The following is a 56776-nucleotide window of genomic DNA, read 5'->3' on the forward strand; positions in this document are numbered from 1 at the left end:
ACGCCGAGCTTTCCAATTTTGCATCATTTCGGCGGGATATAGGTTTGGAGCCTTATCGACGAGGGTGTGGCAGTTCGCACACAAGACGACGATATTTGAATGATGGGCACGATCGTCCGCTGACATAAGCGTCGCTGAAACGTCGCGGGGTCCTCCAGTTGAGGCAGATATGATATGGGCCATTTCAGCAAAATCTGCCGTCGAATCGTCGGTGAAGAGTCTGCCCGTTGAGCAAGAGGGGTTCGCGCAGTAGCCCCCAGACTCACTCCATAGCAACCTCTTTGTGATAGTCGACAACGCAGTTCGCTTGCAGCCTGTTTGCATTTCGGGCGAAGTCACCGTCTGATTATGCCATCTGCATTCGCTCGAGCGAGGGAACTCGTTGGGCGTGGAATGCGTCAGATTATTGAATGTCTCGAAGTCTCTCGAAAATCTTCCAATCCACCTCCTCCTCCGCTCCGAACTCCCATCGACAGCCCGCCGCGATCGGCGGGACGGTGAAGCGGACCAGCGTCCGCGGAACGAAGGAGAATGCCATGAAGACCATCGCGCGCAACACCCTGCTGGGCCTGGCAGCCACCGCGGCCCTCGGACTCACCGCCTGTGCCGGAGGCACCACGACGGCGACCTCGCCGACGTCCAGCATGGCGGACACGTCTAGCGCTCCCGCCAGCTCCTCGGCAACGATGATGGACCCGGCCGCCAACCTGGTGGGTCCCGGCTGTGCCGACTACGCCGAGCAGGTCCCGGACGGCGAGGGTTCGGTCGCCGGCATGGCCCAGGACCCGGTGGCGGTCGCCGCCTCCAACAACCCGCTGCTGACCACGCTCACCAAGGCGGTCTCCGGCGAACTGAACCCGGACGTGAACCTGGTGGACACCCTCAACGGGGACGAGTTCACGGTCTTCGCCCCGGTCGACGAGGCGTTCAAGGCCATCCCGGAGAAGGACCTGAACGCCGTGGTTGCCGACAAGGACCTGCTCACCTCCGTTCTGACCTACCACGTGGTGGCCGGCCAGCTGACCCCGGACGAGGTTGCCGGCACCCACGCCACGGTCCAGGGCCAGGACCTCGAGGTCACCGGCTCCGGCGACACCCTGAAGGTCAACGACGCCACCGTCATCTGCGGCGGCGTGCAGACCGCCAACGCCACGGTCTACCTGATTGATGGGGTGCTGCTGCCTCCGGCCAAGAACTAGCCGGGCAGGGAACCAGCCGGGCCAACACATTTGTTGGCCGGTCCATCAGAAGGTGTGCCAACAGGGGAGTGCTGCCGGGGGCCGGGCCGGAGCGGGAAACCGCGCGGTCCGGCCCCCTGCCGTGCCGCCGCACGGAAGTGCCGGACGCCGGCGTCGTACCCCCGCCCGACGACGAGCGAAGTCGTGAGATGCTAACCACCATGTACCAGTCAGGTCGGGACCAGCCGGACGACGCGTCGGCCCCCGCGGTCCCCACGACCCCGGACGCACTGCTGGCGCGCACTGCCGGCGGGGACGAGGGCGCGTTCGAGGCCCTGTACGACGCCGCCGCCCCCATGGTCTACGGGCTCGCCCGCCGCGTGCTCGCCGACGCGGCCCAGGCCGAGGAGGTCGCCCAGGAGGTCCTGGTGGAGGTCTGGCAGACCGCGGCCCGCTACGATCCCGCCCGCGGCGCCGCGCTGTCCTGGATCGCCGCGATCGCCCACCGCCGCGCGGTGGACCGGGTCCGCGCCTCGCAGGCCAGCCGCACCCGCGACCTGCGCGAAGGCATCCTCGGCTTCCAGGAGGCGCAGGACGACGTCGAGGACCTAGCCGTCCTGCACGCCGACGGACAACGGGCCCGCCAGGCCCTGCTGGAGTTGCCCGAGGCCCAACGGGAGGCGATCGCGCTGGCCTACTACGACGGGCTCACGCACCAAGAGGTCTCCGAACGGCTCGGGGTGCCGCTCGGAACGGTAAAGACACGGATACGCGACGGATTGACCAAGCTCAGGAACAGGATGGGGGTGGCGTAATGGAAAACAAGGACCCGAACCGGCGGAACACGGACCCGCAGGAGACCGCGGAGCCGGACTTCGACGCCGACGTCGCCGCCCTGCTGGGGCTTGCCGTCGCCGAGACCCCGCCGCCCTCACTCAAGCGCAACGTCATGGCCGCGATCCGCTCCGTCCCGCAGCTGCCGGCGGACGAGGCTGGCGAACAGCACGACGCCGGTCCAGAGCCCGACGCCGGCGCGCCGGCTGCCGCGCCCTTGCCGGCTCCCGCCGTCGAGCAGGAAACGGCGCCCGCCCCGGATTCCGGTCCCGACGCGGCGCCCGAGCCGCTCCGGCTGGACACAGCCCGCCGTTCCCGCGAACGCCGCTGGCTCACCGGGCTGGCCTTCGCCGCGTCCGCCCTGTTGCTTGCCGCCGCGGGCCTGGGCGGAATCCTGATCCGCCAGCACAACCAGCAGGAGGACCTGCGCCAGCAAGTCGCCGCAGCACAGAGCGACGCCGCGCAGATGCGCCGCCTCCTCGAAGCCCCGGACCTGCACTCTGCGCAGGCGCAGACCACCGAGGGGGCTCCGGTCGTGCTGGCCTACTCGCCGTCGGAAGGCCTGATGGCGGTCTCCGGGCAGGACCTTCCGGATGCGCCGGAGGGGCACGGCTACGAGCTGTGGCTGATCTCCGCGGATGGCGCCGCCCCTGCCGGGATGGTGTCCGCCGGGGACGTCGCCATGGTCGAGGGGTCGATGGAGGGCGTCACGCACCTGGGCATCACGGTCGAGCCGGCGGCCGGTTCGCCGCAGCCAACCACCGAGCCGATCCTGCTCCAGGCGCTCTAAGGCGGATCCCGGCGGTTCCCCCTGTGCCACTTTGTGGCACGACATTCCTTGGTTTGTGGTGCAGGTCTCACAGGATTGGTCGAGCGAGTCCGTTCGCCGATCAACAACTGCATGGGGGTTTCTGCTGACATGACCGTGACCGATGTCCCTCACATAGAAGAAGCGTCCGCCCGGATGGTCTCTCCCTTCCCGGCCGGCTTCCTGGCCTCGGGCGTCTCCCCGTCTCAGGGTGGAGGCCCGGCCGATGACGTGGACGCAGCCGAGGGCAAGGCCTTCGACGACTATCTAGAGGGCGGCACCATCAAGGCCTCCAAGTCAGTGCAGAAGGCGCTGCAGGTCCTGGACAGCTTCCTCGAGGCCGGGCATTCGATCGGCGTCAGCGAGATCGCCCGGGCGGTGGGCCTGCCCAAGTCAACGACCTACCGCATCATCCGCCAGTTGGCCACCTGCGGGTACCTGGAGCGCGTGGGGGACAGTTACCGCCTGGGGTTCCGGCTCTTTGTCCTGGGCCGCCGGTTCATCCTTTCCGGCCCCAACGGACTGCTCGACGCCGCCGCGCCCTTCCTGGGAAGCCTCTTCCTGCAGACCGGCTTCTCCGTCCACCTCGGCGTGATCGAGCACGGGGAGGTCACCATTTTGGACCGCCTGCAGAGCCACCGGATGAACATCTCCTTCGGCTCGGTCGCCGCCAGCCTCCCGGCCACCACCACCAGCATCGGCAAGATCCTGCTCGCGCTGGGGGATGAGCCCCAGTTGCGCGAGACACTGGACCGCGGATTGCCCCGCCGCACCCCGGCCAGCATCCAGGCTCCCGGCATCCTCATGCAGCAACTGGCCGCGGCACGTTCCAGCGGCGTCGCTTACGACCTCGAGGAGAGCGTCCGCGGCGTCGTCTCCGTCGCCTCCGCCATCCATTGGCGCGGCCGCGCCATCGCCGCCGTCTCCGCTGCCGGACCGGCCGGCCGCTTCGACCCGCACGCCGCGTCCCAGTACGTCCTGCGCACCGCCAAGTCCGTCGAGGCCGACTTCCTCAAGCGCCGCCTTATGGCGCAGGACTTCCGCCGGTAGGACGCGTACGACGCCGGCCGTCGAGTCCTGAGGCTGACAAGGGCCCTTCCGCTCCCGCAGAGGGGCCCTTGCGGCGTTGGCGGGACCCCGTGTTTGCGGCGCCAGAGCGGCCGATTTGGGGACCGTGCCACTTTTTGACACGGGCGCGTAGGGGCAGCCCGGACCGCTCGCAATAGTGGTGGCACACCCCAAACCCTTCCCGAAAGGAACCCTCCATGGCACTCACCGAAGAAGGCATCATCAAGGTTCCGGGCCTGCTCAGCCGCTGGGTCCGCCTCAGTACCGGCGTCAAGGTCCACTACGTCACCTCGGGCGAAACCGGCCCGGCCGTGGTCCTGCTGCACGGCGGCATCCCCGGCTCCTCCGGCACCGCCGGCTTCCGCTTCATGGCCCCGTTCCTTGGCACCAACGGCTTCCGCGTCTACGCCCCGGACATGCCCGGCTTCGGCCTCACCGAGGACCCGAACAACTTCTACGGCTACGGCCGGGGCGCTCACGTGGACTTCATCCAGGACTTCGCCAACGCGCTGGCCCTGGACGAGTTCCACGTCGCCGGCAACTCGATGGGCTGCACCAACACGGTGAACTACGTCGTCGCGCACCCGGAGCGCGTGCTCAGCTTCGCGTTGATCGCCGGAATGATCGGCGACCTGGTCAGCCGCGAGCAGATGCGCGCCGTCGACAACCGGAACAAGGGGCCGCTGCCCGGCAGCGGCGGCACCTACGACGGCAGTCCGGAGATGATGCGGCAAATTATGGAGAGCATCATCCTGAACCCCGAGGACATCACCGACGACCTGGTCGCGATGCGCACCGCGGCGGCCAACCGCCACATGGACGTCTACGACGCCAACATGGACCGCATCCTCCGCTCCACCGACCCCAACGAGATTGTCAGGCTGACCACCACTGACCGCCTCGACAGGATCACGCTGCCGGGCATCTACCTCTTCGGTCGCGAGGACGTCCTCTACGCGGTGGAGGCCGCCCACCTTCAGGAGGACGTGCTGCCGAGCGTGCAGTTCTTCTACCCGGAGAACACTGGGCACCAGGGCCAGACGGACCAGCCGGACCTGCACAACCAGGCTTTCCTGGAGTTCTTCCGCGACGGCAAGGTCGCCTGGGAAACCGCCCTGGCCGCCGGCATCTCCACCCGCCGCGCCCCCAATCCGAACCTGGTCGACGTCCCGGCGGACCTTCGCACGAACGGGGCCAGCGCCCCCGAACTCGACCCGGTCCGCTAGACGCAGTTTCCCGGCCGTCCGGCCACGCGCTCCCGCCCGCAGCACCGAAAGGAACAACGATGTCCCAGACCCTCGCGGACTCCGCCTCCACCGCGGCCGCCGCCCCCCATGCCAAAGCCAATCCCCGGTCCACGACCGCTACGAAGCCCAGCATGCGCGAGCGCGCGGCCGCCCTGGTCCCGGGCATCGCCGCCCGCGCCCAGCAGGTCGACGCGGATCGCGTCATCCACCCGGACTCCATCCAGGAACTCGTCGACTCCGGCCTGACCCGCGCCATGCAGGCCTCCGCTTACGGGGGAGAGGAGGCCGACCCCGCGGACTTCATCGCCGCCGTCGTCGAGATCGGCAAGGCCTGCGCCTCCACCGCCTGGGTGTTGTGCATCCTGGGCATGCACAACTGGCAGTTGGCCCACTTCGAGGAGTCCCTGCAGGAGGAACTCTTTGGCGAGGACCCCACCACGCTGATTTCCTCCTCCTACTCCCAGCAGGGCACCGCCCAGCGCGTTCCGGGCGGCTACCTCGTCAACGGACGCTGGCGCACCTCCAGCGGCGTGGTGCACTCCCAGTACGCGATCGTGGGCATCGACGTCCAGGTGGACGGCAAGCCGCGGGCCCACGACTTCGTCCTTAACCTCGAGGAGGTCGAGGTCTTCGACGACTGGTTCGTGATCGGCCTGCGCGGCACCGGCAGCCGCAGCATCATCGCCAAGGACCTCTTCGTCCCGGAGAACCACGCGATCGACCGCGACGTCGTTTTCGCCAAGCTCGGGCCGGGCCTCAAGCGCAACGACTCCGCGCTGTTCCGGATCGACCAGGGCGTGCTCTATGCGACCGTCGCCGCCGCGCCCGCGTTGGGCACCGGCTGGGGCTTCTACACGGAGTTCAAACGCCAGATCTCCAACTACACCCGCCGCACGGACCAAGCCAGGATCGCGGAGGAACGCACGGTCCTGCTGCGCCTCGCCGATGCGGGCGCCGCCCTGCGGGACCAGGAATCCGTGGTCCTGGGCCACATGGACAAGGCCTATGCGCGCGCCGTCGCCGGCGAGGAGTATGACTCGCTGGAACTGGCCGAGGCCATTTTCGACATGTCCCGCACCTCCCGCGCCGCGCTGATCGGCCCCCAGCACCTGATGCAGGTGCTGACCGCCAGCGTGGTGGTCGAATCCAACCCGTTGCAGCGCATGTACCGGGACCTGCTCACCGCCCGCCAGCACGGCACGCAGAACGTGGACCTGCACGGGGCCGCGATGATGAACCTGGAGATGGGCAACGAGGCGGTCTCCCGCTTCATCCTCAGCCCCGCCCGCAGGCAGGCCGCGATGGACCGGGCCGCGCAGCTCTACGGCTGAGTGCCCGACGGCAGGCCGGATCACCCTTGGCGAGTCCGGCCTGCCGCCCTCCCTCCCTCCCTCCGAAAGGACCCCTGCAGTGAGCGCCCCCGCCAATAGCACGACGCCGGCCGCCGCCCCCGCGCGCGGCGGCATCCTCCACTCCTTCCGCGCGCTGCGGAAGCGCGACTTCGCGATCTTCTGGACCGGAGCCTTCATCACCAACGCAGGGGCCTGGTTCCAAAGCCTGGGCGTCCCCTACGTCCTGCTGATGCTCACCGACAGCGCGCTCTGGGTCGGGCTGGCCGCCGCGGCGCAGTTCGTGCCCGTAATGCTGCTGGGCCCGCTCGGCGGGCAGATCGCCTCCGCCGGCCGGCTTAAGCGGACGCTGATCATCACCCAGGGTCTAAGGTCCCTGGCCGCCCTGGCCCTCTTCGCCTGCTGGGCCACCGGGGTGCGAGAGCCGCTGGTGTTCCTGCTGCTCGCGGCGGCCGCCGGCTGCGCGCAGGGTATCTCGATGCCCAGTTGGCAGGCGTTTGTCCACAATCTCTCCGACCGCCAGGACCTGGCCTCAGCCGTCACGCTCAACACCCTCCAGTTCAACCTTTCGCGCTCGTTCGGTCCGGCCATTGGCGGCTTGGTGCTGCTGGCCTGGGGTCCGTCGATGGCGTTTCTGCTGGCCTTCGTCGCGGTGCTCTGCGTGGTCGTGGCGCTGGCGCTGGTGCGGCAGTCCGGGGGAGCGGCGGCAGCCCGCGCTGGCGCTGCCGGCAGGCCGGGGGTCACCCGTGGCTTCATGGAGGCTGCCCGTTACAGCTGGGGCCAGCCCGGCATCCTGCTGGCCTTAGTGCTGGTCGTCTGCGTCGGGGTGCTGGGGATGCCGGTTTTCCAGCACGTGATCATCTTCGCGGAAATGGTGTTCGGCAGCGGGGAGACGGGCCTGACGCTGCTCAACCTGGGATTGGGGCTGGGGACCCTGCTGGCGGCCCCGGTGGTCGCCGGATTCGAGCACAAGCTCGGCCGGGCCCGGCTGGCCCGTTGGGCGGTGCCGCTCTATGGCCTTGCCTTCATGGGGTTCGCCGTGGCGCCGGGGACGATTTCCGCGGCGCTGGCCCTGCTGGTGGTCGGCGGGGCCTTCCTGGCCGCGATCTCGGTGGGCAACACCTCCGTCCAAATGCTGGTGGAGGACGGGTTCCGCGGCCGGGTCCTGGCCCTAAACGTCATGGTCTACACCGGCTCCGTGGCGCTGGGGGCCTACCTGCAGGGCTGGCTGAGCGACCTCATCGGTCCGCGCCTGACCCCGTTGCTCGCCGGCGGAGTACTGCTGGTGGCGGGCATCGTTCTGGCCTGCTGGCGGGGCAAGTACTCGCTGTCCGCACTGGAGGACCGGCGCCCCGCCAATGTCCCCGACGCTGCCCCGGAAAACGCCTAGCCAAAGGCCGGACCGCCCGTCGCTTCACGTTGTGGCACGGGCCGCTTTCTGGGCCGCAGAGGGTGCTGAAGGATTCAGGCAACGGCGGATATGCCGAGGATCACATTCCCGGATCCGCCGCCCCCCTCCTTCCCCTTACCGCCCCTCCCTCAGTTCCCCTCCCACCCATTTCCCCTCCAATCAAGGAGAAACGTCATGGCCCCTTCCCGCGGCACCGCACTCAAAGGGAACGCGCCCCTTGCGGACCAGGCGACTGCCCGTTCGATCAACGGGGACACCTTCCGCAAGGTCATGGGAAACTACCCGACCGGCGTCGTCGTCGTCACCGCAACCGACGCGGCCGGCGAGCCGGTCGGCATGGTGATCGGCTCCTTCACCTCGGTTTCGCTGGACCCGCCGCTAGTGGCGTTCCTGCCCACCAAGGCATCCCGCACCTTCGAGCGCATGCGCTCGGCCACGTCCTTCTGCATCAACGTTTTGGCCGCCGACCAGGAATGGCTCTGCCGGCACTTCTCCGCCCCGAAGGAGGACAAGTTCCAAGGGGTCGCCTGGCACCCGTCCCCATCCGGAGCGCCGATCCTTGACGGGGCGGTCAGTTGGATCGAGTGCGTTCCCCATGAGGTGTTCGACGGTGGGGACCACCACCTGGTGCTGGCCCGCGTCACCGACCTGGAGGCAAGCCGCGACTCGCTCCCGCTGCTGTTCTTCCAGCGCGGCTACGGCAAATTCACCCCGTCCTCCCTAGTGGTCTCCAACGGACGCGAGTTCATCGAGTCCGTCCACTTGGCCGCCGTGGCACGTCCGGAGATGGAACTGATCGCCTCCAGCCTCGGCGTCGAATGCAGCCTGGCCTGCGTCTCCGGCAGCGACTACGTGTTCGTGGCCTCCTGCAACCGCAGCGAATCGGCCGGCCGAAGCCGCCTGGGCGCACGGGTGCCGCTCATGCCCCCCTTCGGGGGCCTGATGGTGGGGGAGGCCGGCGGACCCACCGACGAGCAGTGGCTGGCCCGGCTGGGAACCACCGAAGGGGAAGCCGTGGAGGCCGCCCGTGCCCAACTGGCCAGGGTCCGTGAACGCGGCTGGTCCCTTGCCCTGTTCGGCGGTGCCACCCAGGACGAGCTCGACGAACTGGTCAAAACATACATGGACGAACGCCGGACCCCGGCCCAGGAGCAGGCCTTCATCGACGCCGTGAGCCGCACCCGCGACTACCACGAGCCGGCGGAGATCGACCCGGACGCCGCCTACGACGTGATCCACCTCGCCGTCCCCGTCCACGGGCTCGACGGCAACGTCAAGGCGGTGCTGAGGCTGGGCGAACTGCCGCGCGGCGCCAGATGGGCCGAGATCGACGGCTGGCTCGACCGGATGCGCGAAACCGTCAATGCCATCGAGCTGAGGATCGCCAGGGGGCTGTCCTAGCGCACTGGCCACCCTCCATTGCTCCTTCCGCTTGCTCCATTTGCTCCACCATCACTGGCTGCACCCTTCAAAGGAGAAGATCGCGATGACCCGTTTCAACCGTCCCGCTTCCCGGCTGTCCTCCGCTTCCTTGCTGTCCGTGGCTGCCGCGGCCGCGCTGCTGCTCACCGCCTGCGGGGGCCCGGCTCCGGGCAGCGGCGCGGTCCCGGCGGACTCCGCTGGCGCCGCACCAGCCGCGGGCGTCGGCACCAATGCCTTCGGGGGCCAGCAGCTTGAGGTGGGGACCCCAACCGACGGCGGTACCCTGCGCTTCGGGATCAGCACCGCTATCGAGACGCTGGACAACGCCAACCCCATCGGCTCATCGATCGCCACCGTCACCTTCCAGATCTACGACCAGCTGCTGAAGTTCGACGCCGAGGGCAAGGTGGTGCCTGAGCTGGCCGAGTCGATGACCAGCAAGGACCTGAAGACCTGGACCATGAAGCTGCCCGCCGGCGTGAAGTTCCACGACGGCACCGACTTCAATGCCGAGGCCGTCATCGCCAACGTCAAGCGCATCGCCGCACAGGGCTCGAAGTCCCTGCAGTCCGGCGACGCCCGCCGCATCACGAAGATGGAGGCCCCGGACGCGCAGACGGTCGTCTTCACCGTAGACAAGGAGTGGGCCACCTTCGACGCGCTGTTCGCCACCGGTTCGACGGCGATGGTCGCCTCCCCGACGGCGGTGGCCAAGGCGGGGGAGAAGTTCGGGCTGGCCCCGGTCGGCGTCGGGCCGTTCAAGGTCGCCTCCTTCAGCCCCGGCGGGGAGGTGAAGCTGGAAAAGTTCGCGGACTACCGCATCAAGGGTTCGCCGCACCTGGACGCGCTCACCTTCGTCCCGGCCACGGAAAACGCGGCCCGCCTCTCGGCAGTGGGCACCGGGGACCTGGACGCCGCCGCCACCCGCGTCGCCGCCCAGTTCGGCGAGGCCCGCAACGCCGGGCTGACCGTCCTGGAACAGCCGCAGTACAAGGCCTACTCGGTGCTGTTGAACCTCAGCGATCCGGTGCTTGCCGACCACCGTGTCCGCGAGGCGCTGAACGCGGGCGTGGACCGCAATGCGCTCAACGCCGCGGTCTTCGGCGGCAAGCACCAGGTCATGACCGGCATCCTCAACCCCACCCACCCGGCCTACGCGGACTCCGGCTGGCCGGCCTTCGACCTGGAGAAGGCCAAGGCCCTGGTCTCCGCGTACGAGGCGGAAAAGGGGGACATCAACCTGGACTTCCAGATCCCGCAGGGCACCGAATGGTCGGACATGACCGCCATCCTGCAGCAGATGTACGCCGCGGTCGGCATCGACATCAAGTACACCGCGGCCACGCCGCCGTCGCTGGTCACCGCCGGCGCCGCCGGGGACTACCAGGTCCAGCTGCGCGAGCCGGTCATCCTGCCGGAAACCATCGGCGGCATCGCCACCCCGTTCGCCACCGGCGCCCCGTCCAACCACGCCCACGGCAGCGACCCGGCCCTCGACGCGCTGCTGGCCAAGGCCAACGCCACCGCTGACCCCGCCGAGCGCAAGGCGCTGATCGCCGACATGCAGAAGGAACTGGCCGCCTGGCTGCCCACCGTCCCGCTGGTGAGCACCATGTCCGGGTTCATGGTCGGCGAGGACGTCCAAGGCTTCCCGGGCAGCTTCCCCAACACCTCCTACGAGATGTTCGACGCCCGCGAGGTATGGGTCAAGAAGTAACCGCATCGCCCCACCAGCCCTCCACGAAAGGAACCACGCACATGGGAAAAATCAGAGCACTCGGCTACTTGGTGGCGACCGCCACCGACCTTCCGGCCTGGAAGACCTTCGCCAGCGACGTGCACGGGATGCAGGTCGTCGAACACACCGAGGAGCGGCTGCTGCTGCGGCTGGACGACCGCTCCTGGCGCATCGACGTCCGTGCCGGCGACGAGGACCGCGTCCAGACCTACGGGTGGGAAGCCGGCTCCGCCGAGGACCTGGACGAGCTGGAGAAGATCTTGACGGTCAACGGCTTCCCGACCCGCCGCGGCACCGCCGCGGAGATCGGCGAGCGCCGGGTGACGGACATGCTGGTCCTCAACGACCCCGACGGGACCCCTGTCGAGATCTTCTACGGGCAGAGCCGGGAGCACTCCCCGTTCGTGTCCCCCACCGGGGCCAAGTTCGTCACCGGGGACCTGGGCCTGGGCCATGTGATGCTCTCCGTCAGTGACTCCAACCCCTTCCGCCGCCTCTACATGGACCTGCTGGGCCTGTCCCTGAGCGACTACATCGACCTGGGACCCGACCCTGGCACCTTCCTGCACTGCAACCGGCGCCACCACTCCCTCGCCTTCACCTACCGTCCCGAGGTTCCGCTCGGCGTGGGGCACCTGATGGTGCAGGTGGAGAACGTTGACACCGTGGGCCGCGCCTACGACAAGATCCTTGACGGGGCCGCGCCGCTGGGGTCGACCCTGGGCAAGCACACCAACGACGAGATGATCTCCTACTACGTCAAGACCCCCTCCGGCTGGGAGATGGAATACGGCTACGGCGGCCTGGAGATCGACGTGGACACCTGGGTGCCCGGCCGCTGGGACGCGGCGCATTTCTGGGGCCACAAGCGCGGCAAGCTGATCGACACCGGAGCCTGATCGACGACCGTTCCCGACGGAGAGAGTGAAGTGCACCCGTGAAATTGCTTCTTGACCGCGTGGGCCGGCTGCTGCTGGTCATGGGCGGCGTCAGCTTCCTGGTCTTCCTGCTGCTGGACCTGTTGCCGGGGGACACCGCCGAAGTCATCGTCTCCGGCAGCGGTGACCCGTCCCCGGGCGCCGTCGAGGCCATGCGCGCCCAGTTGGGGCTGGACCGCCCCGTGCTGGTGCGCTATGTGGACTGGGTCTTCGGGGCCACGCAGGGCGACCTCGGCACCTCCTACCGGACCGGCCAGGAGGTGTCCGCGGCCATCCTCGAACGCCTGCCCGTTACGTTCCAGCTGATCCTCATGGTTGAGGTCCTGGCGCTGCTGGTGGCGGTGCCGCTGGTCATGCTGGTGGCCACCCGCCGCGACGGCATCCTGGACCGCGTGGTTGCCGGCTGCTGCTTCGCCTTCCAGGCCATCCCGAACTTCATGTTCGCCCTGCTGGCCATCCTGCTCTTTTCCGTCACCCTCCGGTGGCTTCCGGCGCTGGGCTACGTGCCCGCAACGGAGGACTTCGGGGGGAGCCTGAAGTCGCTGGCCATCCCCACGATGGCCCTCGCCGCCGGGCTCATCCCGGTCTACGTGCGGGTCCTGCGCAATGAGATGATCCGGACCCTGCAGGAGGACTTCATCCTGGTGGGACGGGCGCTGGGGCTGCCCAAGTGGAAGCTGCTGCTTCAGTACGCCCTGCGTCCGTCTCTGCCCACCCTGATCACCGTGGTGGGCGTCAACATCGGCACCTTGGTCGGCGGCACCGTCATCGTCGAGGTGATTTCCGGGGTCCCGGGCACCGGCACGCTGCTGCTGGACGCCATCAACTCCGTGGACTACGTGCTGGTCCAAGGCATCGTCCTGGTGATCGCCGCCACCTACGTGCTGGCCAACTTCGCCGTGGACCTCATCAACGTGACCATCGACCCCAGAATGCGAGGCTGAGATGACCACCGTCCATCCCTCCGCGAGCCCCGCCGCGGCCGGCGACGGCGGCCGGCCCGCCGCCGTCGTACCCGCCACCCGGCCCTCCGGCACCCAGGGCCCCGGCCCTGCCCCCGTGCGCAAGGAAGGCCGCCCGCGCATCCGCTCCACCAAGGGCCGGGACATCTTCGTCAAGGTCTCCATGGTGTGGATGGTGCTGCTGGCAGCGGTCATCATGCTCGAGCCGCTGCTGCCGATCCCCGATCCCGCCGCCGTGGACTATTACGCCATCGCCGTTGCGCCGGGGCAGTCGGTCGCCCACCCGCTGGGCACCGATGCGATCGGCCGCGACATCCTGGCCCGCCTGGTCACCGGCGGCCGGGTTTCGCTCACCGTCGGCCTCGGCGCCGTGGCCATCGCCGCCATGTTCGGGACGGTGCTGGGCATCATTGCCGCGTTCTTCAAGGGCCTGACAGACCGCGTTGTCGGCAGCGGCGTGGACATCTTCCTCGCCTTCCCGCCGCTGGTCGCGATCATCGCACTGAGTGTTTTCATGGGCCCCAGCCTGTCCACGCTGGTGATCGCACTGGGGCTGATCTTCACCCCGCAGGTGGCCCGTGTGGCCCGTTCCGCCGCGCTGCCCTACGTTTCCCGCGAATTCGTCACCGCCGCCCGCGGCATGGGGTCCAAGGAATTCCGGATCCTGTGGCGGGAGGTCGCCCCGAACGCGATCGTGCCAGTGCTGTCCTACGCCGTGGTGCTGGTGGCGATGGCGATCGGCGCCGAGGGCGGCATGAGCTTCCTGGGCCTGGGCGTGCCGCCGCCGCAGTCCAGTTGGGGAACCATGATGGGCGAGGGGCGGGCCGTGCTGGCCGCCAGCCCGCACGTGGTCCTGGTCCCCGCGACCACCATGTTCCTGACCCTGATTTCGCTGAACTTCCTCGCCGACTACATCAGCCGGCGCTTCGACATCAAGGAGGCCGCGCTGTGACCGGACTGCTGGACATCAGGGACCTGCGGATCAGCTTCCGCACCGCACGCGGAGTTGCCGAGGTCGTCAACGGGGTCAACCTCAGCCTGGACGAGGGGCAGGTGCACGGGCTGGTGGGGGAGTCCGGCTCCGGCAAGTCCGTGACCTCGCGGGCCGTGCTGGGGATCCTGCCTCACGCGGCCGTGAACTCCATTTCCGGGTCCATCCGCTACAAGGGCCGCGAACTCCTGGAGACGACAGATCACCAGATGGGCAAGGAGGTGCGCGGGCGGGAGATCTCAATGATCTTCCAGGACCCCATGACGGCACTGAACCCAGTGATGAAGGTGGGGACCCAGATCGCCCAGCCCCTGGGCTGGCACCTGGGCCTGCGCGGGGCCAAGGCCGCCGCCCGGGCCCTGGACCTGCTGGAGCAGGTGGGGATCCCGGACCCCCGGAGGGCCCTGCGCTCCTACCCGACGCAGTTGTCCGGAGGCCAGCGCCAGCGCATCATGATCGCGATCGCCCTGGCGTGCGACCCCAAGCTGCTGATCGCCGACGAGCCGACCACCGCGCTGGACGTGACGGTGCAGAAGCAGATCCTGGACCTGTTCGACCAGTTGCGCCGCGAGCGGGGCCTGTCCGTGCTGCTGGTCTCTCACGATCTGACCCTGGTCGCCGAACGCTGCCACACCGTCTCGGTGATGTATGCCGGGCGGGTGGTGGAGCACGGCCCGGCCAAGGACCTGTTCCGCCAGCCGCACCACCCCTACACGGGACTGCTGGAGGCAGCCCGCCCTCGCTTGGAAAACAAGCCGCATTCGCTGCTGCGGACCATCCCGGGCACCGTGCCGGACCTGCACCGGCTGCCGTCCGGGTGCAGCTTCGCCGACCGCTGCCCGCAGGCAGCCGACGACTGCCGCACCGCGCCCATCGGCCTGGCCCGGACGGGCGCCGACCGGGAAGCGGCCTGCCTGTTCCCGACCGTTCCGGTGCCGTCCGCAGTGCCGTTCCCGGCAGCAGCCGGGCACCATTCCGCCGAAACGGTCCTGGAGGGACGATGAGCCACGAACTGCTGGAGAACGCCATGGACGCCGGAGGAGCTAGGGCGGAGCGGGACCGCGTGCTGCACGCGCGCGACGTCGTGGTCCGCTACCGCACCAAGCGCAAGCACGAGGTCCTGGCCGTCGACCGAGTGGAGCTGGAACTGTTCCGGGGCGAAACCCTGGGCCTGGTCGGTGAGTCCGGGTCCGGCAAGTCCTCGCTGGGCCGCTCGATCGCCCAGCTGCCGTCGCCGACGTCGGGAAGAGTGGACTTCGACGGTCAGGATCTGACCGCGCTGAGGATCAAGGACCTGCGGCCGGTGCGGCGCAACGTCCAGATGATTTTCCAGGACCCGATCTCCTCGCTCAACCCGCGCCGGACCGCCCTGGACATCGTCGCCGATCCGCTGCGCCTGATGGGCCACCCGGACCCGAAGGCCCGGGCGTTGGAGGTGCTGGCGGAAGTGGGGGTCAATGAGCAGATGGCCGCCCGCAAGCCGCACGAGCTCTCCGGCGGCCAGTGCCAGCGCATCTCGATCGCCCGCGCGTTCGTGCAGGAACCGGCGGTGCTCATCTGCGACGAGCCGGTCTCCGCACTGGATGTCTCGGTCCAGGCGCAGGTGCTGAACCTGCTGGAGCAGATGAAACGGGACTACGGGCTGTCGATGATCTTCATCTCCCACGACCTGGCGGTGGTGAGCAACATCAGCGACAGGGTGGCGGTGCTCTACCAGGGACGGATGTGCGAGGTCGCGCCCTCGGAGGGTCTCTATGCGCAGCCGCGCCACCACTACACCAAGCTGCTGCTGGATTCGGTGCCCAACCCGGACGTCGATCCCGAGGTGCCCGGCGAACGGGTGGCGCAGCCGAAGTCGCTGGTAAGTCCCAGCGGGTGCAGGTTCGCCACGCGCTGCCCGGCGGCGACGCAGGAGTGCCGGGACGTGGTGCCCGAGCTGGTGGAACTGGCTCCGGGACACCAGGTGGCCTGCCACCACCCGCTGCCCTGACCACGGACCGCTTTCGCAGTGTTGGCGCCTGCGCGCGCCGAGGGCCGGGATCCGGAAAGAACGGATCCCGGCCCTTACCGATTCCGGTTTGCCGGCGTCAGACGGTTACCAACGGCTCGAAGCCCTCGATCTCGGCGGCAGCCACATGGGTTGAACCGACGCTGCCGAGCGGGCCGAGGGCGGCGTTGGCCGTGGCGCCCAAGGGCAGCTCCAGGACATCCGTCAGCGGCCCCCCGACCACCACCTCGCCCGCGGCCACCGGCCCGATCGCCTTGATGGAGCGGCGGATGGCAGCCATCGCGCCGAGCAGGGCCGGAACGGCGTCACGGGAAGGACCGGCCGTCAGGGGGGCACCGTCCGCAAGAACCTGGATTCCGGCTTGGATGGTGTGGAGTGGAGCGTCCGCAAGCCGGACGGGGTGGGAACCGAGGACCACGTGGCCGTACCCGGTGTTGTCCGCAACGTGTTCGAGCGGATCGCCCCCGTCACCGCGGGTCCGCGAAGAGAGCACCAGAAGCACCGGCACGACGTATGCCGTCGCGGCGAACAGTTCGGCGGGCGTGGTATCCGCATGCTCCAGCGGTGTCCCGAGCACGAAGCCGATGGAGGCCGCCACTTGAGGCCGGGTCAGCTGGTCCCCGGGCAGCGTGGCTCCGTCCGCGTGGATGGTGTCGGCGAACAGGTAGCCGAACTCCGGCAGTCCGTCCGCGGCCCGGGCCTTCCCGGCGATCCGTCCGGCAACGCGCCGGCCCTCGGCCTGCCCGCGGCGGAGGTTGAGCATTCTGGCCTCATCTGCCCCCTCGATGCCGTAGGGAGAGAGCAGGTCGGCGATCGGCGGGCCCGGGCGGGAAGCCAGCTGCGCGTTGTAGAGGATGTTCGCGGCCTTGGCCAAGGCCGCGAACTTGGGGGCTTCGTCCCACGGACGCATTTGTGGCGGTTGCTGTTCCATGCTGGCGAGATTTCCAGCGAGCCTGCCCCGCCCGTAGCGGAGCGTGCCACAACGTGGTTCGGCGGTCCTGGACACCGACCCGAACCACCGCCTAGGAACATCCGGATCGCCGCAGCCGACCACAGAGCCGATCCTGCTCCAGGCTCTCTAGGTGGAGCAGGATCGGCGGCTGTTGTCGTCGACCTACCAGTGGTGGGCGACGTCGATGACCAGCATCGTTTGGTTCGTTCCCGGACCGGTGAGGGTGAAGACCCGGAACGGCAGGCGGGCGCGGACGCCCAGGCCGATGGTGGTTTGGCCTTCGAAGCTTCCTGCCCAAGCGACCTGGCGGAAGGTGTCGAAGTTCTTGACGTTGACGATGTTGGCCGGGTGGCGCGGGTTGTACGTGGCCTGGCCCTTGCTGTTGTAGGCCGGGGCCTTGACGATGATGCGGATGTCGTGGCCGCGCAGCTGCACCCGGTTTCCTTGGCCTTCGGTGTAGACGGCGGCGTAGCGGACGTCGTAGCCGGGGCGCTTGCCCTTGAGGTCAATCACCAGGCGGTCGAAGCAGGCATGCCTGCCGGCCCGGACGTTGGTGAGCACCGGGACGTAGTTCGATGACGACTTCTTGGCCTGGGATCCCCAGGTGATGTGGCAGGCGGGGGCCGCAGGGGTTGCGGTGGGGGCTGCGGTGGCTGCGCTGGGGGCGACGAGTCCCAGTCCGGCGACCAGCATGATGCTGGCGAGCCACGCATGGAGCTTTTTCATGGCGGGGGATCTTTCACAAGTGCGAGGATTTGGTGCGATTGCGGGATGCACTGATCCGGTGGGGGGATCGCCAGCTTCCGGACGAGGTGCCTTGCTCGCCGAATCATTCGTGTGCCTGTGTCGCCGAAGTGCCGGGAAGCCTCTTTCCCGGCCTGTTTTCGGTTGGATCCTCATTATCCGCCCGATTTTTCCGGCGGGAAAGGGGCCCGTGGCGGTAAGGCCGCGGGCCGGTCTAAGGAGTAATCGCCTTTAGGGCTTGTTCTTGTCGAGGGCCGCGGCGATCACGCCGCCGAACCGGCCGGTGAGGTCGTGCCCGACGCCGGCGGGGTACTTGGACGTGGTGCGGAAACCCCGCTTGGCGTACCAGGCCTTGCCGGCCTTGGCCTGGCCGATCGCGTCGAAGCCGGCGTCGGAGTTCTTCGCGGTGTCCGCCGTCCCGGTGTACCAGTGCATGGCGAACTTGGCCGCCTTGGCCTTGGGGAAGGCCTTCGCCTTTTGGTACGGCGCGTTTCCGCCGCCGAGCAGGACGGCCCCGCCGCCGTGGGAGATCGCGGAGGGGTACCGGGGCAGGTAGGACTCGGTGAGGAACTCGGCGCCGCCCGAGTACCCGGCGAGCCAGACCTGCTCGGCCTTCGGGTACTTGGCCTGGACCTTGCGCCGGAGGGCGTCGAAGTACTTGGCGTTCTTGGCCCCGTCCTCCCACCACGTCGCCGTGCCCTTCCGGTCGGGGGTCTTCACCACAACGGTGATGTACCCGCGGGCGCGGGCCTTGGCAACGATGCCCTTGCTGCCGCCGAGGGCGTAGGGGCTGGTGGGGTGGTTGAAGGCCCACTGCCCATCGCCGTCCAGGTAGAAGAGGATGCCCTTGGGGTCCCCGGTGCCGGCCGCGTACACGTGGTACTGGGACGTCGTCCCGGCGGAGGTGAAGGTCTTTAGCGTTTTGGTGCCGGCCGCGGAGGCGTTGGGCGCGTTCCCGAGCTGGATGCCGGACAGTGCGGCGGCCAGCGCCAGGGCGCCGACGGCCGCAGTGCGCAAGATCTTCGCGGTGCGCAGAGTTTTCACGGAGCGCAGTCTTCCCACGGTGCTTCCCCCTGTGTTTGTGGGCAGGCGTTCGGGGCGGTGCGGCCCCGGGTGCAACCTTAGGTCAAGGGCATGACCTCGGGGTGCTGACACACCCAAGGTTCACGGACGGTTAATGGCCGGTTCGTTGGTGGCAGGGCAGCGCTCCAATCCGGGATGCTGGCCGCTCCGAACCCCGAAGTAGGACCATGGAAGTGGCGCCGTCCCACGGTGCCGCCAGACCCGCCAGGAGGCACCCGTGAGCACTCCAGAAACCGGCATCCCCGGAACCGGCAGAACGGACGACGCCGGCGCCCGCGGCACGAGCGTCCGGCCACCACGCCGCGGGGCCGGTGCTGGTGCCGGGATCGGACGCCACGCGCTCGCCGGCGTCGTCGCCGCGGCCCTGATGTTCGGCACGGCGCAGTTCCTTTCCGCGTTCTTCGCGCCGCTGTCCTCGCCCCTGGCGGCGGCGGGCGCCTGGTTCATCGACATCACGCCGGCGTGGCTGAAGGACTTCGCGATCGGCCTGTTCGGGACGGCGGACAAGATCGCGCTGGGCGTCGGGATCGGCCTCGTGGCCCTTGCCGGGGCCGCGGTGATCGGGATCCTGGCCCGTCGGTCGCTGCGGGCCGCCTCCGTGCTGGTGGTGCTGATCGGCATCGCGCTGATGGCGGCGGTTTCCACCCGGGCCGGAACCACGACAGTGGACCTGCTGCCCACCGTCGTGGGAACGATCGTGGGGTTGGGGGCGCTGCACTGGCTCACGGGCCTGGCCGCCCGGTCGATCCCGTCCCGGTCGACGGCGGCCCCAGCCGAGGAGGGAAGAGCCGGACAGGCCGTCGCAGGGGAGGCCACCACGCCCGCTCCGGACCGCCGTGCGTTCCTGAAGGCCGCGGCGTTCGGCGGGGCCGCCGCCGTCGTGCTCGCGATCGGGGGCCGGGTCGTGGAGGCGGCCCGCGGCGGCATCCGGCAGGTGCGCGAGGCGATCCGGCTGCCCGCGCCCGCCCGGCCCGCGGCGCCGCTGCCGGCCGGAGTGCAGGCGCCCGTCGCGGGCATGCCGCCCTACACCACGCCCAACGGGGAGTTCTACCGGATCGACACCGCCCTGGTGGTCCCGCAGGTGGACCCCAACAGCTGGCGGCTGCGCGTGCACGGCATGGTGGAGCAGGAGGTGGAGCTCGGCTACGCGGAGCTGATGGAGTCCGAGCTGGTCGAGGCGGACGTGACGCTGACCTGCGTGTCCAACGCGGTTGGCGGGGACCTGGCCGGCAACGCGCGCTGGCTGGGGCTGCCGATCCGGCAGGTGCTCGAGCGTGCCCGGCCGCTCCCCGGGGCGGACATGGTGCTCTCCACCAGCGCCGACGGGTTCAGCGCCTCCACCCCGCTGGAGGTGCTGCGGGACGGGCGGAACGCGCTGCTGGCGGTGGGCATGAATGGCGAACCGCTGCCGCTGGAGCATGGGTTCCCGGTGCGCATGGTGGTGCCGGGGCTGTACGGGTACGTCTCGGCGACCAAGTGGGTGGTGGACCTGGAGATCACCCGCTTCGCGGACGCCAAGGCGTACTGGACGGTGCGCGGCTGGGACGCGCACGGACCCATCAAGCTGGCCTCGCGCATCGACGTGCCGCGCGGGTTCGTCCGCCTGCCCGCCGGGACGGTGGACCTCGGCGGCACCGCCTGGGCGCAGGGGACCGGGATCTCCCGCGTCGAGGTCCAGCTCGACGGCGGCGAGTGGCGGGAGGCGGTCCTGGCCGCCGAGGCGACGGTGGACTCTTGGCGGCAGTGGTCCTACCGCTGGGAGGACGCCGAACCCGGGGACCACACCGTGCGGGTCCGCGCCTACGACGCCAGCGGCACACAGCAAACCAGCGAGCGCGCCGACCCCGCCCCGAACGGGGCCTCCGGCTGGCACGAGGTTCGCTTCAGCGTCGGGTAGGGGAGTGCCCGTCTTCTCAGGGATTGGCCGGGGCGGTCCCGAGCAATTCCGTGCAGCGCCCGCGGACCAGCGCGTCGCTGGCGTCGGAGGCGACCAGATACGCCAGATGGGCGGCCGTCTCACCGAGAGCGAAGCCCAATGCCATGCCGGACAGGCCGTCCCAACCACGTTTCCATCGGAGGTGTTTGGCGGTATCCCATACGCTTCCGGGAGCGTGTGTTTCGACGGCTTCCCGCACTTCCCGGCTTCGCGTTTCGTGAAGGTCGCGCAGTTCCCGGACACGGGCTGGGAGCCCCTTGAACCGGTATTCGTGGGCGGGCAGGACCTCCGCGTGGGCGTAGAGCGCGACCTTGTTGAGCGACCGAACGTAGTCGTTGAGGGGGTCCGGCGAATGGCCTGGCTCCAGAGAGACGTGCGGTGAGATGCGGGGCAGCACGTGGTCACCAGAGAGGAGCATGTTGGCCTCGGCGTCGAAAAGGCAGATATGCCCCGGGCTGTGGCCCGGTGTTTCGACGACCCTGAGGTTTCGTCCACGGAGAGGAATGAGGTCGAAGTCCTCCAGGGTGAAGGAGATGTCTTGGAGGGATTCGAATTGGGGCCGGTAGTCGGCGCCTTGCCGGTACGCCTCGATGACGTCGCGGGGCGCACCCCATCGTTCGTACCGGTCGGCCAACGTCGATCCGCCGTCCCCGGGCAACGCGCGGGGTTCGTTCTTGCCGATGGCGAGCCACGCTCCATTGGCCGCCATGACGTCCTTGGCCAGGCCGACGTGGTCGGGGTGGTAGTGGGTGAGTACGATTCCGGTGACCGACGCCATGGGGGTCCCGGTGGATTCCAGCCCCGCTTCGAGCGCGACGAATCCGTCCGGGCTGCGCCACCCCGGGTCCACGAGGACCGAGTCCCCGTTTCCTTGGATGAGGTAGCACAACGTGTACCTCATGGGGTTGTCCGGGAACGGGACGGGGATGGACCAGATGTGGCCGGCGACCTGTTCGACGGGCGGCAGGATGTTCCTGCGCCAAGCCTCCTGTTGCAGGACGCCGGTCACCAGAATCGACTCCATGGGTTACTTCACCAGTTGAGACGCGAAGATGCTCGCCGGCAGGCCGTTTGCGAGAGGACGGAAACTGGCTTCCACGGCGGCTCCGAGCTCGTCGATGTCCCAGGGGGCGTCCGCTTCCACGGAGCTGATCTCCTCCGGGTTGGCGTACAGGCCCACCTTGTAGCCCTCTGCGGACACGACCCGCCCGCTGAGCCACTTCGAGTCCTCACTGGCGATGTAGAGGGCGACAGCGGCAATGTTGTCGGGCGACATCTCCTGCGCCGCGCGATCGTTCGAGCCCAGCTTCTTCTCGTCGGGCACGGTCGCGGTGAGGCGGGTGGCGGCGGCGGGCGCGATGGCATTGGCCGTGACACCGTAGCGGGCGAGACCCTGGGCCAGGGAGTAGGTTAGCCCGACGATGCCCATCTTGGCCGCCCCATAGTTGGGCTGGCCCGGGGAGCCCTGCAGCCCCGAAACGGAGGTGAAGTTTATGATGCGGTAGTTCGCGTCGGGGTTGCGCTGTTCCCGGAAGTAGGCCGACGCCGGGCGTATGGTGCTGTAGTGGCCCTTGAGGTGGACGCGGAGGACGGCGTCCCAGTCCTCCTCGCTGAGGTTGAAGATCATCCGGTCGCGCAGGATGCCGGCGACGTTGACGACGATGTCCAGCTTCCCGAACCGCTTGATGGCGGTTTCGACGAGCCGTTGGCCGGTGGCGACGTCGGCGATGTCGCCACCGTCGGCGATCGCCTGTCCGCCGGCGGCCACGATTTCGTTGGCGATGTCGTGGGCCGGGCCGGAGTCCCCGCCCTTGCCGTCCTCGCTGGTGCCGAGGTCGTTGATCACAAGCGAAGCGCCGTGCTGGGCGAACAGGCGGGAGATGGATGCGCCGATGCCGCGTCCACCGCCGGTGATGATGGCGACCTTGCCTTCAAGCTTTTTCATGGTGGCTCCTTCGTGCTGATTGGTTCAGAGGGGGGATGGGGCTGTGGCGGTTCGAGGCGCGGCCGAGGAATAGAGGTCACGCAGTTGTCGACGCAGCAGTTTGCCGCTCGGGGTGCGCGGGAACTCCTCGAGGAACTCGATGCGCTTGGGACGCTTGTAGGAGCCCAGGGCAGTCCGCGCGAAGCCGTCAAGCTCGGCCCGTAGGTCGTCGCCGGCGCTGAAACCCGGATTGAGTTGGATGACAGCGACGACGACCTGCCCCCACTCGTCGTCGTCGACGCCGATGACTCCGACGTCGGAAACCGCGGGGTGGTCGATCAGGGCCTGTTCGACCTCGGCAGGGTAGACATTGGCGCCACCGCTGAGGATCAGGTCGTTGCGCCGGTCCTGCATGAAGAGGTAGCCCTCCTCGTCGAGCAGACCCAAATCGCCCACCGTGACCAGGTCGCCGAACCGGTTGGCCTCGGTCTTTTCCGCATCGCCGAGGTACTCGAAGGGCATCGTGGACTTGAAGAAGATCCTGCCGCTTGTTCTTGCGGGCTGCTCGACCCCGAGCTCGTCGAGGATCTGCACGGCACCCGCGGCCGGGCGCCCGAGGGTGCCTGGGTGGGCCGCCCACTCGGATGGCGAGGCGATGGCGACGATCCCCTCCGTGGCACCGAGGTACTCCCAGATGATGGGTCCCCACCATGCGAGCATCCTGCGCTTAAGGCTCACCGGGCACGGGGCGCCGGCGTGCACGACAACCTCAAGGGACGAGGTGTCGGTGGCCTGCCGGATCTCTTCAGGCAAGGAGAGCAAGCGGTGGAAGTGCGTGGGGACCATGTGCGAGTTGGTGACGGAGTGGCGTTCGATGTCAGCCAGTACCTGCGCGGCATCAAACTTCGTGTGGATCACCAGGGTGTGCCCCAGATGCAGGGCCCCTGTCGCGAATCCGGCCGGGGCCGCGTGGTACAGCGGCGAGCAGACTAGATGGACTCCGTTGCTTGAGGCCAGGCCGAAGGATCCGAGCATATCCAATGTGCGCTGTGTTGCGGCCTCCGGGGACTCCTGCCCGACCTGCCGCTTCACTCCCTTGGGGCGCCCGGTCGTACCGGACGTGTAGCCCATGATGGCGCCGGCGACCCGGTTTTCCGGGGCGGCCGGAGGGTACCCGCGGCCGAGTTCGGCGTAGGGCATCCAGTCGGGCGGTGCCTCGGCCAGGGCGTAGCGGTGGACGGCACCCGTTGCCGTCCCGGCTGCATGCAGCAGGGCGGCCTGTGCGGGACCGGCCACGAGGACCTTGGCACCGCTGTTGGCGACGATGTACTCGGCTTCATCGGCTTTGAGGTGGGAGTTGATGGGGACGTAGTACAGGCCAACCTGCTGTGCCGCCAGGGAAACCGCCCAGTAGGCGGGGTCGTTGTCCATGAAGCCGGCGACGACGTCGCCGGCCTCCAGACCCAGGTCTCGCAAGTGGTTGGAGATGAGGTTCACCCGGCCGATGAGTTCGCCGAAGGTGGTTTCCTCCTCGTGCTGGATCAGGGCGACGCGATCGGGGTCGACGACGGCCCATTGGTAGGCATTCCGCGCGGCATCGTTGCCGGAGGATGGATTGGTGGGTTGCATAGCCAGCTCTTTTCATGAGAAGAGGCGTGGAGTCTACTATCGGACGATTATCGTCCGTAAAGTGAACGTAGGCCCATCGGGCGTGGTCGTCAAGTACTTTTTCCGCGGCATCCTGGATGCGGGTGTGCTGCGTCCGGACGGGAAGAGGCTGTTTGAGGTGCGGTGCGTCCGTGGTGGGGGCGTGTTCTCGGGTTAGCCGAAGCTGGCGAGGGCCAACCCGACGACCCGCTGGGCGAGTTCGTGCCGGCCCTCAAGCATCGAGGTCGAGCGGTGGCTGGGGGTGAGCAGGAACCTGTTGATGATGGCTCCCCGAATGGCGTCGAAGATCAGCGTCGGCGATGCCGTGTCTGGGAGTTGGCCCCGGGAAACCGCCGCCGCGACATAGGTCCGCGCCGAGGCGGTCCAGGCGGAACGGATCGGGTCCATGGCTTGGTCCAGAATCTCGGGATAGATCTTTGCCTCCAGTTGGAGGCGCAGTTCGGCGAGTCCCCGCGGCGTGTGTAGGGCTCCGATCAGGCCCTCGGCCATGGTTTCGAGGTCCGTGCGCAGATCGCCGGTATCGCGAAGGCTCACATCGGGCGCTTTTGATCCGGCGATCGCATTGGTGAGAAGCTCCTGCTTCGTGGGCCAGCGGCGGTACAGCGCCGCCTTGCCGACTTTGGCGCGGGAGGCCACGGCGTCCATGGTGAAGCCGTTCCATCCGACCTCCGAGTAGAGCTCGACGGCGGCGTTCAAGGCCCGTGCTTCGACGCTGGGGTCGGCCGGGCGGCCGCGGGGGGCCGTCCGCTGCGGGCTGGTGCTCATGGATACATCATGCCTCGCGAGGGGTTGACAATCACCTCCGCCACTCCCATGCTGGGGTCCAGTTCTTTACGGACGAAAAACGTCCGTATGAATCCCTTTCGTTCTTCCTTCCTTCCCCGCGGCGTGCCGACCAGGTGCGTCGCCATCAACTTCCCTCGGTCGACGGCGACCCGAGGGCCGTGGAACGGACAATTCATGACGAATCAAAAAACCCTCCCGACGACTCCGCTCGCCCGGACGGGCATCATGGCGATCGTTGGCTTTCTCGCATTTTCGGAGATTGTGAGCGGTTTCCTCCAGTCCTGGTACGCGCCCGTGCTGAGCATGCTCGGAGAGCGTCTTGACACGAACGCAGCCCAGCTGAACTGGGTCAGTGCGTCCTACCTGCTGGCATCGGTGGTCTTCGTCCCGCTCTTGGCCAAGCTCGGGGACCTCTATGGCCACAAGAAGATGGTCCTCATCGTTTTGACCACGGTGGTGGTCGGAACCATTGTCACTGCGGTGGCAACGACCTTTCCCATGTTTGTTCTTGGGCGGGTCATTCAGGGGGCCTTAGGGGCCCTGCTGCCCCTCGAGATGGCCATTATTCGCGAGCGGTCCGGTGACCGTGCCGCAAGTGGTATCGGCATCCTCGTAGGCTGCCTCGGCGCCGGAGCCGCCATCGGAACACTGCTGGTGGGGTTCTTGGGCACCTTCCTTCCGCTGGCCGCAATCCTGCTCGTTCCGGGAGCATTGACACTCTTGGCTCTCGTTCTCATTGCCTTGACCGTTCCTGAAACCACTATTCGCAGCCAAGGCAGTATCGACTGGAAGGGAGCGACCCTTTTGGGTCTGGGGTTGGCGCTGACGCTGTTCGCGGTGAGCAATGGCCGGGCCTACGGTTGGACTTCGCCCCTGATCATTTTCCTGATTCTGGTCGGTATCGCCGCATGCATCGCGTTTGTGCGGGTGGAGCGACGCGTCAAGAGCCCGCTCGTGGACATCGACCTGGTCACCCGCGGGGGCGTCGGATTTTTCCTGCTGCTGATGCTGCTCTTCGGCGCCCAGTTCTATGGCTCGGGCTCCGTGAATTCGTTGTTCGCCGCGGCCAAGCCGGATACGGCGGGATATGGCTTTGGCCTGGATTCACTTGGTGTCTCGCTGACCCTGTTGCCTTCATCCGCCATGCTGATGGTCGGAGCCTTTATCGGGGCCCCGCTGGTCCGTCGCTTCGGCCAGGCGCGGGTCCTCTGGGTTTCAAACCTGCTGGTGGTCGCCAAATACGTCATGGTCATGCTTTTCAACGACAACCTCAGTGTCTTCTTCGCAGCCCAGTTCGTTGGGGGATTCGGCATCGGGATCTTCGTGGCAATCATGCCGGCCATCGTCGTCGGACTGGCCCCCAAAGACTCCTCCGGCATCGCCGGCGCCATGTACAACACGTCCCGCACCCTGTCGGGTGCTTTGGGCGGTGCCCTTTTCGCCGGTGTCATGTCGGCCATGTTCCTGCCCGGCACCTCGGTCCCGAGCCTCGGCGCGTTCCTGACGGTCTGGGCCATCTGCGGCGGGCTGAGTGTCGTCATCATGGTGATCCTTCCCTTGGGCCGGAAGATCACCGCCCGAGCGGAGTCGCCGGCCGAACCCACCTTGAAAACCTCCGAAGTACATTGAGTGAAAGGACGGCCGATCGTGGCTGTGTATCTGGAAAAAATCGGGACCGAATGGGCGGTCGGCACCAGGCAGTGGGACTCGAAGGACGCGCTGCTCTACGCCCTTGGCGTCGGCGCCGGAGCCGAGAACCCGCTCAGCGAGCTTGAGTTCACCACGGAAAACTCAGGCGGGCGGCCCCAGAAGGTCCTGCCGACCTTCGGCGTCGTCATGGGAGCCGGCGGTGACCTGGCGCGGTTCGGGGACTTCCCGCTCTCGGCGATCCTGCACGCCGAACAGTCCCTGACGCTCAAGCGTCCGATTCCCGTCGAAGGCTCGGTGGACATCGTGGCTCGACTCTCGGACATCCAGGACAAGGGTAAGGGGGCGATGATCTTCACGGAATCCGACCTCGTGGACCGCGCTACGGGCGAGCTCCTGCTGACCAACACAACGACCATCTTTGCGCGGGGCGAGGGGGGCTTCGGAGGGACCCGGACCGGCAGCACGCCGTGGCAGGTACCCGAACGCAGTCCCGACCACGTAGTGGTCTATCGCGTGCCGGAGCAGCAGGCGCTGATTTACCGGCTCAGCGGCGACCGCAATCCGCTGCACTCGGACCCGGTGTCCGCGCGGTCCTCCGGCTTCGACCGGCCCATCCTGCATGGATTGTGCACCTTCGGCTACACCGGCCGGGCCCTGCTGCACGCGCTGTGCGGCTCGGATCCAGCCAGGTTCGAGCACATGTCCGTCCGTTTCGCTGCCTCCGTCTATCCGGGGGAGGAGCTCACGGTGCGGATCTGGGAGGACGGGGACACTGCCAAGTTCCAGACCCATGCCGGCGACCGGCTCGTGCTGGACCGCGGCGAGTTCAGGAGGTCCAGTCGATGAGCTACGCCCTGCCAGCCCCCACACCGCAGACCCGGTTCTTCTGGGACGAGGCGCAGCAGCGGCGCCTGGTGCTCAGCTACTGCCGGGACACCGAGCAGTACTTCTTCTACCCGCGGGCGTTCTCGCCCTTCACGGGATCCGCCAACGTCGAATGGCGCCAGGCAAGCGGAATGGCAACGCTGCACTCCTACATCATCAACCACCGGCCGGTTCCGGGGAGCGAGATCCTCTCGCCTGTCATCGCACTGGTCAAGCTCGCCGAGGGCCCCGTGATGATGAGCAACATCGTCGACGTCGACCCGCTGCCAGAGAACCTGCCGCTGGACATGCCCCTGAGGGTCGACTTCCGGGAAGCCGATGGGATGCTGCTACCCGTGTTCACTCCGACGAAGGAACGGTGACCCACATGCCCACCATGCACGCAGGAAACATCGCCATCGTCGGTGCTTCCGAAACGACCGAAATCGGGTCCCTGCCGCAGATGTCCATGCTGGACCTGCACGCCGAGGCGGCGCTCAACGCGTTGCGCGACGCCGGACTGAGTGTCGCCGACGTCGACGGCGTGGCCACGGCCGGACCCCTGGCCATGGAGGTCAGCCACCACCTCGGCATCACGCCTCGCTGGTTGGACGGGACGATGGTCGGTGGCGGCAGCTTCATGCTGCTGGTCCGGCACGCCGCCGCCGCCATCGCCTCGGGGGCCGCACGGACCGTGCTCATCACGCACGGCGAATCCGGACGATCACGCGTCGGAATGAACCCGTGGGTGCGCGCGCCGGAATCCTTCGTGGGCCAGTTCGAGATGCCCTACGGGGCACAGATGCCGTACTCGACTTTCACCCTGCCCGTCATGCGCTTCCTGCACGAGCGCGGCATGGATCGCGAGGATCTGGCACGAGTCGTCGTGGCCCAGCGGCAGTGGGCCGTCAAAAACCCCCGGGCCCTGAAGCGCGACCCGCTGACCATCGAGGACGCGCTTTCCTCGGCGCTGGTGGCCTACCCGTTCACGAAGGACATGTGTTGCGTGGTCACCGACGGGGGCGGGGCGTTGGTGCTGACCTCGGCGGAGCGGGCGCGTGACCTTCCCGCAGGGGGCCGGGCCATATTTCTGCTTGGCTCGGGTGAATCTGCTGAGGCGCCGCTGGTCTCCCAGATGGAGGAAGCCGGTTCCTTCCACGCCTTCCGCCGTTCCAGCACCGAGGCCTTTGAGACCGCCGGGGTCGGGCACGCCGACATCGATCACCTGATGATCTACGACGCCTTTGCCCACCTTCCCCTCTACGGCCTCGAGGATCTCGGGTTCGTGGGCCGCGGGGAATCGGGCGCCTTCATCGCTGAGGGACACACCGGGCTGGACGGCGCGCTGCCGATGAACACGAACGGCGGCGGCCTCTCCTATACCCACACCGGGATGTACGGAATGTTCGCCATCCTGGAGGCCGTCCGGCAACTCCGCGGCGAGGCGGCGGCCCAAGTGCCCGGGGTGAAAACCAGCTTCGTCCAAGGCGTGGGGCTGTTCTTCGCAGCCAGCGCCAGCCTGGTCCTGGGTACCGCGGATACCGTGTAGCCGCGCTGGCCCCCAACCGTGGACGAAGCCCTGACATCGGTGCAGGGTGAAGTCCATGGTTGGGGGCGCGCCAGACCGGCGAGTGCGCCGACCCGGCCCGCCGTTCGGGGATTTGCCGATCCCGCGCGCCGCTGTTCAACGAACGCCCGCCGCGGCGTAGGGTCGGCCCATGGACATCGTTCTGGTTCCCGGATTCTGGTTGGACGCCTCCTCGTGGGACGCAGTGGCGCCCACGCTGACCGAGGCGGGGCACCGGCTGCACCCGGTGACGCTGCCCGGCCTGGAGTCGGTGGAGGCCCCGCGGGCCGGCATCGGGCTGGCGGACCACGTTGCCGCCGTCGTTCAGTTGGTCGACGGGCTCGAAGGGCCCGTGGTGCTCGTGGGGCACTCCGGCGGGGGAGCTGTCATTCACGCGGTCGCCGACGCCCGCCCGGAGAAGATCGCGCGCAGCGTCTACGTGGACAGCGGGCCGCTCGGCGAGGGCGGGTCCATCAACGACGAATTGCCTTCCGAGGGCGATGAGGTACCGCTGCCGCCGTGGGACGGCTTCGAGGAGGCGGACCTGCGGGACTTGGACGAGGAACTCCGGGACCAGTTCCGGGCGCGGGCCATCCCGGAGCCGCGCGGCGTGGCCCAGGACCCCCAGCACCTGCACGACGTGCGCCGGTACGCGGTCCCGGCCACCGTGATCGCCTGCGCCTATCCGTCCTCGCTGCTGCAGGAGTGGATCGACTCGGGGCACCCGTACGTGGCCGAGCTGGCCCGCATCCGCGACGTCGAGTTCGTGGACCTGCCCACCGGCCACTGGCCGCAGTTCACCAAGCCGAAGGAACTGGCGGCGGTCATCCTTTCGGCGGTGGACCGGACCGCGTAGGGGCGGCTACCCCCTCGGCTCCTGGCCTGATTCTTTGTCCGGCCAGCGCGCCCGCAGCGCCGCCAGCGTCTCCTCGACCAGCGCGCTCCGGGCCACCCCGGCCGGCAGCGACGCCATCACGGAGTTGGTGGGGACGTCGTCGGCCAGCGGCCGGAAGACCAGCGGCCGCCCCTCGGGGGAGAGCGCCGTCTCCTGCATCAGCAGCGAATACGCCAGCCCCCGGCCCACGATCGACTGGATCGCCTGCACGCTGGCGCTGCGCCAGCGCACCAGCGGCTCCACCCCATGGCGCTGGAACTCGGCGATGGTCCGCTGCAGGGCCGGCTCCTCGTCCATAAGCATGGCCGGGTACTTGGCCAGGTCGCGGAACCGGATCGATTCCCTGCCCGCCAGCGGATGGTCGGCCCCGAGCACCACCTTCCGGCGCTCCTCGCTGAGGACCACCGTGGCGCACTGCGGCTCGACCTGCGCCTCGTAGACCACGCACAGCTGCGCGCGCCCGGCCAGCATGGCCTCCTGGATCTGCGGTCCGGTCCCTTCCAGGAAATCCAGTTCGACGGCGGGATGCCGCGTGGTGAACCACTCCACCAGGTGCGGGATCACGTGCATCGCCAGGGTGCGGAACACGCCCACCACCAGGCGCCCGGAGAGTTCCCCGTGGACCTGGTGAAGCGCGGTGGACATCTCCGCGACCTGGTCGGCAACCAGTCGGGCCCGCGTGGCGACCGTCTGCCCCTCGGCCGTCAGCGCCACGCCCTTGCCCCGGCGGCGGATGACCAGGGTGGCCCCGAGCGCGTCCTCCAGCTGTCCCAGCGCCAGGCTGACCGCCGCCTGGCTGACGTTGCAGCGCCGCGCGGCCTCGGTCACCGACTGCGTTTCGGCGATGGCCGCGAAGTACTCCAACTGGCGCAGCGTGATTTCCTTCAAGCCGTTCTCCTTGCATGAGTTTTGCTTATGCCACTAGTCAGAAATTGTAGTTTGGCATATGTGATGGGCGCCACCAGACTGGATTCAAGTTCGAATCCCCAAGCCGCACTTCCCCGGAACGGCGCCCCCAAGGAGACACCCGATGACCGCAACCCCCGACAGCGCCGCCACCCCCAACGGCGTCCCGTACGTCGTCACGCTGGGAACCGCCGGCGGTCCGCGCTGGTGGAAGGACCACGCCGGCACGCCGCGCTTCGGCATCGCCACCGCCGTCGTCGTCAACGGGACCTGGTACCTGGTGGACTGCGGCCAGGGCGCGGGGCGCCAGGCCAACGCGGCCGGCCTGAAGATGGCGGATCTCGGCGGGATCTTCGTGACCCACATGCACTCGGACCACACCGTGGACCTGCCCTCCCTGCTGCTGTTCGGGGCGTTCGAACTCAAGAACACCGCCCGCGGCCCCATCCCGATCGTGGGCCCCGGCGACCGCGGCAAGCTGCCCCCGCTCTCGCCCCGCGCCACCTCCGTCCCCGTCCCGGTCGCCCCGCACCGGCCCACCCCCGGCGTTGCCGGCCTGGTGGAGGGCCTGCTTGCCGCCTACGCGACCGACTGCAACGACCGCATCTTCGACTCCCTGGCCACCTCGCCGCTGGAGCAGTTCGAGGCCCGCGAGATCCGCCTGCCGGAGGGAACCGGGTTCGATCCGGACCACAACGTGGCCCCGGACATGGAGCCGTTCGAGGTGTTCCGCGACGCCAACGTCACGGTCAGCGCCATTTTGGTCTCCCACCACCCCACCGCACCCGCGTATGCCTTCCGGTTCGACACCGCGCAGGGCTCCGTCACGATCTCGGGGGACACCGCCCCCTGTTCCAACATGGTGCGCCTGGCCCGCGGCACGGACCTGCTGCTGCACGAGGCGATCAACCTGGACGTCCTGGCCGCGCAGTACTCCGACGCGCAGATGCTCCAGGCCACCATGGACCACCACCGCCGCGCCCACACCACCGCCGAAGAGGCCGGGCGGATCGCCGCCGACGCCGGCGTGCGCCACCTCGCCCTGCACCACCTGGTGCCGAGCTACTCCCCGCCGGAGGCCTGGGAGAAGGCCCGCACCACGTTCTCCGGTCCGCTCTCCATCCCGGACGACCTCGACGTCATCGCCTTCGGCGCCGGCGCCGAGTCCCAGCAACCCGTTCCCGCCGGCACCGCCGCCGGCTGGTAGATTCACTCACCCTCAAGGAACGCCATGACCCTGAATGCCAACGCCCCGGGACCCGTGCCCGGACCGACCGCCAGCTACACCGCCAGCCCGCAGGAGATGCGCCGCATCCTCTTCTCCAGCTTCCTGGGCACCGCGGTGGAGTACTACGACTTCATCCTCTACGCCACCGCCGCCGGGATCGTCTTCAACCAGGTGTTCTTCGCCGGAATGGACCCCAGCCTGGCCATCTTCGTCTCCTTCGGCACGCTCGCCGTCGGCTACATCGCCCGGCCCCTGGGCGGGTTCATCTTCGGGCACCTCGGGGACAAGGTCGGCCGCAAGTCGATCCTCGTGGGCACCGTCCTGATGATGGGCCTGGCCTCCACGGCCATCGGCCTGCTGCCCACCAGCGAACAGATCGGCGTCTGGGCCCCCATTCTGCTGGTGAGCCTGCGACTCTTCCAGGGCATCGCCGTCGGCGGCGAATGGGGTGGCGCCATGCTGCTGGCCTTCGAGAACTCCAAGAAGGAATCCCGCGGGTTCGCGGCCGCCTTCGCCTACATGGGCGCCCCGGCCGGCACCATCCTCGGCACCCTGATGCTCTCGGCCATGTCCACGCTCCCGAAGGAGCAGTTCATCGAGTGGGGCTGGCGCGTGCCGTTCGTGCTCTCCGCCGTGCTGATGGCCCTGGGCATCTTCATCCGTATGCGGGTTTCCGAGTCCCGCGTCTTCAAGGAACTCTCCGCCAAGAGCGAGGCGAAGAAGAGCCGCGTCCCGGCCGCCGAGCTGTTCCGGGAACACCCCAAGTCCCTGCTCGTCGCGGTGGCCTCCGGCCTGTCCGGCCAGATGGCGCAGGGCCTGATGGGCGCCTGGGCGATCTCCTACGCCGTCCAGCAGGCCGTCCTGGCCCAGACCGAGGTGCTCAACCTGAAGGCGATCGGCGGGGTGGGCACGATCGCGGCGATCATCGTCGCCTCCAAGCTCTCCGACCGGCTGGGGCGCCGGCGCATCCTGATCTGGGGCAACATCGGGGCCATGCTCCTGGCCTTCCCGGTGATGGGCCTGCTGGAGATGGGCTCCACGACCGCCTTCCTGCTGGCCATCTTCCTGGGCCTGAGCCTGGTCCAGGGCTTCACGGCCGGCCCGTACGGCGCGTTCGTCGGTGAACTGTTCCCCACCTCCGTGCGCTACTCCGGCACCTCGATCGGCTACCAGTTGGCCTCCACGCTCGGCGCCGGCTTCACCCCGATGATCGCCACCGCGCTGGTGATGGCCGGCGGCGGATCGCTGTGGATGGTGGCCGTGCTGTGGATGGCCTTCTCCGCGATGAGCCTGGTCTCGCTGCTGGCGGCCAAGGACCGCTCCCGCGAGGAGATCCAGGACCTCGACGGCGGGGCACCGGGCACCGACGGAACCGCGGCCGACGGCGCGCGCGGCACCGGGAGGCTCGCCCCGACCGCGTAGGGCAGTTCAGGTACGACGCCGGCACCCGCCCGGGTGCCGGCGTCGTGCCGTGCCCGGAGCCTCCGGAGGCGGGGCCGTTCGCCCGGCCCGAAGTTGCCGTGCCGCCGGGCGGACCGGTGTCCGCGGGCAGCGGAACATGGTTGAAGGATCAAGGGGACTGCCGTAGGGTTGTTTTAACCTTCAAGCATTGGAGCGACGATGACGACCAGCTGCCCCGTATCCGCACCCCCGCGCGCCGTGGTCCCTGAAGCCCCGCCCCTCCCGGACACCCCTGCGGTCTCGGCCCCGGCCGTGGACCAGGCGGCCGCACTGGTCCGGACGCGGGTGCGCCTGCCGCTGGAGTTTGCCGACGGCTACGCCACCACCGCGGACGTGTTCACCTTCGACGGCCTTCTTGACGGCCGGGAGCACCTGCTGGTGGGCCTGGGTGATTGGGAGCAGGCGCTGGACCGCTCCGCCGCGGGCGGTGAGGCGCCGCTGGTCCGGCCCCACAGCGAGTGCCTGACCGGCGACGTGTTCGGATCACAGCGGTGCGACTGCGGACCGCAGTTGCGCGAGGCGGTCGAGCGGATCGCCGCCGCGGGCGGCTTCCTGCTCTACCTGCGGCAGGAGGGGCGCGGCATCGGCCTCTACGCCAAGCTGGACGCCTACGCGCTGCAGGACGCGGGCCTGGACACCTATGCGGCGAACGTGGCGCTGGGACGCGGTGAGGACGAGAGGGATTACCGGTCCGCGGCCCAGATGCTGCTGGCCTTGGGGGCCGGCAGGATCCGGCTGTTGAGCAACAACCCGGACAAGGCGGCGCAGCTGGAATCCCACGGCGTGGCCGTCGCGGAGCGGGTGCCCACCGGGGTGTTCCTCTCCGACGCCAACGTCCACTACCTCACCGTCAAGCGCGACCATACGGCCCACACCCTGGACCTGGGGCAAGCCGTCTCCCGGCTGTCGCAGTCCTGACCCCGGGTCCCTGACGGTCCGGGGCTGATTCGATTCAGCGCAGCCGGTAGGTCAGGCCCACGTGGCCGCTGGGGTGGGTCACCGCATTCTCGAGGGAAAGGCGGGCGTGTCCCAGGCTCGCGGGCGTGACCGACCACCCGGCCCCGATGAGCACCGGAACGATCCGCAGCCGCAGCTCGTCGACGAGCCCTGCGGCGAAGAGCGAATATGTCAACGTCAGGCTGCCCCACACCACGATTCCCTGGTGGCGCTCCTTGAGGGAGGCGACGGACGCCGCCCCGTCGCCCCGGAGCAATTCGGCCTCCGTGTCGCCCCAGGGGGCCGAGTCCAGGGTGTTGGACACCACGTACTTGGGCAGCCGGTTGATGGGTTCGGCCACCGGCTCGACGGCGGGGTCGGCCGTGGGCCAGTAGCCGGCAAACATCCGGTAGGTGTTGGCCCCCAGGACGATCGCGTCGACGCGCTCCAGGAAGGCGAGCTGGTCCGGATCGGAGGGGTCCGCGACGTCCACCTCCTCGAAGAAGCCCAACCCGCCGTCGGGCTCGGCCGCGTAGCCGTCGGCGCTCACGATCTGCTCCACCGTCAAGATCCCCATGGTTCCTCCGTGTTGGCGTCCCGCTCCGGCTTGAATCTTCGGGTCGCAGCCAGCGTACGTGCCGGGCAAACCTAGCGGGAGGGAATCCGGCGCTGTTCTTCCTTGCAGGGTGGGGGAGGGCGCATATTGGGCATGTCCGCCATCCTTGATGACAAGCCGAGGAGGAACCGTGTCCGAGGTTGCGACCACGTCCCTGGGCGACCGCGTCGCCTTCGACCGCCGGGGCGCGTTTGGCCACGGCGGTCCCTATAGCGACGCCGCCCATGCCGCCGGTGCCTATGACCGCGGCGCAGCACCCGCCGTCGTATTTGTCGCGGGGGCCGGCCCCTGGCGGGAGATCGACCGGGAAACCACGTCCACCGCGGAACTCCTGCAGGCCCGCGGGGTGGCCTCGATCGTGTACGACAGGCTCGGCCGCGGCGAAAGCCCTGCCGAAGGGCCCATCACCCTGGACCGTGAGGTCGCCGCGCTCGCCGCCCTGGTCGAGTCGGCCGGCGGGGACGCCGTGCTGTGCGGGCACTCCTCGGGGTGCTCGATCGCGCTGTACGCGGCAACGCACGGGGTGCCCGTGGCCGGATTCGCGCTCTGGGAGGCGCCGCTCGCGCCCCCGGACAGCGGGGCCCGCGAATGGGCCGCGGAGATCGGACGGCTGCTCGACCACGGCGCCCTGGACGGCGCGCTGGCCGCATACATGAAGGACATGCCGCCCGAGATCCTCGAGGCGGTGCGCAGCATCCCCGCGATGGTGACCCAGGCCGGCAGCCTGCGCCCCGATGCCGAATCGCTGGCCTGGGCCGAATCCGCCCCGCTGGCCGACCTGTGCGCCGGCATCCGCGTCCCGGTCCTGGCGATGGTCGGCGAGGAGACCTACGAGATCATGGATTCCGCGGCCGAGCTGATCGCCGCCGCGATCCCGGGCGCCGAGCGCAAGCGCCTGCCCGGCGCCCAGCACGGCTGGAAGCCGGAACCGATGGCGGCCGAGCTGGCCGCGTTCGTGTCCCGGATCCGGCACTGACGGGGAGTCCGCCGATCAGGACAGGCGATGGGCCACGGAACCGATGGCCGTGAGCAGGCCGTCCCTCGCGCCGGGGCGCCACGAGCGGTTGCTGATCCTGGACACCAGCGCCGAGGCGCGGACGATGCGCAGGGAGGGACGCCGGCGCACGTGGTCGTAGCGGGCCAGGCCCTCGGCCACGGTGGGCGCGCGGACCAGGGATTCGGCGAGGATCAGGCCATCCGCCACGGCCTCGCAGCCGCCGCGCCCCAGGTGCGGCGCCATCGCGTGCGCGGCATCGCCCACCAGCACCGTGTTGGCTGACACGAAGGAGGACAAGGGAGCGGACTGTTCAATCCGGCGCCGGTCGACCCCTCCCTCGGGAACGGCGTCGAGCACCCGCTGCACGCCCGGATGCCAGCCCGCGTAGAGCCGGCGCAGGACGGCCAGCGCGTCCTCGTTGCGCGTGCCGGCCAGCTCGACCGCCACGCCCGCGTACCAGTTGGTGCCCCCGCCCGGGAACGGGCCGGTCCCGAAAATCAGCCCACGCCCCCAGGTTTCGGAGGCGCCATCCACCGGAACGGGGGCGACGCCGCGGAAGGCCACCACCCCGGTGTCGCGCAGCCGTGCCCGCGGGAAGGCCGCAGCGCGCACGGCGCTGTGGACGCCGTCGGCCCCGACCACCACGTCCGCCGGCGGGGGCGGCGAGGACGGGCCGGCACGGTTCGACCAGCGCACGGTCCCCTCCGGCAATCCCCCCAGCAGCGCCTCCAGCAGTTCCATCCGGGGCACGAGCCGCAGCGTGCCCCGAGCGGCGATGCGAACCAGCACGTGGCCGTCGGGGTGGAGCAGTTCGCCCCCGGGCAGCCCGATGGCCACGGAGCTGAGCCTTTCCGCGACGCCGAGCTCCTGCAGGGTGCGCCAGGCGCTCGGCCAGATCCCGATCTGGGTTCCCGCCGTGGACAGGAACGGCTCGCGCTCCAGGACAGTGACCTCCCAGCCCGCCGCGCCCAGGGCGCGCGCCGTCGCGAGGCCGCCGATCCCGGCCCCCACAATGGTCGCCCTGCCGCGCATGCTTTTGGCCGCCCCCGTTCGTCCGTGCTGTTTGGGTGCCGCGCTGTTTGAACGCCGCGGCGTGTCGGTATCCCGGTGTTCCGGTATCACGGTACGGCCGGTACAGCGCGGTGCCTACAGTCCGGCGAGGAACTCCTCCAGTGCGGCGTTGAACGCCTGGGGCTGCTCCATGTTCGGGGTGTGCCCGGCGCCGTCGATCCGCACGAAGGTGCTGTGCGGCATGAGTTCGTGCATACGGGCGCCGGCCCCGTCGTCGAACGCGTCATCGGCGCCGGCGATCACCAGCGCGGGAACGGTGACCGCGCGCAGGGTCTCGGTGAAGTCGCGGCGGGCAGCGCGCCCGCGCATGGCGGCGGCGGACCCGGCGGCGGGGGAGCGGCGGATCATCTCCAGCACCTTCGCGGCGACCCCCGGCTTGGCCTGCACGTTGTGGGCGGCGATCATCACTCCCAGCACGTCGGAGGCGTAGGCCTGCATGCCCTCGGTGACCAGCCGGTCCGCGACGGTGTTGCGGCGGCGCCTGCCCGCGGCGTCCTCGGCCTGCGGCACGGTGTCCACGATCGCCAGCGCGCGCACCCGCTCCGGGTAGGAGTGCTGGATCTCCATGGCGACCTGCCCGCCCATCGAATAGCCCAGCACGACGGCGGCGGGCACCTTCAGCGCGTCCAGCAGCCCGATCGCGTCGGCCGCGAACTCCTCCGTGTAGACGATGCCGGGGGTCACCTCCGACTTGCCGAAGCCGCGCAGGTCCGGGGCGATGACCCGCCAGCCGAGGGCGCCGAAGTGCTCCACCTGCCCGGCCCACATGGACTTGTCGAAAGCGTGCCCGTGCAGCAGCAGCAGGACCTTGTCGGTGTCGGCGCCCGGCGCGGAGTCGAGGTAGGCGAGGGCTGCGTCGTTGACGGTGGCGGTGGGCATGGGCGTCTCTTTCGGGCGGTGGCACAGGGTTTGGTCAGAGCCTACCGCGCGCCATCGCCGGCCTTGAGCGTGTCCAGCCCGGCCAGGAGGATCTCCAGTCCGGCCAGGAACGTCCTGCGTGCCCGGTCCGGCACGGTCAGGCCCGCGTCCAGGGACTCGCGGAACGCGGGGGAGGCCTCGGCGTCGGCCTCCCAAACGACCGCCGGCGCCGCGGCGTCCAGGGCCGAGCCCAGCACGAAGGAGTCCAGGATGGTGATCGCCTCCAGCCGCTCCGCAGGGCCGAATCCCGCCTCCGCGAGAGTCGCGGCCAGCGCGTCGTAGACCCGCAGGGTGGTCCGGTCCCGCACGGTGTGGGAGGTCAGGAGCGGGATCAGCCGCGGGTGCCGGGAGTAGGAGTCGAGGTAGGTGACGGCGATGCCCCGCACCACCTCGCGCCAATCGCCCTGGCCGGAGTCGGGGACTTGGACCGCGGACATGGCCTCCCCGCGCATCAGCTCAACGATTTCCCCCTTCCCGCCCACGTGGTTGTAGAGCGAGGAGGGGCGGACCTTCAGGGCGGCGGCCAGCTGCGGGATGGTGAACTCGCCGGAGCCGTCCACCAGCTTCAGCGCAGCCTTCGCGATGCTGACGGGGGAGAGCTTAGGGGTGCTGGGGCGGGCCATGTAGCGAATCCTATTCGTTTTGCCTCTTGCGCGGTGAATGTGTCCCGCGCCATACTATTTAACGAATCACATTCGTTTTATTCCGAAGGGTCGCCGCCCGCCGGAACTGACCATCGCAGGAGCCCCCAATGCAGGAAATCACCAATCTCACCCCGCCGCGTTCGCTGTGCCGCACGGAGTCCCCGGAGCGCGGCAGCGTGGTCGTTGGCCTGGTGCAGCACCGCTGGCAGCCGGACGCCGCGGCCGTGCGGCAGGAACTGTCCCAGGGCATCGCCCGGGCGGCCGGGCACGGGGCGTCGGTGGTGTTCCTGCCCGAGCTCACGCTCTCGCGCTACCCGGCGGACACGCTGCCGGCCGGCCGGGCCGCGGACACCGCGGAGGACCTGCTGGAGGGCCCGACGTTCGCCTTCGCCGCCGAGCAGGCCTCCCGCTACGGGGTCCACGTGCACGCCTCGCTCTATCAGCGCGCGGACGGGCCGGACGGGCGGGGACTGAACACCGCGATCCTGGTGGCCCCGGACGGGTCCCTGGCCGGGGCCACCCACAAGCTGCACATCCCGGTGACCGCCGGCTACTACGAGGACCACTACTTCCGGCCCGGCCCGAACCAGGATCTGGGCCAGCATGACCCGTACCCGGTCCACGCCCCGGAATCGCTCGGCGGGCTGCGGCTGGGCCTGCCGACCTGCTGGGACGAATGGTTCAGCGAGCCGGCCCGCATCTACTCCCTGGCCGGGGCCGACGCGCTGGCCTACCCCACGGCGATCGGCTCCGAGCCGGACCACCCGGACTTCGACACCGAACCGCTGTGGCGCCAGACCATCGTCGGCAACGGCATCGCCAACGGGCTGTTCATGATCGCGCCCAACCGGTACGGCTCCGAGGGAACCCTGACGTTCTACGGTTCCTCCTTCATCTCCGACCCGTTCGGCCGGATCCTGGTCCGCGCCCCGCGGGACGCCTCCGCCGTGCTGGTCGCGGCCCTGGACCTGGATCAGCGCCGCGACTGGCTCACCCTCTTCCCGTTCCTGCGCACCCGCCGCCCCGACACCTACGGCGCGCTCACCGAACCGGTCGCCGGCACCCCGGTGGGCACCTCCGGCGCCGTCCCCGCCGCTTCCCTGACGGCGGGTGCCTGAGATGGAGACGGTGCTGTCCACCTACACGATGCCGGCCGAGACTGGCCCGCAGGAACGGGTCTGGATGGCCTTCCCCTCCGGCGGCTACACCCTCGGCGACACCGAGGCGGAGGCCGAGGCCGCCCGCACCGCGTGGGCCAACACCGCCCGTGCCGTGGCCCGGTTCGCCCCCGTGACCCTGGTGGTGGACCCGGCCGCCGAATCCCACGCCCGCCGGCACCTCGGCGATGCGGTCGAATACGTGATCCGGCCGCTGAACGACGCTTGGATGCGGGACATGGGTCCCACGTTCGTCCGCGATCGCACCGGGGCCCTGGCGGCGGTGGACTGGGGTTTCAACGGCTGGGGCGCCCAGGACTGGGCCGCCTGGGACAAGGACCGCCTCATCGCCGCCGAGGTCGCGGCGCTGGCCGGCGTGCAGGTGGTGGGCGCTCGGATCGTCAACGAGGGCGGCGGGTTCCACGTCGACGGACAGGGCACCGTGCTGGCCACCGAGACCGTCCAGCTGGATCCGGGCCGCAACCCCGGCGCCACCAAGGCGGACATCGAGGCCGAGTTCGCCCGCCTGCTCGGGGCCACCAAGACCATCTGGCTGCCGTGTGGGCTGACCCGCGACAACGGGCTCTTCGGCACCCGCGGCCACGTGGACATCGTCGCGGCCATCCCGAGCCCGGGCACCGTCCTCATCCACGACCAGCGCAACCCGGAGCACCCGGACTTCGAGGTCTCCCAACGGATCCGGAAGGTCTTCGAGGCCACCACCGACGCCGCCGGCCGGCCCTGGACCATCCTGCCCGTGCCCGCCCCGGCCCTGCTGCACGACGACGAGGACTGGGTCGACTACAGCTACATCAACCACTTGGTGGTTAACGGGGGAGTCGTCGCCTGCACCTTCGAGGACCCCCACGACGCCGAGGCCCTGGCCGTCCTCGCCCAGGCCTACCCCGGACGCGAGATCGTCGGCGTCGACGCCCGCGAGCTCTTCGCCCGCGGCGGCGGCATCCACTGCATCACCCAGCAGCAGCCGGCGCGGTAGCGCGAACAGCCCACCGGCACGGATTCCCGTAACACACGCGGTTCCGCCATTCGGCGGGCGCGCAATGGCGCGCGCCCGCCCCCACCTCCCGCTCCCTGAACATCCGCCCTCCCAAGCAAAGGCGAACCCATGAGCACCACCCCGCGCACCGACGTCGTACCCGCCTCCACCGCGCCCGCTTCCTCCGCGGACGCACCCTCCGGGGGCAAGGGCCTGCGCGCCGGGCAGATCGGAACGGCGGCGGCGATCGTCATCGGCGTGTCCACCATCGCCCCGGCCTACGTGCTGACCTCCTCGCTGGGCCCCACGGCCGCGGCGGTGGGCGAGCACCTGCCGGCGATCTTCCTGGTCGGCTTCATCCCCATGTTCCTGGTGGCGCTGGGCTACCGCGAACTGAATTCCGCCCTGCCGGATGCGGGCACCACGTTCACCTGGACGTGGAAGGCGTTCGGGCCGCGGGCCGGCTGGATGGGCGGCTGGGGGCTGCTGGCCGCGAACATCATCGTGCTGTCCAACCTGGCCGGGGTCGCCGTCGACTTCCTCTACCTCTTCCTGGCCCAGCTGACGGGCCGCCCGGAAATCGCGGACCTGGCCGCCGATCCGCTGGTCAACATCGGCACCTGCCTGGCGCTCGTGGCGCTGGCCGTGTGGGTGTCCTGCCGCGGCCTGAACGCCACCCGGGGCGTGCAGGTGGCGCTGGTGGGCTTCCAGGTGGTGGTCCTGGCCTGGTTCGTGACAGCGGCCTGGGGCAGCGCCGGAACGCAGCCCGGGTCCGCCGCCTTCAGCTGGGACTGGTTCAACCCGCTGAACATCGGTTCCTTCTCCGCGTTCGCGGTGGGCTTGAGCCTGTCCATCTTCGCCTTCTGGGGCTGGGACGTGTGCCTGACCATGAACGAGGAAACCACCGACGGCGGCCGCGCCTCCGGCGTCGCGGCGGGCGTCACCGCCGTTGTGGTGCTGGTGATCTACCTGGCCGGATCGGTAGCCGCGACCGTGTTCGCCGGCGCCGGGGCCGAGGGCCTGGGCCTGGCCAACCCGGAGAACGCCGGCAACCTCTTCGCTGCCTTGGCCAATCCCGTGATGGGGCCGTTCGCGATCCTGCTCTCCCTGTCGGTGCTCTCCAGCTGCGCGGCCTCCCTGCAGTCCACCATGCTCTCCCCGGCCCGCTCGCTGCTGGCGATGGGACACCACGGCGCCCTGCCTGCCCGCTTCTCCACGCTGCACCCGAAGTACCGCACGCCGGTGTTCGCCACGGTGTTCGCCGGGGCCGTCTCCGCCGGGTTCTACGCGCTGATGCGGGTGCTCTCCACGAACGTCCTGAACGACACCATCCTGGCGCTGGGCATGATGATCTGCTTCTACTACGGCATGACGGCGTTGGCCTGCGCCTGGTTCTTCCGCCGCACCGCGTTCGCCTCCGTGCGCAACCTGCTGCTGCGCCTGGTGGCGCCGCTGCTGGGCGGGGCCGCACTGGTGGCGGTGTTCCTTCAGACCGCGGTGGACAGCCTGGACCCCGAGTACGGCTCCGGCTCGCACATCGGTGGCGTGGGCCTGGTGTTCGTGGTGGGGGTGGGCATCCTCGCCGTGGGAGCGCTGTTCCTGGTCGGGGCCGGCCGGCGCCGGCCTGGTTTCTACCGGGCGGAGCTCAAGCGGGCTGAGGCCGGCCGGGCGGACTTCTAGAAGAAGGCACAGGTCCGGAAACCGTCTTGCGCAAATGGCTGGAATGGCAGGTCCATTCCGGCCATTTGCGCAATCTCGTTCAGGGGCAGGGGCAGGGGCAGGGGCCGTAGGGTCGGGGCTCCGCCTATTCGGCGAGTTCGGTCTCCAGCACCAGCGTGTCCCCGGACTTGCAGGTTTGCTGCGGGATCGTTCCCTCCGCGATGGGCGGCTGCACGGCCGGACACAGGTCCAGGGTGATCCAGACGAGGGCGCTGCCCTCCCTGAAGGCCAGGGTCTCGGGCAGGATGACGGCCTCAAGGGTCTGCGCCTTCCCGGTGCACTCACTCAGGTAGCTCGGGTAGTAGCGTCCGATGGCGGCGTTGCGCCCGTTGGCCTGGGACACCGCGATGCTGAGGGTGCCCTGCCAGCCCTTCTGGCACACATAGCCGACTTCCGCGTTGATCCCGGCTCCGTTGGCGAGCAGGTGGACGTTGGCGTACTGCACCTCGTCCGCCGCGGCGTGCGCGGGGGCTGCGGAGGCGACCAGTCCCGCGGCCGCCGCAAGGACGGCCAGGGGCGTGAAGACTGCTGTGGTTTTCATGGCTGCCTCGGATCGTTCGAAGGTCAGTGGGGCGGGGTGCTCCCGGGCCCATTGACCCACGGTCGCGGCGTGCCGGGAATGGCGGCCAGCCACAGAAAGGGACCTCCCGGCTAGCGGCGCGGCAACAGAAACGGTTCGGGACCAAAAGCGATACGGCGGCGGGCCCCCTGCCGGGGCCCGCCGCCGTCGTACATCGCAGGGTGGGCGCATCCCCTAGGAAACGTCCGCCCGCACCGTCATGGCCGGATTCTCCAGGGAGCGGTCATCGCGCACGTCCCGGTCATCGCGTACGTCGCGCCCGCCGCGCGCCCGGCGGATGGCCTCGGCGACGGCCACGACGGCCAGGTTCGGGACCAGGGCGATCAGCCCGGAATCCCAGGAACCGATCGGGATCTCGGCGAAGGTGATCACGGCGACCACTGCGGTGCCGGTGAGGATCCCCCACAGGACCGGCAGGGCACCGACCCGCACCCGGTCCGGAAGGGCCAGCGCCACGGCGGGGGCCAGCTGGGTCAGCCCGCCATAGGTGAGCAGCAGCAGCGCGCCGATGTCGGAGCGGAACAGGCCGAAGGCCAGGGCCAGGCCTATCGCGGCGACGACGACCAGGTGGTTTAGCCGCATCCGCGCCCTGCCGCTGGTGGCCGGCAGCAGGTTGTGCGAGACCAGGGTGGAGATGCCCATGGCAATCGCGCCGGCCGGGACCATCGCGGCGGAGGCTCCGGCGATGGCGATCAGCGCCACCCACCCGGTGGGCAGCGTGTGCCCGGCCATGGTCAGCAGGACCCTGTTCCCGGTCGTGTCCGTCCCGAGCACCAGGACCGCACCCAGGCCAATGGTGACCGGGATGAACAGCAGGAGCTGGTAAACGGCCAGCCACTTGTAGTTGCTGCGCAGCACGGCTCCGGATTTGGCGGCGAGGACCGGTGGCCACAGGTGCGGCATGGTGTTGAAGCAGGAACCGATGGCGGTGACCAGCATTGCGGTGGTGAAGAACGTGGCGTCGAAGCCCGGGGCGTTCAGGGTCAGCAGCACGGGGTCGGCCTCGGCGACCTTGGCGAAGACCTCCGGAATCCCGCCCAAAGAGAAGGCGACGCCGGCCAGCACCACCGCCAGGGCCACCAGCATCAAGACGTCCTTGAGGATCGCGACCCGGGCCAGGCCCTTGATCCCGGCCCACAGCACGAACATGATGACCAGCACGCTGGCCACGACCATCGCCAGGCCGCGCGCGGAGGAGGAGCCGGTGGCCAGCTCCACGATCAGCCCCAGCCCGGTGACCTGCAGTTGCAGGTAGGGGATCAGGAACAGTGCTCCGACCAGCGCCACGATCTTGCCCAGGACCGGGGAACGGAACCTGTCGATAAAGAAATCGGCCATGGTCAGGTAGTCGCGGTTGGCGCCGAGCTGGCGCAACCTGGGGGTGACGAAGTACAGCCCGATCGTCGACATGGTCAGGTAGCCGACGGCGTAGACGCCGCTGACGCCCCCGGCGAAGGCGACCCCGGCCAGGCCGAGGAAACTGAAGGTGGTCAAGGACTCGCCGGCCTGCAGGAACCAGGCCGTCCACTTGGGCATGTCACGCTCGCCGACGGTCCACTCGGCGAGGTCCTTCTGGCGCTTGCGCCCGACGATGCCCAGGGCCCCAATGGCAACGATGCCCAGCACGATGGCGATCTGCAGGCTCATGCGGAGATTCCTTCCTCGTCGCAGGCGTCCTGCTCGCGGCCGCCGGCCCGCAGGTACATCCCGTCAATGACTTGCAGCACGGCCACGGTCAGCAGGACCATCAGGCCGAACCAGACCATTACGGCCGGGAAACCGAACCAGAGCGTGGCCTCGCGGGCGAAGGGCAGCCACGGGGTGGCGAAAAAGCCGATGATCGGCAGCGCGGCCAGCGCCAGCCGGCCGGGGGTGGCCAGACGGACGCGTCCGGCGGGGGTGGGGGTGCTCACGCGGTGACCTCCTGGGTAGCCGGCAGGCACCGGGCGAAGCCGGTGGCCTGCTCATAGGCCTTGGCGATGGACAGCAGCGTCGCGTCGGTGCGCCGGCGCGTGAGCAGCTGGACCCCCACCGGCAGCCCCTCGGCGGTGAAGCCGCCGGGGACGCTGATGCCGGGGATCCCAAGTGGGGTGAACAGGTATGCCCCGCGCATCCAGTCCAGATAGGCGTGCTGGGCCTGCCCGTCCACCTCGTGCGGGAAGTCCAGTTCGACGTCGAATGGCGGCAGTTGCGCGGCGGGGGCGAGGATCACGTCGTAGGCGGCGAAAAACTCCACGGCGGCGCGCACCAGCGTGGTGACCTGGGCCTGGGCGCGGAGCACGTCCCGGCCGGCGAGGTTGATCCCTGTCTCGATGTTCCAGGCCAGAAGGTGGTTGAACTCCTCCGGGTTGGCGGCGAAGTCCTCGCCCCACTCGGTGAAGAACTCCGCGGCGCGCAGTGTCCGGAATGCCTCCTCGGCCCCGTCCAAGCGCGGACAGGCTTCCTCGACGTGCGCCCCTGCCGCAGCGAACGTTGCGGCGGCCGCGGCAATGACCCCGCGAACCGCGGGATCCACCGGGATCCGCCCGCCCAAATCCGGAGCGTAGGCCACGCGCAGTCCGCACAGTTCGGCCGCGGTGACGCGCCCGGTTTGGACGGCCGGGTCGGTGTAGCCGAGCGGGTCGCGCCCGCTGGGGCGGGCCATGACCGAGAGCAGCAGGGCGACGTCGTCGACGGTGCGGGCCATCGGGCCGGCCACGGTCAGCGGGTCGAAGCCGTTGGGGCCGTCGGCGTTGGGCACCAGCCCCGGGGTGGGACGCAGCCCCACGACATTGCAGAACGAGGCCGGGTTGCGCAGCGAGCCGCCCATGTCCGAGCCGTCGGCGATGGGCTGGAAGCCCGCGGCCAGCGCCGCCGCGGCGCCGCCGGAGCTGCCTCCGACCGAGCGGGAGGGATCGTAGGGGTTGCGGGTGGGGCCAAAGACCCGGTTGGTGGTGTGTGAACCGGCCGCGTACTCGGGCACGTTGGTCTTGCCGATGCGCAGCGCTCCGGCGTCGATGATGCGCTGCACGTGCAGGTCGTTGGCCTCCGGGATGAAGCGGGCGTGCCGCGGAGAGCCGTAGCTGGTGACCATTCCGGCGGTCTTGTGGGTGTCCTTGAAACTGATCGGCAGTCCGTGCAGGGCCCCGAGCGGGGTGCCGGCGGCCTGCGCGGCATCGGCAGCGGCCGCGGCCGCGAGAGCGGCGTCGGCGTCGGCGGAGACGACGGCGTTGAGGGTCGGGTTCAGGGCCTGGAGGCGCTCCAGGTGGGCGTCCATGACCTCGACGGCGGTGAGCTCGCGGTCGCGGATGAGCGCGGCGAGCTCGACCGCGTCACGGTAGTACAGGGGTGATGGCATGGGCGTGGGTCCTTCGATGCGTGGTCGGCACCCGGCGGGTGCCGTGAGCGGCCTCACCGAATGACGAGTTCGGCCATCTCTTCGCATTCATGGTGAATTTGTCGCTCCTCTGCACGCAATGGGTTGCGGATTTGGCCATAATTTTGCCCGATTCGCGCAATTGATCTGTTTCACGCCGCAGGATCCGGCATGCTGGGGGCCGCTACCAGGCCGGCGGGGCGAGGCGGAGCCCGCCGCGTTTGCGGGCCTCGAGCACCAGCGTGGTCTCCACCCGCTCCACTTGGCGCGCCCACGTGCTGGCGGTAACCAGCGCGAAGAGGCTGGCCGGATCCTCGACCGCGACGTCGGCAACGATCTGGCAGTCCCCGGCGACCGCTGCCGCGTAGCGCACCCGCCGGTCGCGGGCCAGTTCCTCGCCGACGGCCTCGACCAGTGCCGGGTTGACCCGGATCCACAGCAGCGCCTCGGTGGGCAAGCCGAGCAGTGCCGGCTCGACCACGACGCGCAGCTGGACCTGGTCGGTGCCGAGGATCCAGTCGATGCGCCGGCGGGCGGTCGATTCGGCGACGTTGGCCCGGCGACCCAGCGCCTCGAAGGTGGCCCGGCCGTCGGCGCACAGCGCCTCGACCAGGGCGGTGTCCACGCCATCCAGCGGCGAGGCGGTGTCCAGCCGCCCGGTGTCCACGGTGTGCCGGGCCTGGAGCGCGCTGACCTGCGCCGGGGTGAGCGGGTGCGGGTGCCAGCCGCGGATGGTGCGGAAGTAGTGCAGCACCGGATAGCTGGTGGCGTGGGTCAGCCCGATCGTTGCCGGCAGTTCCTCGCTGAGCAGTGTGCTCAGCCGGGCCGGCGGGATCAGCAGTTCGGCGACGACGTCCCCGCTGCCGCTGACGGTGTAGGCGAAGGTGGTGTCAGGGCGCTGGGCCAAGGAGGCGGCGGCGGCCCGAGCCGTGCCGGGGGAGCAGGTCAGCTGCGCGATCACGCTCGCTGGTTCGGGGCGGATGCCGACCACCGATACCAATCCCTCGGCCAACAGCTCGGTGCCGCGGCGCGACACGGTGCGCTCGGACTCGCCCAGCACCTCGGCGACCTTGCGCCAGGAGGCCCGGGGGTCAATCTGCAGCACCGAGACGATGGCACGCTCCAGCGCCGTCAATTCTTTCATGGCCTGCCTCCGTACGGTGGGGGTGCGCCGGGGGCCGAACCGGCCCGGCGCACCCCCATTGTCCCGTCGGTTCCGGCCGCATCCCAACCGGAACCCGCCGGGCCGGCTCCGCTCCGTGCGGCCGGCCCGGCCGTTTTCAGTGCCTCTGCCTTTAGTGCCCCAGCCGGGCGAACTTCATCCGGCGCAGGTGCAGTCGCTCGGCGTCGGGGATCGCGCGGGCCCGCCCGAGTTCGTACTCGATGGCCCGGCCCATCCGCGCGCAGAATTCGCGCGGTTCGGCCGCGGCGTCGGGGCGCTCGTCGACGATGTGGTCGATGAGCCCTGCCGCGCGCAGCGCGGCGACCTCCACGCCCTGGGCGCGGGCGATCTCCGCGGCCCGATCGGTGGTGCGGTACAGGATCGCGCTGGCCCCTTCCGGGGGCAGCGGGGAGAGCCAGGCGTTCTGCGCGGCGATGATCCGGTCCGCCGGCAGCAGCGCCAGCGCCCCGCCGCCGCAGCCCTGCCCCAGCAGCACCGCGACGGAGGGCCTCGGCAGCCCGATCAGCCCGTGGAGCGAGCGGGCGATCTCCCCGGCCATCCCGCCCTCCTCGGCCTCGCGGGACAGGTCGGCACCGGGGGTGTCGATCACGGTCAGCAGCGGCAGGTCCAGGTCCTGCGCGAGCATCATGCCGCGCCGCGCCTCGCGCAGCGACCCCGGCCCCATGGGCTTGGCGTCGGGGTGGCGGGGGCGCTGGTGGCCGAGCACGATGCACGACTGGCCTCCGAAGCGGGCCAGCGCCAGGGTCAGCCCCGGGTCCTTCTCGCCCTCCCCGGTGCCGTTCAGCGGCAGGACGACGTCGGCTCCGGCGGCCAGCAGCCAGCGCAGGTCCGGCCGGCGCGGGTTGCGGGAGAGCTCGATCGAGGACCACGCATCGCGGGTCGAGGGTTCCACCGTGAGGGTCTGGGGCGCCGGCGGGGCGGTATCGCCGCCGTCCGGGCGCAGCACCTGCAGGGCCCGGTCGACCACCGGAGCCAGTTCGTGCGGGGGCACCACGGCGTCGATGATCCCGTGCCGGTAGAGGTTTTCGGAGACCTGGACGCCCTCGGGAAACGGCTCGCCGTGCAGGGCCTCGTACACCCGGGGGCCCAGGAAGCCCAGCAGGGCGCCGGGCTCGGCCACGGTGATGTGCCCCAACGATCCCCAAGAGGCCATCACTCCGCCGGTGGTGGGGTGGCGGAGGTAGACCAGGTAGGGCAGCCCGGCGGCCTTGTGCCGGCGGACCGCGTCGGTGATCGTGACCATGCCCAGGAAGGCCAGCGTGCCCTCCTGCATCCGGGTCCCGCCCGAGGCCGGACCGGCCAGCAGCGGCAGCCGCTCGGTGGTGGCGCGCTCGATCGCCGCGGTGATCCGCGCGGCCGCCGCCTGCCCGATCGATCCGGCGAGGAAGCGGAACTCGGAGACGATCACCGCGACCCGGCGGCCGCGGATGAGCCCCTCGCCGGTGATGACGGATTCGTCGGTCCCGCTCTTGGCGGCGGCGGCCTCCAGCTCGGCCAGATACTCGGGGCTGGCGGAGGCCGGCTGCACCGGGGCGGTATCCCAGCTGCGGAACGAGCCGGCGTCGAGCACCGCCTCGATCAGCCCGGCCGCGTCCAGCCGCACCGGGCGGGCGGCCGTCGCCACGGGACCGGCGCTCATCGGGCCACCCCGGTGGCCAGCCAGTCCCGGATCGCCGCGCCGTCGGCGTCGAGCAGCGGCGGGGCGGTGTGCGCGGTGCGGGTGGTTTCCTCGGCGGTGGCCGGATCGAAGAAGCGCAGCGGCGGGCCGGGCAGCGTCACCGTGCCCAGCACCGGGTGCTCGACGTCGACCTTCAGCCCCTGGCTGGCGACCTGGTCCCAGGCGTAGACCTCGTCCAGCGTGCGCACCTTGCCGGCCGGGATCCCGGCCTGGTTGAGCAGGTCCAGCAGTTCGGCCGGCCCGTAGGCGGCGAAGGCGCGCTCGACCTCGGCGATGACGGCGGCGCGGTGCCGCACCCGGGTGGCGTTGGAGGCGAACTCGGGGCGGGCGGCGTCCAGTCCGAAGGCCGCGGCGAAGGCGGCCCAGAGCTTCTCCGACCCGACGGAGATCTGCACGTGCCCGCCCTTGCAGGCGAACAGCCCGTAGGGGGCGATCGAGGGGTGGTGGTTGCCCTGGGCCTGCGGGACCTCGTTGGCGACGGTGGCGCGGGTGCCCTGGAAGGCGTGGACGCCGACGACGGAGGCCAGCAGGCTGGTCCGCACGACCTGGCCGCGGCCGGTGGCCTGGCGCTCGATCAGTGCCGCGAGCACCCCGTAGGCCCCGTACATCCCGGAGAGCAGGTCGGCGATGGGAACGCCGACCCGCTGCGGGTCCTGCGGGCCCGACCCGGTCAGCGACATCAGCCCCGCCTCGCCCTGGATGATCTGGTCGTAGCCGGCCCGGGCGGCTTCGGGTCCGTCGTGGCCGAAGCCGGTGATCGAGAGGACCACCAGGCCCGGGTTCAGCGCGTGCATGGCCTCGGTGGAGAAGCCGAGCCGGTCCAGCACGCCCGGGCGGAAGTTCTCCATCACGACGTCGGCTTCGCGCAGCAGCGCCGTGAGCGTGTTCTTCCCGTCCTCGCTCTTCAGGTCCAGGGCGATGGACTCCTTGTTGCGGTTGCAGGAGAGGAAGTAGGTCGCCTGCGGGTCATCCTCCGGGCCCACGAAGGGCGGACCCCATCCGCGGGTGTCGTCTCCGTGCCCCGGGGTCTCCACCTTGATGACCCGGGCGCCCAGGTCGGCCATCATCATGCCGGCGTGCGGACCGGCCAGCGCGCGGGTCAGGTCGATGACGGTGTGGCCGGACAGCGGGCCGGTGGCCCGCGCCAGGGCGGAAGTCTGGGTGCTCACGGGGGACTCCTTGGGGAAGCGGACAGATGATGGCCTGCTGGATCACTCTGTTAGTGGCCTAGCCACTAGGAGAGTACGGCGAAAGGCCGGTGCCTGTCTAGGGGTAGCGATCGGGGGCAGATGCCTTGGCTACCCGTGGACGCCACTTTGCGCTACCCCGGCGCCGGGCAGGGATTCCAGGCGCGGCCGCGCCGCGTGGGTGCGCATCTGTATCCCGATGACGATGCCCGGTCCGGAGGCATGCGGGAACGCCCCGCGCCGCGCCACCGTGCATTCGAGTTGGTGGAGCTGGTCGGGTTTTTGTAGGCCTGGGTTTACGGGCGCCGTGCCTTTGCCGCCAGTGCTCCGGTGAGGTTGGCCGCGGCGGCGATGGCCGCGATCCACGCCAGCATGGAGGTGTGCCTGAACCCGAAGGATTCGTGGAGCCAGGCGATCGCCGTGGGCAGCCCGAAGCCGATGTACGCGAGGCTGTAGACCAGGCTGGTCATCGGCCCGAGCTGGCCCGGCAGGGCGAGTCGATCGCAATCCTGCAGGCACCCGATCAGGGTCAGACCGTACCCGATGCCGAAGACCGCAGCGGCGAGGACCACCAGGCCCACCGACTGTCCGGTCGCGGCCGCGACGGCAAGGGCGGTTCCGGCAACGAACAGGACCACGCCGAGCATCCGCGCCGGGACCCGGCGGCGCGCGGACAAGTGCGCCACCACCCGTTGGGCGGCGAAACCCAGCCCCAGGCACAGCAGGCACAGCAGCGCCGAGAATGCCGTGGAGAAACCGCCCAGCTGGGCCGCGACCACCGAGGGCAGGACCGCGTACGCAATGCCCAACGCACCGAAGATCAAGGGCGCCGCGGGCAGGACCGCCAGCAGGTACTCGCGCGAGAAGGAGCTGCGGGGCGCGTGCTGCCCGCCGCCGTCGTGCCGGTGCCCTGCGGGGCGGAACCGGAACATGCCGACGCCGGCCGCCGTGCACACCGCCAGGTGCAGGACGTACGGCAGCAGGGTGGGCAGCGGCAGCCACTGGGCCACGATCCCGGCCAGGCCGGCGCCTAGCCCGAACCCGGCGGTCAGGCCCATGGCGGAGGTCCGCGCCGCCGACGGCTGCCGCGCGCCCGGGGCGGTGCGCTCCGCCGCCGCGACGGCCAGGGCCTTCAGGGCCAATCCGCCCACGACCATGCCTAGACCCAACGCCACGCCGCTCAGGGTCCGGGCCAGGAACATAAGGGCGGGAGCCGACGCGCCGGCCATCAGCAGGAGCGATCCCAGCGCGCTGAGGGAAACCGCGGCGGCCAGCGGCTTCTTCCCGCCGAACCGGGTGGCCACGGCGGGGGAGGCCAGCAGCGAGGGGACCAGCCCGACGACGTACGCGAAGAGCAGCACGTTGACGGTCACTTCGCTGAACGCACTCTCGGCCCGGTACATGGACAGCAGCGGGGTGAACTGGTTCCCGCCCCACGCCACGGCGAACATGGCCAGGCTCACCTGCCGCCATCCCGCAACGGGGCGGGTCTTGGTGCCGGTGGCGGATGGCTGGAGAGCGGTGGTCATGCGCTACTTTCGGGGTGGAGCAGGCGGCCGGCCGGAAGGCAAGGGCCGCGGGGAAGGACAACAGGCCGCGGCGGCGGTTCGACCTCCGAGCGCGCGGCCACGGCCTGGACGGCACATCCAGCCTAGTGCACGGGCCGCGGGGCCTGCCGTGCCCGGCGCCCCGGTGGGGTGCGCCGGCGGGGCGCGCCCGTTGCGTCCGACGATCGTGCCCTGACTAGTCATTACACAAAAAGTGTTGACTCATGTGGAAGAAACCATCGTATTTACTGTCCCGTGGTGCCTATGATTCCCTCAGTCAATGCCAGTCGGCCGGATCGCACCCGGCCTGAAAGTGGGGGAACATGTTCATCCGCCTCGGCCGCGCCACCGCGGCCCTTTTCGCCGCCTCGTCCCTGGTCCTGGGCAGTGCCGTTGTGGCCTCGGCCTCCCCGGCGCCGGCCTCCGCCGTCCAGGCGCCCCAGCCGATCATCCTCACGCACAAGGGGAAGGCGGAGTCGAAGCCGGCGGTCGTCATCCGCAAGCTCTCGGACCGGACCGTCGCGGCCGGCGAGCTGGCTACCGTCAAGCCCCGGGTCAAGGTCGCCAAGCGGGCCAAGCTCGTCTCCAAGACCCTGACCGTGGTGAAGGACGGCACCGTGCTGGTCGACGCCAAGCGCAAGGCCAGGCTGGGCGTCGGAACGTACGAGGTCACCACCAAGGTCGAGTACCGCACCCTGGTCAAGCAGGAAGTGGTGAAGGTCAAGACCAAGGGCAACAAGGTGAAGAAGGTCAAGCGCAACGTCTGGTCCGGGCTCCTGACCGAGACCAAGACGCAGACGCTGGTCGTCGCGCTGGAGCCCGCGGACGGGAACGACGACTAACGCGCGGGGACCCCTGGCCGCTCTCTTGCGGGGACCCTGCTGCCCTGCGCTTGCGGACACGCCATGACGGCGGGAGGCCGGGGCACGCGCCCCGGCCTCCCGGCGTCGTGCCCGTTGGCATAATGCAGGGATGAGCAAGCAGTTCACGCTGGTCCAGCTGCGCTACTTCCGGGTGGTGGCCCAGCTGGAGAACATGACGGCCGCGGCCGCCGCGCTGAACGTCACGCAGTCCACCCTTTCCTCCGCGATCGCGCAGCTGGAGAAGGAGATGGGCTCGGAGCTGTTCGTCCGGCTGCCCCGCCGGGGGCTGCGCCTGACCTCGGCGGGGCGGCGGCTGTTCCGCGGCTGCCAGGTGGTCCTGGAGGAGGCCGAGCAGCTCTACCGCTCCGTCCACGACGAGGACGCGCAGCTGGTCGGCGAGCTGGTGGTGGGGGTGTTCTCCCCGCTGGCCCCGTTCCGCGCGGCCGCGATCCTGCAGCACTTCGAGGCCGCGCATCCCGGGGTGGACGTGACGTTCCTCGAGGGGGACCAGGAGTCGCTGCGCCGGGCGCTGGAGGAGGGTCGGTGCGAGCTGGCGCTGATGTACGACCTGGGGCTGGGTCCGGACCTGGAGCGGCAGGTCGTGGAGCGGGTGCCCCCGCACGTGATCGTGGCCGCCGACCATCCGCTGGCTTCCAGTCCGGAGCGGGAGGTCAGCCTGCACCAGCTCGCCGACGAGCCGTTCATCCTGCTGGACCTGCCGCACACCCGCGAGTACTTCCTGGGGCTGTTCCGGCTCGCCGGCGTGGAGCCGACCATCCGCCACCGGGCCTCCGGCTATGAGACGGTGCGGTCCTTCGTGGCCCGCGGGCACGGCTATTCGGTGCTGAACCAGCGGCTGCACCACGACCTCACCTACGCAGGAGGCCGCGTGGTGCCGCTGCGCATCGTCGAGGACCTGCCGGGAATCGAGGTGCTGCTGGTCCGCCCCGCGGGCGCCCGGCCCACGGCGAAGTCCACCGCGTTCTCCGAGGTCACCCGCCGGTTGTACGGCGTAAAGGACTGACCCCGCGCTTTTGGATCGATTTTGTCGATGTGAACCAACGGTACAATCAATTGGACGCGTGTGATCCGCTTCACAATGATGGGAGCAAGCCCGGAGTCGTGCGGACCTTCCGCAGATCCCGGAACGGCAGGGGCGGCGGCCGACGCGGCCTGACCGGAGTCCATCGAGCGAGGGAACAGCCATGACCGATACCAGAATGTGTTTCCACCCTGTTTCCGGGGGAGGCGGGGCCGCTGCCGAATCCGGCAACACGACCAGCGCAGACATGTCACCGGCCCGTTACGCGCCGAACCCGGCGGGAAACACCCCCTCCGTACGGTGGTCGGCATGACGACCACCAACACGAACGCAACGCCGGCGGGGTCCGCCTCCCCGGCCACCCAGGAACGGACCCGCCCGGCCTCCGGCATGCAGCTGCGGGTGCTGGCCGGCGGCAGCGTGGGCCAGTTCATCGAGTTCTACGACTTCACCCTCTACGGCCTCTCCGCCGTCGTGCTCTCCCAGCTCTTCTTCCCCGGCGCCAGCCCGCTGGCGGGACTGCTGGCCACCTTCGCCACCTTCGGTGTCGCCTTCCTGGTCCGCCCGCTCGGCGGGCTTTTCTTCGGCTCCCTCGGCGACAAGATCGGCCGCCGCAAGGTCCTCTACGTCACCCTGCTCTCCATCGGCGCGGCCACCGCGCTGATCGGCCTGCTGCCGACCTACGCCACCATCGGTGCGCTGGCACCGCTGCTGCTGGTGCTGTGCCGCATGGTCCAGGGCTTCTCCGCCGGCGGTGAGTCCGTGGGCGCCCCGGCGTTCGTGTTCGAACACGCGCCCCTGAGCAAGCGGGGCTTCTGGCTGAACATCACGCTCGCCGCCACCGCCCTGCCCTCCGTCTTCGGCGGAACCCTGATCCTGATCCTGTCCCAGTCGATGTCCTCCGAGGCCTTTATGGCCTGGGGCTGGCGCGTCCCGTTCCTGCTGGCCCTGCCGCTGGCCTTCTTCGGCCTGTGGATCCGCAGCCGCACCGAGGAGTCCGAGGCATTCAAGCAGATCCTGGCCAAGGAAACCGCCAAGGAGTACAGCCCCGTCAAGGAGGCCTTCCGCGAGAACAAGGTTCGCATGCTGCAGGTCATCTTCGTGATGGGCCTGACCGCCATGGGCTTCTACTTCCTCTCCGGCTACTTCGTCTCCTACGTCCAGACCACCGGCCACCTCAGCCGCGAGCAGTCGCTGCTGGCCAACGCCGCGGCCATGGCCTTCTACGCCCTGCTCCTGCCGCTCGGCGGCATCCTGGGCGACAAGTTCGGGCGCAAGCCGATGCTGATTGCCGGTTCGCTGGCCCTGGCCGTGCTCTCCGTTCCCTGCTTCATGCTGGTCACCAGCGGCTCGCTGCCCCTGGCCATTCTCGGCCAGCTGATGTTCGTGGTCCCGATGTGCATCTACGGCGGCGGCTGCTACACCTTCTTCGTCGAAATCTTCACCACCCGCACCCGCTTCACCTCCGCGGCCGTCAGCTACAACGTCGCCTACGCCCTCTTCGGCGGCACGGCCCCGTTCATCGGCACCGCGCTGGTGGCGCAGTCCGGCATCCCGGCCGCACCCGGCTACTACATGGCCGCCGCGGCAGTGATTGTCCTGGCCCTCCTGACCCTGACCAAGGTCCCGGAAACCCACCAGCGCGTGCACTAGCCGCACCGGTCCCCGGCCCGCCCGGGCCGGGGACCTGCCGCCGTCGTGCCCGGCCCGCAGGGACCGCACCCACACTTCACCCTTCCCGCGCTTCACCCAAGGAGTCAGACCATGAGCGCCGAAACCTTCCTCGCCGACTTCCACCACGTCGCCACCATCGGCGCCACGCCCGCCAGCGGCGTGGACCGGCAGGCCGCGACCGCCGAGGACAAGCAGACCCGCGACTGGTTCGCCGGCTTCGCCGCCGACCACGGCTGGGAGGTGCGCGTGGACGGGATCGGCAACATGTTCGCGCTGCTGGAGTGGACCCCCGGTGCGCCGTACGTGCTCATCGGATCGCACCTGGACAGCCAGCCGCTCGGGGGCCGGTTCGACGGGGCGTACGGGGTGATCGCCGGGCTGCACGCGGCCGAGCGGGTGGACCTGCGCGTCGCCGAGGCCCTGCAGGCCGGGGCCGACGCTCCGCGCCACAACCTCGCGGTGGTCAACTGGTTCAACGAGGAGGGCGGCCGCTTCGCCCCCTCCATCATGGGCAGCTCGGTGTTCGCCGGCCTGATGGACGAGTCCAGGATGCTGGCGGTCAAGGACCTGGCCGGGACCACCGTGGCCGAGGCGCTGGAAGCCATCGGCTACCTCGGCACCGACGCGCGGCCCGAGGTGGCCGGCTACGCCGAAATCCACATCGAGCAGGGCCGGATCCTGGAGCGCGAGGGCCTGGCCCTGGGCGCGGTGGACTACAGCTGGTACACCCAGAAGCTGGACATCGAGGTCCTTGGGGAGCAGTCCCACACCGGGGCCACCGCGATGGCCGATCGGCACGACGCGCTGGTCGCCGCCTCCAAGGTGGTGCTGCTGGTCCACGACGTCACCGGGAAGTTCGAGGAGGAGGCGCTGGTCTCCTCCGTCGGCCAGCTGACGCTGGAGCCGAACTCGCCGATCGTTGTGGCCCGCCGCGTGCACCTGGTTGCCGACCTGCGCTCGGCCTCGCCGGAGATCGTGCGCCAGGCCCGCGCCT

At 69.7% G+C, this 56776-nt stretch carries 51 protein-coding genes (1 of these 51 only partly in view); 31 read left to right on the forward strand and 20 right to left on the reverse strand.

The window, feature by feature from the left end:
* The first annotated feature begins 536 nt into the window (after positions 1 to 536).
* The 14 genes from ABD912_RS21420 to ABD912_RS21485 all read left to right on the forward strand — a co-directional run bounded on the left by ABD912_RS21420 (position 537) and on the right by ABD912_RS21485 (position 15936).
* Positions 537 to 1199 carry a fasciclin domain-containing protein gene (locus tag ABD912_RS21420; protein WP_345154162.1) on the forward strand — a complete coding sequence of 221 codons (663 nt, stop codon included), beginning with the start codon at positions 537 to 539 and terminating at the stop codon, positions 1197 to 1199.
* A gap of 200 nt (positions 1200 to 1399) precedes the next feature.
* Positions 1400 to 1993: an ECF RNA polymerase sigma factor SigK gene (sigK, locus tag ABD912_RS21425; RefSeq protein ID WP_345154164.1), complete on the forward strand. Its 594-nt coding sequence runs from the start codon at positions 1400 to 1402 to the stop codon at positions 1991 to 1993.
* A complete protein-coding gene (locus tag ABD912_RS21430; RefSeq protein WP_345154166.1) occupies positions 1993 to 2802 on the forward strand; it encodes an anti-sigma factor in 810 nt (269 codons plus the stop codon). Before sigK ends, ABD912_RS21430 begins: the two co-directional genes overlap by 1 nt.
* Positions 2803 to 2976: 174 nt before the next feature.
* Complete coding sequence (locus ABD912_RS21435) at positions 2977 to 3870, forward strand: IclR family transcriptional regulator (protein WP_345154168.1); 894 nt, start codon at positions 2977 to 2979, stop codon at positions 3868 to 3870.
* Between the two features lie 215 nt (positions 3871 to 4085).
* A complete protein-coding gene (locus ABD912_RS21440; protein ID WP_345154169.1) occupies positions 4086 to 5114 on the forward strand; it encodes an alpha/beta fold hydrolase in 1029 nt (342 codons plus the stop codon).
* A gap of 59 nt (positions 5115 to 5173) precedes the next feature.
* Complete coding sequence (locus ABD912_RS21445) at positions 5174 to 6466, forward strand: acyl-CoA dehydrogenase family protein (protein WP_345154170.1); 1293 nt, start codon at positions 5174 to 5176, stop codon at positions 6464 to 6466.
* Positions 6467 to 6545: 79 nt separating this feature from the next.
* The gene (locus ABD912_RS21450) at positions 6546 to 7874 is read left to right on the forward strand and encodes an MFS transporter (RefSeq protein WP_345154172.1); all 1329 of its coding nucleotides are present in this window, start codon (positions 6546 to 6548) and stop codon (positions 7872 to 7874) included.
* Positions 7875 to 8069: 195 nt separating this feature from the next.
* Positions 8070 to 9296, forward strand: a complete 1227-nt coding sequence (locus ABD912_RS21455; protein ID WP_345154173.1) for a flavin reductase — start codon at positions 8070 to 8072, stop codon at positions 9294 to 9296.
* A gap of 85 nt (positions 9297 to 9381) precedes the next feature.
* Entirely contained in the window at positions 9382 to 11034 is a 1653-nt protein-coding gene (locus ABD912_RS21460) for an ABC transporter substrate-binding protein (RefSeq protein WP_345154174.1), read from the forward strand.
* Between the two features lie 41 nt (positions 11035 to 11075).
* Entirely contained in the window at positions 11076 to 11954 is an 879-nt protein-coding gene (locus ABD912_RS21465) for a VOC family protein (protein ID WP_345154175.1), read from the forward strand.
* 38 nt (positions 11955 to 11992) lie between these two features.
* On the forward strand, positions 11993 to 12937 hold the full coding sequence (locus ABD912_RS21470; RefSeq protein WP_345154177.1) for an ABC transporter permease: 945 nt from the start codon (positions 11993 to 11995) through the stop codon (positions 12935 to 12937).
* A 1-nt stretch (position 12938) separates the two neighbouring features.
* A complete protein-coding gene (locus ABD912_RS21475; protein WP_345154178.1) occupies positions 12939 to 13907 on the forward strand; it encodes an ABC transporter permease in 969 nt (322 codons plus the stop codon).
* Positions 13904 to 14950, forward strand: a complete 1047-nt coding sequence (locus tag ABD912_RS21480) for an ABC transporter ATP-binding protein (protein ID WP_345154180.1) — start codon at positions 13904 to 13906, stop codon at positions 14948 to 14950. The genes ABD912_RS21475 and ABD912_RS21480 overlap by 4 nt, the downstream gene beginning before the upstream one ends.
* Positions 14947 to 15936: an ABC transporter ATP-binding protein gene (locus tag ABD912_RS21485; protein ID WP_345154182.1), complete on the forward strand. Its 990-nt coding sequence runs from the start codon at positions 14947 to 14949 to the stop codon at positions 15934 to 15936. The genes ABD912_RS21480 and ABD912_RS21485 overlap by 4 nt, the downstream gene beginning before the upstream one ends.
* 97 nt (positions 15937 to 16033) lie before the next feature.
* Here ABD912_RS21485 and ABD912_RS21490 read toward each other — a convergent pair whose 3' ends face one another.
* The 3 genes from ABD912_RS21490 to ABD912_RS21500 form a co-directional block, all read right to left on the reverse strand.
* Complete coding sequence (locus ABD912_RS21490) at positions 16034 to 16885, reverse strand: hypothetical protein (protein ID WP_345154184.1); 852 nt, start codon at positions 16883 to 16885, stop codon at positions 16034 to 16036.
* Between the two features lie 183 nt (positions 16886 to 17068).
* Positions 17069 to 17632: an AMIN-like domain-containing (lipo)protein gene (locus ABD912_RS21495; RefSeq protein ID WP_345154187.1), complete on the reverse strand. Its 564-nt coding sequence runs from the start codon at positions 17630 to 17632 to the stop codon at positions 17069 to 17071.
* Positions 17633 to 17881: 249 nt separating this feature from the next.
* Positions 17882 to 18694, reverse strand: coding sequence for an alpha/beta hydrolase family protein (locus tag ABD912_RS21500; protein WP_345154189.1), 813 nt, complete (start codon positions 18692 to 18694; stop codon positions 17882 to 17884).
* Positions 18695 to 18950: 256 nt separating this feature from the next.
* On the opposite strand from ABD912_RS21500, the gene ABD912_RS21505 reads away from it, so the two are divergent.
* A complete protein-coding gene (locus ABD912_RS21505; protein ID WP_345154191.1) occupies positions 18951 to 20630 on the forward strand; it encodes a molybdopterin-dependent oxidoreductase in 1680 nt (559 codons plus the stop codon).
* A 16-nt stretch (positions 20631 to 20646) separates the two neighbouring features.
* Here ABD912_RS21505 and ABD912_RS21510 read toward each other — a convergent pair whose 3' ends face one another.
* The 4 genes from ABD912_RS21510 to ABD912_RS21525 all read right to left on the reverse strand — a co-directional run bounded on the left by ABD912_RS21510 (position 20647) and on the right by ABD912_RS21525 (position 25026).
* Positions 20647 to 21693: an MBL fold metallo-hydrolase gene (locus ABD912_RS21510; RefSeq protein ID WP_345154192.1), complete on the reverse strand. Its 1047-nt coding sequence runs from the start codon at positions 21691 to 21693 to the stop codon at positions 20647 to 20649.
* Between the two features lie 3 nt (positions 21694 to 21696).
* On the reverse strand, positions 21697 to 22614 hold the full coding sequence (locus tag ABD912_RS21515; RefSeq protein ID WP_345154193.1) for an SDR family NAD(P)-dependent oxidoreductase: 918 nt from the start codon (positions 22612 to 22614) through the stop codon (positions 21697 to 21699).
* Between the two features lie 24 nt (positions 22615 to 22638).
* Positions 22639 to 24222, reverse strand: a complete 1584-nt coding sequence (locus ABD912_RS21520; protein WP_345154194.1) for an AMP-binding protein — start codon at positions 24220 to 24222, stop codon at positions 22639 to 22641.
* A 192-nt stretch (positions 24223 to 24414) separates the two neighbouring features.
* The gene (locus tag ABD912_RS21525) at positions 24415 to 25026 is read right to left on the reverse strand and encodes a TetR/AcrR family transcriptional regulator (protein WP_345154195.1); all 612 of its coding nucleotides are present in this window, start codon (positions 25024 to 25026) and stop codon (positions 24415 to 24417) included.
* A 195-nt stretch (positions 25027 to 25221) separates the two neighbouring features.
* Between ABD912_RS21525 and ABD912_RS21530 the strand changes: the two genes are divergently transcribed.
* The 5 genes from ABD912_RS21530 to ABD912_RS21550 all read left to right on the forward strand — a co-directional run bounded on the left by ABD912_RS21530 (position 25222) and on the right by ABD912_RS21550 (position 29984).
* Positions 25222 to 26676 (forward strand): MFS transporter, encoded by a 1455-nt coding sequence (locus tag ABD912_RS21530; protein ID WP_345154198.1) that lies wholly within the window; start codon positions 25222 to 25224, stop codon positions 26674 to 26676.
* Positions 26677 to 26694: 18 nt separating this feature from the next.
* Positions 26695 to 27543 (forward strand): MaoC/PaaZ C-terminal domain-containing protein, encoded by an 849-nt coding sequence (locus ABD912_RS21535; protein WP_345154199.1) that lies wholly within the window; start codon positions 26695 to 26697, stop codon positions 27541 to 27543.
* Positions 27540 to 27944 carry a Zn-ribbon domain-containing OB-fold protein gene (locus tag ABD912_RS21540; RefSeq protein ID WP_345154200.1) on the forward strand — a complete coding sequence of 135 codons (405 nt, stop codon included), beginning with the start codon at positions 27540 to 27542 and terminating at the stop codon, positions 27942 to 27944. Before ABD912_RS21535 ends, ABD912_RS21540 begins: the two co-directional genes overlap by 4 nt.
* Positions 27945 to 27949: 5 nt before the next feature.
* Positions 27950 to 29110 (forward strand): thiolase C-terminal domain-containing protein, encoded by a 1161-nt coding sequence (locus ABD912_RS21545; protein WP_345154203.1) that lies wholly within the window; start codon positions 27950 to 27952, stop codon positions 29108 to 29110.
* A 169-nt stretch (positions 29111 to 29279) separates the two neighbouring features.
* Positions 29280 to 29984, forward strand: a complete 705-nt coding sequence (locus ABD912_RS21550; RefSeq protein ID WP_345154206.1) for an alpha/beta fold hydrolase — start codon at positions 29280 to 29282, stop codon at positions 29982 to 29984.
* Positions 29985 to 29990: 6 nt separating this feature from the next.
* Here the strand turns inward: ABD912_RS21550 and ABD912_RS21555 are convergent, their stop codons facing one another.
* Complete coding sequence (locus ABD912_RS21555; RefSeq protein WP_345154209.1) at positions 29991 to 30911, reverse strand: LysR family transcriptional regulator; 921 nt, start codon at positions 30909 to 30911, stop codon at positions 29991 to 29993.
* 142 nt (positions 30912 to 31053) lie between these two features.
* Between ABD912_RS21555 and ABD912_RS21560 the strand changes: the two genes are divergently transcribed.
* From ABD912_RS21560 to ABD912_RS21570, 3 genes are all read left to right on the forward strand, one after another.
* Entirely contained in the window at positions 31054 to 32136 is a 1083-nt protein-coding gene (locus ABD912_RS21560) for an MBL fold metallo-hydrolase (protein WP_345154212.1), read from the forward strand.
* Positions 32137 to 32160: 24 nt separating this feature from the next.
* Positions 32161 to 33579, forward strand: coding sequence for an MFS transporter (locus tag ABD912_RS21565; RefSeq protein WP_345154214.1), 1419 nt, complete (start codon positions 32161 to 32163; stop codon positions 33577 to 33579).
* Between the two features lie 198 nt (positions 33580 to 33777).
* Positions 33778 to 34536 (forward strand): GTP cyclohydrolase II, encoded by a 759-nt coding sequence (locus ABD912_RS21570; RefSeq protein WP_345154216.1) that lies wholly within the window; start codon positions 33778 to 33780, stop codon positions 34534 to 34536.
* Positions 34537 to 34570: 34 nt separating this feature from the next.
* On the opposite strand, the gene ABD912_RS21575 is transcribed toward ABD912_RS21570, so the two are convergent.
* The gene (locus tag ABD912_RS21575) at positions 34571 to 35131 is read right to left on the reverse strand and encodes a dihydrofolate reductase family protein (protein WP_345154218.1); all 561 of its coding nucleotides are present in this window, start codon (positions 35129 to 35131) and stop codon (positions 34571 to 34573) included.
* Between the two features lie 169 nt (positions 35132 to 35300).
* Between ABD912_RS21575 and ABD912_RS21580 the strand changes: the two genes are divergently transcribed.
* Positions 35301 to 36146 carry an alpha/beta fold hydrolase gene (locus tag ABD912_RS21580; protein WP_345154220.1) on the forward strand — a complete coding sequence of 282 codons (846 nt, stop codon included), beginning with the start codon at positions 35301 to 35303 and terminating at the stop codon, positions 36144 to 36146.
* A 15-nt stretch (positions 36147 to 36161) separates the two neighbouring features.
* Here the strand turns inward: ABD912_RS21580 and ABD912_RS21585 are convergent, their stop codons facing one another.
* The 3 genes from ABD912_RS21585 to ABD912_RS21595 form a co-directional block, all read right to left on the reverse strand.
* Positions 36162 to 37199, reverse strand: a complete 1038-nt coding sequence (locus tag ABD912_RS21585; RefSeq protein ID WP_345154222.1) for an FAD-dependent oxidoreductase — start codon at positions 37197 to 37199, stop codon at positions 36162 to 36164.
* A 114-nt stretch (positions 37200 to 37313) separates the two neighbouring features.
* Entirely contained in the window at positions 37314 to 38117 is an 804-nt protein-coding gene (locus ABD912_RS21590; protein WP_345154225.1) for an alpha/beta fold hydrolase, read from the reverse strand.
* A gap of 41 nt (positions 38118 to 38158) precedes the next feature.
* Positions 38159 to 38779: a TetR/AcrR family transcriptional regulator C-terminal domain-containing protein gene (locus ABD912_RS21595; protein ID WP_345154228.1), complete on the reverse strand. Its 621-nt coding sequence runs from the start codon at positions 38777 to 38779 to the stop codon at positions 38159 to 38161.
* Positions 38780 to 38907: 128 nt separating this feature from the next.
* On the opposite strand from ABD912_RS21595, the gene ABD912_RS21600 reads away from it, so the two are divergent.
* The 3 genes from ABD912_RS21600 (at position 38908) to ABD912_RS21610 (ending at position 42634) form a co-directional block, all read left to right on the forward strand.
* Positions 38908 to 39918, forward strand: coding sequence for a nitrilase-related carbon-nitrogen hydrolase (locus ABD912_RS21600; protein WP_345154230.1), 1011 nt, complete (start codon positions 38908 to 38910; stop codon positions 39916 to 39918).
* A gap of 1 nt (position 39919) precedes the next feature.
* The gene (locus ABD912_RS21605; RefSeq protein ID WP_345154453.1) at positions 39920 to 40954 is read left to right on the forward strand and encodes an agmatine deiminase family protein; all 1035 of its coding nucleotides are present in this window, start codon (positions 39920 to 39922) and stop codon (positions 40952 to 40954) included.
* 129 nt (positions 40955 to 41083) lie between these two features.
* Complete coding sequence (locus ABD912_RS21610) at positions 41084 to 42634, forward strand: APC family permease (RefSeq protein ID WP_345154232.1); 1551 nt, start codon at positions 41084 to 41086, stop codon at positions 42632 to 42634.
* Between the two features lie 124 nt (positions 42635 to 42758).
* On the opposite strand, the gene ABD912_RS21615 is transcribed toward ABD912_RS21610, so the two are convergent.
* The 8 genes from ABD912_RS21615 to ABD912_RS21650 all read right to left on the reverse strand — a co-directional run bounded on the left by ABD912_RS21615 (position 42759) and on the right by ABD912_RS21650 (position 52185).
* Complete coding sequence (locus ABD912_RS21615) at positions 42759 to 43214, reverse strand: hypothetical protein (RefSeq protein WP_345154233.1); 456 nt, start codon at positions 43212 to 43214, stop codon at positions 42759 to 42761.
* A gap of 213 nt (positions 43215 to 43427) precedes the next feature.
* Complete coding sequence (locus tag ABD912_RS21620) at positions 43428 to 44900, reverse strand: sodium:solute symporter family protein (protein WP_345154236.1); 1473 nt, start codon at positions 44898 to 44900, stop codon at positions 43428 to 43430.
* On the reverse strand, positions 44897 to 45166 hold the full coding sequence (locus ABD912_RS21625; RefSeq protein WP_345154237.1) for a hypothetical protein: 270 nt from the start codon (positions 45164 to 45166) through the stop codon (positions 44897 to 44899). The genes ABD912_RS21620 and ABD912_RS21625 overlap by 4 nt, the downstream gene beginning before the upstream one ends.
* Entirely contained in the window at positions 45163 to 46590 is a 1428-nt protein-coding gene (locus tag ABD912_RS21630) for an amidase family protein (RefSeq protein WP_345154238.1), read from the reverse strand. Before ABD912_RS21630 ends, ABD912_RS21625 begins: the two co-directional genes overlap by 4 nt.
* A gap of 202 nt (positions 46591 to 46792) precedes the next feature.
* On the reverse strand, positions 46793 to 47752 hold the full coding sequence (locus ABD912_RS21635) for an Lrp/AsnC family transcriptional regulator (protein WP_345154240.1): 960 nt from the start codon (positions 47750 to 47752) through the stop codon (positions 46793 to 46795).
* Positions 47753 to 47903: 151 nt separating this feature from the next.
* On the reverse strand, positions 47904 to 49430 hold the full coding sequence (locus ABD912_RS21640) for a carboxyl transferase domain-containing protein (protein ID WP_345154241.1): 1527 nt from the start codon (positions 49428 to 49430) through the stop codon (positions 47904 to 47906).
* Positions 49427 to 50638: a CaiB/BaiF CoA transferase family protein gene (locus tag ABD912_RS21645; protein ID WP_345154242.1), complete on the reverse strand. Its 1212-nt coding sequence runs from the start codon at positions 50636 to 50638 to the stop codon at positions 49427 to 49429. Before ABD912_RS21645 ends, ABD912_RS21640 begins: the two co-directional genes overlap by 4 nt.
* Positions 50639 to 50952: 314 nt before the next feature.
* Positions 50953 to 52185, reverse strand: a complete 1233-nt coding sequence (locus ABD912_RS21650; RefSeq protein WP_345154243.1) for an MFS transporter — start codon at positions 52183 to 52185, stop codon at positions 50953 to 50955.
* A gap of 341 nt (positions 52186 to 52526) precedes the next feature.
* Between ABD912_RS21650 and ABD912_RS21655 the strand changes: the two genes are divergently transcribed.
* The 4 genes from ABD912_RS21655 to ABD912_RS21670 form a co-directional block, all read left to right on the forward strand.
* Entirely contained in the window at positions 52527 to 53045 is a 519-nt protein-coding gene (locus tag ABD912_RS21655) for a hypothetical protein (RefSeq protein WP_345154245.1), read from the forward strand.
* A 130-nt stretch (positions 53046 to 53175) separates the two neighbouring features.
* Positions 53176 to 54090, forward strand: coding sequence for a LysR family transcriptional regulator (locus tag ABD912_RS21660; protein WP_345154248.1), 915 nt, complete (start codon positions 53176 to 53178; stop codon positions 54088 to 54090).
* Between the two features lie 327 nt (positions 54091 to 54417).
* The gene (locus ABD912_RS21665) at positions 54418 to 55761 is read left to right on the forward strand and encodes an MFS transporter (protein WP_345154249.1); all 1344 of its coding nucleotides are present in this window, start codon (positions 54418 to 54420) and stop codon (positions 55759 to 55761) included.
* Between the two features lie 111 nt (positions 55762 to 55872).
* A protein-coding gene (locus tag ABD912_RS21670; RefSeq protein WP_345154251.1) for a M20 family metallo-hydrolase crosses the window boundary here: on the forward strand, positions 55873 to 56776 show its 5' portion. The gene runs 428 nt beyond the window's last position; only the first 904 of its 1332 coding nucleotides appear in the window; its start codon is at positions 55873 to 55875; the stop codon falls past the right edge of the window.

Origin of the sequence: Arthrobacter ginkgonis (genome assembly GCF_039540195.1) — a bacterium.
Lineage (GTDB): Bacteria > Actinomycetota > Actinomycetes > Actinomycetales > Micrococcaceae > Zafaria > Zafaria ginkgonis.

Bases quoted from the DNA above. Each gene is read 5' to 3' on its own strand.
- ABD912_RS21420 (WP_345154162.1), top strand. From the start codon at position 537: ATGAAGACCATCGCGCGCAACACCCTGCTGGGCCTGGCAGCCACCGCG.
- sigK (WP_345154164.1), top strand. From the start codon at position 1,400: ATGTACCAGTCAGGTCGGGACCAGCCGGACGACGCGTCGGCCCCCGCG.
- ABD912_RS21430 (WP_345154166.1), top strand. From the start codon at position 1,993: ATGGAAAACAAGGACCCGAACCGGCGGAACACGGACCCGCAGGAGACC.
- ABD912_RS21435 (WP_345154168.1), top strand. From the start codon at position 2,977: ATGGTCTCTCCCTTCCCGGCCGGCTTCCTGGCCTCGGGCGTCTCCCCG.
- ABD912_RS21440 (WP_345154169.1), top strand. From the start codon at position 4,086: ATGGCACTCACCGAAGAAGGCATCATCAAGGTTCCGGGCCTGCTCAGC.
- ABD912_RS21445 (WP_345154170.1), top strand. From the start codon at position 5,174: ATGTCCCAGACCCTCGCGGACTCCGCCTCCACCGCGGCCGCCGCCCCC.
- ABD912_RS21455 (WP_345154173.1), top strand. From the start codon at position 8,070: ATGGCCCCTTCCCGCGGCACCGCACTCAAAGGGAACGCGCCCCTTGCG.
- ABD912_RS21460 (WP_345154174.1), top strand. From the start codon at position 9,382: ATGACCCGTTTCAACCGTCCCGCTTCCCGGCTGTCCTCCGCTTCCTTG.
- ABD912_RS21465 (WP_345154175.1), top strand. From the start codon at position 11,076: ATGGGAAAAATCAGAGCACTCGGCTACTTGGTGGCGACCGCCACCGAC.
- ABD912_RS21475 (WP_345154178.1), top strand. From the start codon at position 12,939: ATGACCACCGTCCATCCCTCCGCGAGCCCCGCCGCGGCCGGCGACGGC.
- ABD912_RS21485 (WP_345154182.1), top strand. From the start codon at position 14,947: ATGAGCCACGAACTGCTGGAGAACGCCATGGACGCCGGAGGAGCTAGG.
- ABD912_RS21490 (WP_345154184.1), bottom strand. From the start codon at position 16,885: ATGGAACAGCAACCGCCACAAATGCGTCCGTGGGACGAAGCCCCCAAG.
- ABD912_RS21495 (WP_345154187.1), bottom strand. From the start codon at position 17,632: ATGAAAAAGCTCCATGCGTGGCTCGCCAGCATCATGCTGGTCGCCGGA.
- ABD912_RS21510 (WP_345154192.1), bottom strand. From the start codon at position 21,693: ATGGAGTCGATTCTGGTGACCGGCGTCCTGCAACAGGAGGCTTGGCGC.
- ABD912_RS21515 (WP_345154193.1), bottom strand. From the start codon at position 22,614: ATGAAAAAGCTTGAAGGCAAGGTCGCCATCATCACCGGCGGTGGACGC.
- ABD912_RS21520 (WP_345154194.1), bottom strand. From the start codon at position 24,222: ATGCAACCCACCAATCCATCCTCCGGCAACGATGCCGCGCGGAATGCC.
- ABD912_RS21525 (WP_345154195.1), bottom strand. From the start codon at position 25,026: ATGAGCACCAGCCCGCAGCGGACGGCCCCCCGCGGCCGCCCGGCCGAC.
- ABD912_RS21530 (WP_345154198.1), top strand. From the start codon at position 25,222: ATGACGAATCAAAAAACCCTCCCGACGACTCCGCTCGCCCGGACGGGC.
- ABD912_RS21540 (WP_345154200.1), top strand. From the start codon at position 27,540: ATGAGCTACGCCCTGCCAGCCCCCACACCGCAGACCCGGTTCTTCTGG.
- ABD912_RS21545 (WP_345154203.1), top strand. From the start codon at position 27,950: ATGCCCACCATGCACGCAGGAAACATCGCCATCGTCGGTGCTTCCGAA.
- ABD912_RS21550 (WP_345154206.1), top strand. From the start codon at position 29,280: ATGGACATCGTTCTGGTTCCCGGATTCTGGTTGGACGCCTCCTCGTGG.
- ABD912_RS21560 (WP_345154212.1), top strand. From the start codon at position 31,054: ATGACCGCAACCCCCGACAGCGCCGCCACCCCCAACGGCGTCCCGTAC.
- ABD912_RS21565 (WP_345154214.1), top strand. From the start codon at position 32,161: ATGACCCTGAATGCCAACGCCCCGGGACCCGTGCCCGGACCGACCGCC.
- ABD912_RS21570 (WP_345154216.1), top strand. From the start codon at position 33,778: ATGACGACCAGCTGCCCCGTATCCGCACCCCCGCGCGCCGTGGTCCCT.
- ABD912_RS21575 (WP_345154218.1), bottom strand. From the start codon at position 35,131: ATGGGGATCTTGACGGTGGAGCAGATCGTGAGCGCCGACGGCTACGCG.
- ABD912_RS21585 (WP_345154222.1), bottom strand. From the start codon at position 37,199: ATGCGCGGCAGGGCGACCATTGTGGGGGCCGGGATCGGCGGCCTCGCG.
- ABD912_RS21590 (WP_345154225.1), bottom strand. From the start codon at position 38,117: ATGCCCACCGCCACCGTCAACGACGCAGCCCTCGCCTACCTCGACTCC.
- ABD912_RS21595 (WP_345154228.1), bottom strand. From the start codon at position 38,779: ATGGCCCGCCCCAGCACCCCTAAGCTCTCCCCCGTCAGCATCGCGAAG.
- ABD912_RS21600 (WP_345154230.1), top strand. From the start codon at position 38,908: ATGCAGGAAATCACCAATCTCACCCCGCCGCGTTCGCTGTGCCGCACG.
- ABD912_RS21605 (WP_345154453.1), top strand. From the start codon at position 39,920: ATGGAGACGGTGCTGTCCACCTACACGATGCCGGCCGAGACTGGCCCG.
- ABD912_RS21610 (WP_345154232.1), top strand. From the start codon at position 41,084: ATGAGCACCACCCCGCGCACCGACGTCGTACCCGCCTCCACCGCGCCC.
- ABD912_RS21615 (WP_345154233.1), bottom strand. From the start codon at position 43,214: ATGAAAACCACAGCAGTCTTCACGCCCCTGGCCGTCCTTGCGGCGGCC.
- ABD912_RS21620 (WP_345154236.1), bottom strand. From the start codon at position 44,900: ATGAGCCTGCAGATCGCCATCGTGCTGGGCATCGTTGCCATTGGGGCC.
- ABD912_RS21630 (WP_345154238.1), bottom strand. From the start codon at position 46,590: ATGCCATCACCCCTGTACTACCGTGACGCGGTCGAGCTCGCCGCGCTC.
- ABD912_RS21635 (WP_345154240.1), bottom strand. From the start codon at position 47,752: ATGAAAGAATTGACGGCGCTGGAGCGTGCCATCGTCTCGGTGCTGCAG.
- ABD912_RS21640 (WP_345154241.1), bottom strand. From the start codon at position 49,430: ATGAGCGCCGGTCCCGTGGCGACGGCCGCCCGCCCGGTGCGGCTGGAC.
- ABD912_RS21650 (WP_345154243.1), bottom strand. From the start codon at position 52,185: ATGACCACCGCTCTCCAGCCATCCGCCACCGGCACCAAGACCCGCCCC.
- ABD912_RS21655 (WP_345154245.1), top strand. From the start codon at position 52,527: ATGTTCATCCGCCTCGGCCGCGCCACCGCGGCCCTTTTCGCCGCCTCG.
- ABD912_RS21660 (WP_345154248.1), top strand. From the start codon at position 53,176: ATGAGCAAGCAGTTCACGCTGGTCCAGCTGCGCTACTTCCGGGTGGTG.
- ABD912_RS21665 (WP_345154249.1), top strand. From the start codon at position 54,418: ATGACGACCACCAACACGAACGCAACGCCGGCGGGGTCCGCCTCCCCG.